Origin of the sequence: Adlercreutzia sp. ZJ176 (assembly GCF_011038975.1) — a bacterium.
Classification (GTDB): Bacteria; Actinomycetota; Coriobacteriia; order Coriobacteriales; family Eggerthellaceae; genus CAAEEV01.
This window is the reverse complement of the sequence record NZ_JAAKEC010000002.1, coordinates 1-57,671: the sequence shown is the minus strand read 5'-3', so window position 1 is coordinate 57,671 and position 57,671 is coordinate 1. Positions and strand designations below refer to the sequence as shown.

The 57,671-nt window shown below is 66.1% G+C and carries 49 protein-coding genes (1 of these 49 running past the window's edge); 8 read left to right on the top strand and 41 right to left on the bottom strand.

Annotated features, from left to right (window positions below; genetic code table 11):
* The 16 genes from G7Y50_RS01175 to G7Y50_RS01090 form a co-directional block, all read right to left on the bottom strand.
* Positions 1-105 carry the beginning of a hypothetical protein gene (locus G7Y50_RS01175; RefSeq protein WP_165055994.1) on the bottom strand. Its footprint begins 381 nt before the window's first position, so 105 of the gene's 486 nt are visible here — the first part of the coding sequence; it begins with the start codon at positions 103-105; the stop codon falls past the left edge of the window.
* Positions 102-614, bottom strand: coding sequence for a DUF3990 domain-containing protein (locus tag G7Y50_RS01170; RefSeq protein ID WP_165055996.1), 513 nt, complete (start codon positions 612-614; stop codon positions 102-104). Before G7Y50_RS01170 ends, G7Y50_RS01175 begins: the two co-directional genes overlap by 4 nt.
* A 149-nt stretch (positions 615-763) precedes the next feature.
* On the bottom strand, positions 764-2,437 hold the full coding sequence (locus tag G7Y50_RS01165; RefSeq protein WP_165055998.1) for an AMP-binding protein: 1,674 nt from the start codon (positions 2,435-2,437) through the stop codon (positions 764-766).
* 325 nt (positions 2,438-2,762) lie between these two features.
* On the bottom strand, positions 2,763-3,311 hold the full coding sequence (locus G7Y50_RS01150) for a helix-turn-helix domain-containing protein (protein ID WP_165056001.1): 549 nt from the start codon (positions 3,309-3,311) through the stop codon (positions 2,763-2,765).
* A gap of 2 nt (positions 3,312-3,313) precedes the next feature.
* Positions 3,314-3,850, bottom strand: coding sequence for a 2-oxoacid:acceptor oxidoreductase family protein (locus G7Y50_RS01145; RefSeq protein WP_165056003.1), 537 nt, complete (start codon positions 3,848-3,850; stop codon positions 3,314-3,316).
* On the bottom strand, positions 3,847-4,701 hold the full coding sequence (locus G7Y50_RS01140; RefSeq protein ID WP_165056005.1) for a thiamine pyrophosphate-dependent enzyme: 855 nt from the start codon (positions 4,699-4,701) through the stop codon (positions 3,847-3,849). Before G7Y50_RS01140 ends, G7Y50_RS01145 begins: the two co-directional genes overlap by 4 nt.
* A gap of 2 nt (positions 4,702-4,703) precedes the next feature.
* Positions 4,704-5,774, bottom strand: a complete 1,071-nt coding sequence (locus G7Y50_RS01135; RefSeq protein WP_165056008.1) for a 3-methyl-2-oxobutanoate dehydrogenase subunit VorB — start codon at positions 5,772-5,774, stop codon at positions 4,704-4,706.
* A gap of 6 nt (positions 5,775-5,780) precedes the next feature.
* On the bottom strand, positions 5,781-5,987 hold the full coding sequence (locus G7Y50_RS01130; protein ID WP_165056012.1) for a 4Fe-4S binding protein: 207 nt from the start codon (positions 5,985-5,987) through the stop codon (positions 5,781-5,783).
* Positions 5,988-6,069: 82 nt separating this feature from the next.
* Positions 6,070-6,864 carry a ParA family protein gene (locus tag G7Y50_RS01125; protein WP_165056017.1) on the bottom strand — a complete coding sequence of 265 codons (795 nt, stop codon included), beginning with the start codon at positions 6,862-6,864 and terminating at the stop codon, positions 6,070-6,072.
* 1 nt (position 6,865) lies between these two features.
* On the bottom strand, positions 6,866-8,650 hold the full coding sequence (locus tag G7Y50_RS01120; protein WP_165056021.1) for an AMP-binding protein: 1,785 nt from the start codon (positions 8,648-8,650) through the stop codon (positions 6,866-6,868).
* Between the two features lie 97 nt (positions 8,651-8,747).
* The gene (locus tag G7Y50_RS01115; protein WP_165056026.1) at positions 8,748-9,332 is read right to left on the bottom strand and encodes a helix-turn-helix domain-containing protein; all 585 of its coding nucleotides are present in this window, start codon (positions 9,330-9,332) and stop codon (positions 8,748-8,750) included.
* 45 nt (positions 9,333-9,377) lie between these two features.
* Positions 9,378-10,835, bottom strand: a complete 1,458-nt coding sequence (locus G7Y50_RS01110) for an RsmB/NOP family class I SAM-dependent RNA methyltransferase (protein WP_165056907.1) — start codon at positions 10,833-10,835, stop codon at positions 9,378-9,380.
* Positions 10,828-11,784, bottom strand: a complete 957-nt coding sequence (gene fmt / locus G7Y50_RS01105; RefSeq protein ID WP_165056825.1) for a methionyl-tRNA formyltransferase — start codon at positions 11,782-11,784, stop codon at positions 10,828-10,830. The genes G7Y50_RS01110 and fmt overlap by 8 nt, the downstream gene beginning before the upstream one ends.
* 1 nt (position 11,785) lies before the next feature.
* Entirely contained in the window at positions 11,786-12,331 is a 546-nt protein-coding gene (def, locus tag G7Y50_RS01100; RefSeq protein ID WP_165056826.1) for a peptide deformylase, read from the bottom strand.
* A gap of 111 nt (positions 12,332-12,442) precedes the next feature.
* The gene (gene dnaG, locus G7Y50_RS01095; RefSeq protein ID WP_165056905.1) at positions 12,443-14,353 is read right to left on the bottom strand and encodes a DNA primase; all 1,911 of its coding nucleotides are present in this window, start codon (positions 14,351-14,353) and stop codon (positions 12,443-12,445) included.
* Positions 14,354-14,392: 39 nt separating this feature from the next.
* Positions 14,393-15,118 (bottom strand): hypothetical protein, encoded by a 726-nt coding sequence (locus G7Y50_RS01090; RefSeq protein ID WP_165056212.1) that lies wholly within the window; start codon positions 15,116-15,118, stop codon positions 14,393-14,395.
* A gap of 249 nt (positions 15,119-15,367) precedes the next feature.
* Here G7Y50_RS01090 and G7Y50_RS01085 point away from each other — a divergent pair, with 249 nt between their 5' ends.
* A complete protein-coding gene (locus G7Y50_RS01085) occupies positions 15,368-16,609 on the top strand; it encodes a deoxyguanosinetriphosphate triphosphohydrolase family protein (RefSeq protein ID WP_165056210.1) in 1,242 nt (413 codons plus the stop codon).
* Positions 16,610-16,775: 166 nt separating this feature from the next.
* Positions 16,776-17,060 carry a GIY-YIG nuclease family protein gene (locus G7Y50_RS01080; protein WP_165056208.1) on the top strand — a complete coding sequence of 95 codons (285 nt, stop codon included), beginning with the start codon at positions 16,776-16,778 and terminating at the stop codon, positions 17,058-17,060.
* A gap of 654 nt (positions 17,061-17,714) precedes the next feature.
* Here the strand turns inward: G7Y50_RS01080 and rnhA are convergent.
* The 17 genes from rnhA to serA all read right to left on the bottom strand — a co-directional run bounded on the left by rnhA (position 17,715) and on the right by serA (position 39,413).
* Positions 17,715-18,200, bottom strand: a complete 486-nt coding sequence (rnhA, locus tag G7Y50_RS01075; RefSeq protein ID WP_165056206.1) for a ribonuclease HI — start codon at positions 18,198-18,200, stop codon at positions 17,715-17,717.
* A 19-nt stretch (positions 18,201-18,219) separates the two neighbouring features.
* Positions 18,220-19,704: a helix-turn-helix transcriptional regulator gene (locus G7Y50_RS01070; RefSeq protein WP_165056204.1), complete on the bottom strand. Its 1,485-nt coding sequence runs from the start codon at positions 19,702-19,704 to the stop codon at positions 18,220-18,222.
* A gap of 381 nt (positions 19,705-20,085) precedes the next feature.
* Positions 20,086-20,391 carry a twin-arginine translocase TatA/TatE family subunit gene (gene tatA / locus G7Y50_RS01065; RefSeq protein ID WP_165056203.1) on the bottom strand — a complete coding sequence of 102 codons (306 nt, stop codon included), beginning with the start codon at positions 20,389-20,391 and terminating at the stop codon, positions 20,086-20,088.
* A 454-nt stretch (positions 20,392-20,845) separates the two neighbouring features.
* Positions 20,846-22,993 (bottom strand): sodium-translocating pyrophosphatase, encoded by a 2,148-nt coding sequence (locus tag G7Y50_RS01060; protein WP_165056201.1) that lies wholly within the window; start codon positions 22,991-22,993, stop codon positions 20,846-20,848.
* A 261-nt stretch (positions 22,994-23,254) separates the two neighbouring features.
* Entirely contained in the window at positions 23,255-24,181 is a 927-nt protein-coding gene (gene ribF, locus G7Y50_RS01055) for a riboflavin biosynthesis protein RibF (protein ID WP_165056199.1), read from the bottom strand.
* Positions 24,168-25,178 (bottom strand): tRNA pseudouridine(55) synthase TruB, encoded by a 1,011-nt coding sequence (truB, locus tag G7Y50_RS01050; RefSeq protein ID WP_165056197.1) that lies wholly within the window; start codon positions 25,176-25,178, stop codon positions 24,168-24,170. The genes ribF and truB overlap by 14 nt, the downstream gene beginning before the upstream one ends.
* A complete protein-coding gene (locus G7Y50_RS01045) occupies positions 25,175-26,203 on the bottom strand; it encodes a bifunctional oligoribonuclease/PAP phosphatase NrnA (protein WP_165056195.1) in 1,029 nt (342 codons plus the stop codon). The genes truB and G7Y50_RS01045 overlap by 4 nt, the downstream gene beginning before the upstream one ends.
* Positions 26,204-26,209: 6 nt before the next feature.
* Positions 26,210-26,659, bottom strand: a complete 450-nt coding sequence (rbfA, locus tag G7Y50_RS01040) for a 30S ribosome-binding factor RbfA (protein ID WP_165056191.1) — start codon at positions 26,657-26,659, stop codon at positions 26,210-26,212.
* A gap of 292 nt (positions 26,660-26,951) precedes the next feature.
* A complete protein-coding gene (gene infB / locus G7Y50_RS01035; RefSeq protein ID WP_165056187.1) occupies positions 26,952-29,747 on the bottom strand; it encodes a translation initiation factor IF-2 in 2,796 nt (931 codons plus the stop codon).
* A 3-nt stretch (positions 29,748-29,750) separates the two neighbouring features.
* Positions 29,751-30,044, bottom strand: coding sequence for an RNase P modulator RnpM (rnpM, locus tag G7Y50_RS01030; protein ID WP_165056184.1), 294 nt, complete (start codon positions 30,042-30,044; stop codon positions 29,751-29,753).
* Positions 30,045-30,068: 24 nt separating this feature from the next.
* Positions 30,069-31,277: a transcription termination factor NusA gene (gene nusA / locus G7Y50_RS01025; protein ID WP_165056181.1), complete on the bottom strand. Its 1,209-nt coding sequence runs from the start codon at positions 31,275-31,277 to the stop codon at positions 30,069-30,071.
* Positions 31,278-31,294: 17 nt separating this feature from the next.
* On the bottom strand, positions 31,295-31,765 hold the full coding sequence (gene rimP / locus G7Y50_RS01020) for a ribosome maturation factor RimP (protein ID WP_165056179.1): 471 nt from the start codon (positions 31,763-31,765) through the stop codon (positions 31,295-31,297).
* Between the two features lie 196 nt (positions 31,766-31,961).
* The gene (locus G7Y50_RS01015; protein WP_165056177.1) at positions 31,962-33,650 is read right to left on the bottom strand and encodes an AMP-binding protein; all 1,689 of its coding nucleotides are present in this window, start codon (positions 33,648-33,650) and stop codon (positions 31,962-31,964) included.
* Between the two features lie 9 nt (positions 33,651-33,659).
* Entirely contained in the window at positions 33,660-34,241 is a 582-nt protein-coding gene (locus G7Y50_RS01010; RefSeq protein ID WP_165056175.1) for a helix-turn-helix domain-containing protein, read from the bottom strand.
* Between the two features lie 228 nt (positions 34,242-34,469).
* Positions 34,470-35,798, bottom strand: a complete 1,329-nt coding sequence (locus G7Y50_RS01005; protein ID WP_165056173.1) for a dicarboxylate/amino acid:cation symporter — start codon at positions 35,796-35,798, stop codon at positions 34,470-34,472.
* A gap of 216 nt (positions 35,799-36,014) precedes the next feature.
* Entirely contained in the window at positions 36,015-37,535 is a 1,521-nt protein-coding gene (locus tag G7Y50_RS01000) for a 2-isopropylmalate synthase (protein WP_165056171.1), read from the bottom strand.
* A gap of 300 nt (positions 37,536-37,835) precedes the next feature.
* On the bottom strand, positions 37,836-39,413 hold the full coding sequence (gene serA, locus G7Y50_RS00995) for a phosphoglycerate dehydrogenase (protein ID WP_165056169.1): 1,578 nt from the start codon (positions 39,411-39,413) through the stop codon (positions 37,836-37,838).
* A 650-nt stretch (positions 39,414-40,063) separates the two neighbouring features.
* On the opposite strand from serA, the gene G7Y50_RS00990 reads away from it, so the two are divergent.
* Both G7Y50_RS00990 and G7Y50_RS00985 read left to right on the top strand, forming a co-directional pair.
* Positions 40,064-40,348 (top strand): type II toxin-antitoxin system RelB/DinJ family antitoxin, encoded by a 285-nt coding sequence (locus G7Y50_RS00990; protein WP_206214719.1) that lies wholly within the window; start codon positions 40,064-40,066, stop codon positions 40,346-40,348.
* On the top strand, positions 40,329-40,673 hold the full coding sequence (locus G7Y50_RS00985; protein WP_165056165.1) for a type II toxin-antitoxin system PemK/MazF family toxin: 345 nt from the start codon (positions 40,329-40,331) through the stop codon (positions 40,671-40,673). Before G7Y50_RS00990 ends, G7Y50_RS00985 begins: the two co-directional genes overlap by 20 nt.
* 418 nt (positions 40,674-41,091) lie before the next feature.
* On the opposite strand, the gene serC is transcribed toward G7Y50_RS00985, so the two are convergent.
* A complete protein-coding gene (gene serC / locus G7Y50_RS00980; RefSeq protein WP_165056163.1) occupies positions 41,092-42,174 on the bottom strand; it encodes a 3-phosphoserine/phosphohydroxythreonine transaminase in 1,083 nt (360 codons plus the stop codon).
* A 300-nt stretch (positions 42,175-42,474) separates the two neighbouring features.
* Complete coding sequence (locus G7Y50_RS00975; RefSeq protein ID WP_165056161.1) at positions 42,475-43,197, bottom strand: hypothetical protein; 723 nt, start codon at positions 43,195-43,197, stop codon at positions 42,475-42,477.
* 999 nt (positions 43,198-44,196) lie between these two features.
* Between G7Y50_RS00975 and G7Y50_RS00970 the strand changes: the two genes are divergently transcribed.
* From G7Y50_RS00970 to G7Y50_RS00955, 4 genes are all read left to right on the top strand, one after another.
* Positions 44,197-46,095 carry a hypothetical protein gene (locus G7Y50_RS00970; protein WP_165056157.1) on the top strand — a complete coding sequence of 633 codons (1,899 nt, stop codon included), beginning with the start codon at positions 44,197-44,199 and terminating at the stop codon, positions 46,093-46,095.
* 640 nt (positions 46,096-46,735) lie between these two features.
* Positions 46,736-47,449, top strand: a complete 714-nt coding sequence (locus tag G7Y50_RS00965) for a DUF5067 domain-containing protein (RefSeq protein WP_165056155.1) — start codon at positions 46,736-46,738, stop codon at positions 47,447-47,449.
* Positions 47,450-47,532: 83 nt separating this feature from the next.
* Positions 47,533-47,952: an XRE family transcriptional regulator gene (locus tag G7Y50_RS00960; protein ID WP_165056219.1), complete on the top strand. Its 420-nt coding sequence runs from the start codon at positions 47,533-47,535 to the stop codon at positions 47,950-47,952.
* A 161-nt stretch (positions 47,953-48,113) separates the two neighbouring features.
* On the top strand, positions 48,114-49,406 hold the full coding sequence (locus G7Y50_RS00955) for a serine/threonine-protein kinase (RefSeq protein ID WP_165056153.1): 1,293 nt from the start codon (positions 48,114-48,116) through the stop codon (positions 49,404-49,406).
* A gap of 134 nt (positions 49,407-49,540) precedes the next feature.
* Here G7Y50_RS00955 and crcB read toward each other — a convergent pair whose 3' ends face one another.
* The 6 genes from crcB to ilvD all read right to left on the bottom strand — a co-directional run bounded on the left by crcB (position 49,541) and on the right by ilvD (position 56,612).
* Positions 49,541-49,921, bottom strand: a complete 381-nt coding sequence (gene crcB, locus G7Y50_RS00950; RefSeq protein ID WP_165056150.1) for a fluoride efflux transporter CrcB — start codon at positions 49,919-49,921, stop codon at positions 49,541-49,543.
* Positions 49,918-51,057 carry a YhcG family protein gene (locus G7Y50_RS00945; protein WP_206214718.1) on the bottom strand — a complete coding sequence of 380 codons (1,140 nt, stop codon included), beginning with the start codon at positions 51,055-51,057 and terminating at the stop codon, positions 49,918-49,920. Before G7Y50_RS00945 ends, crcB begins: the two co-directional genes overlap by 4 nt.
* Positions 51,058-51,295: 238 nt before the next feature.
* Complete coding sequence (ilvC, locus tag G7Y50_RS00940; RefSeq protein WP_165056148.1) at positions 51,296-52,291, bottom strand: ketol-acid reductoisomerase; 996 nt, start codon at positions 52,289-52,291, stop codon at positions 51,296-51,298.
* A gap of 69 nt (positions 52,292-52,360) precedes the next feature.
* On the bottom strand, positions 52,361-52,843 hold the full coding sequence (gene ilvN / locus G7Y50_RS00935; RefSeq protein WP_165056145.1) for an acetolactate synthase small subunit: 483 nt from the start codon (positions 52,841-52,843) through the stop codon (positions 52,361-52,363).
* Positions 52,843-54,942: a biosynthetic-type acetolactate synthase large subunit gene (gene ilvB / locus G7Y50_RS00930; protein ID WP_241156577.1), complete on the bottom strand. Its 2,100-nt coding sequence runs from the start codon at positions 54,940-54,942 to the stop codon at positions 52,843-52,845. Before ilvB ends, ilvN begins: the two co-directional genes overlap by 1 nt.
* Positions 54,939-56,612 carry a dihydroxy-acid dehydratase gene (gene ilvD, locus G7Y50_RS00925; RefSeq protein ID WP_165056143.1) on the bottom strand — a complete coding sequence of 558 codons (1,674 nt, stop codon included), beginning with the start codon at positions 56,610-56,612 and terminating at the stop codon, positions 54,939-54,941. The genes ilvB and ilvD overlap by 4 nt, the downstream gene beginning before the upstream one ends.
* Positions 56,613-57,671 lie beyond the last annotated feature (1,059 nt).

Genomic DNA, 57,671 nt, shown 5'->3' with positions numbered 1-57,671 from the left:
CATGCCCCGCGCCATTGCGAGGAGCATGGTCACGGTATAGCGCACATCGTCGAACTCGAACCTCTTGATGACGGTCGAGCGGGTGAGGACGGGATAGGTGATCATGATCGCTCCTCAACATCGTATGATTCAACGAAGTGAAGGAAAGGAAGGGCTTCGTCGGCAAGCATCACCTGATGAGTGGGGTAGCTAAACCGCGCCTTCCGCCAGAACTCGTCGCGCCCGATGGATCCCGCGAGAAAGGACTCCACGAAGTTGTAGACCTTGTCGTTGGCCATAGGGCCCTCGACGTAGGCAAAGCCATGGGGCACGCCTCCCCTGCATGAGGCAACGAAGTCAAGCCACTCATCACTCATCTGCGGAAACAGCAGCGAGGGACAGTTCTTTACGGCACGGCTCTTCTCGAAGCGATAGACGGTGACGATAGGACGAGCCTTGGGATCGGTGCGTCGGAGGTTTCGGAACTTCCTCAGCGCCCAGCGCTCCGCCTGCTCCTGCAGAAGCGTGAGGTAGAAGCCTTCGCCAAAATCCTTCGCATAGGCTCCCGTTATGACGCGCGGCTCCCTCACCGTCAGATAGCTGCCGTGGAAGAGCAGCTTGACCTCTTCGACCACCGATCTCACCTCGCTCTGCAATCATCGCCTCTGCCCCAGTATAGCAAAAGACCCGGAACGGCAATCTGTCCCGGGTCCTATCTCGCATCCCCGCTGAGCCAAGCGCCCCGCCTATGCCTCGAAGATACCGTCAGGCGCTTCGACGCGCGCTAGTCCACCACGCCGTCGTTCGTGCGGATGAGCTTGCGCTTGATCTTGCCGCCGATGGTCTTGGGCAGCTCGTCAGTGAACTCGACGATGCGCGGGTACTTGTACGGCGCCGTCGTCTTCTTCACGTGGTTCTGCAGCTCACGCACCAGCTCGTCGGAGGGCTCGTACCCGCGCGCAAGCACGACGGTCGCCTTCACCACCTTGCCGCGGATGGGGTCGGGCGCGGCCGTCACCGCGCACTCCACCACGGCCGGGTGCTCCACGAGCGCACTCTCCACCTCGAAGGGCCCGATGCGGTAGCCCGAGCACTTGATGACGTCATCGTTGCGCCCCACGAAGAAGCAGTAGCCGTCGGAGTCGCGCCACGCCATGTCGTGCAGGTTGTAGTACTCCCCGCCCACGGCCTCGCGCGTGCGCTCCTCGTCGCGGTAGTAGCCCACGAACAGGCCCGGCGGGTAGGCCTCCTTCAGGCCCGTGACGCAGATGGCGCCCTCCTCGCCGTCCTCCACCTCGACGCCGTCGTCGTCGAGCAGCTTGATGTTGAGCAGGGGCGACGGCTTGCCCATGGAGCCGGGGCGCGGCTCAACCCAGGGGAAGGTGGCCAAGAGCACCGGGCCCTCGGTCTGGCCGAAGCCCTCGCGGATCTTCTTGCCCGTGAGGCGCTCCCACTGGATGGTGACCTCGGCGTTCAGCGGCTCGCCCGCCGTGGCGAAGTTCTGCACGCTCGACAGGTCGTAGGACGCCACGTCCTCCTGCAGCATGAAGCGGTACATGGTCGGCGGCGCGCAGAACGTGGTCAGCCGGTAGTCCTGGATCTTCTGCAGAAGCTTGGTGGGCACGAACTTCATCATGTCGTAGACGAACACCGTGGCGCCTGCGATCCACTGGCCGTAGATCTTGCCCCAGCCGAACTTGGCCCAGCCCGAGTCGGTCACGCTCATGTGCAGCTCGTTCTCGCGCACCTGCTGCCAGTACTTGGCCGTGATGATGTGCCCGAGCGGATGAGCGAAGTTGTGGCACACCGCCTTCGCGTTGCCCGTGGTGCCGCTCGTAAAGTAGATGAGCATGATGTCCTTGCTCGTGACGCCCGCTTCGCCGGTGGGGCGGGCGAAGGTGTCGGGCTCGTCGGCGATGAGCGCGTCGAAGCTCGTCCACCCCGCGCGGTCGCCCGCCACGACCACGCGGTTTGCGATGGTCGGCGCGTCAGACAGCGCGAGCTCGGTCTGGGTGCACACGTAGTCGTCGTTCACGCACACCATCATCTTCACGTTCGCGCTGTTCGCGCGGTACACGATGTCCTTCTTGGTGAGCTGCAGCGACGCCGGGATGATGGTCGCGCCCAGCTTGCACAGCGCCGTGGCCACCACCCAGTACTCCCAGCGGCGGCGCAGGATGCACATGACGACGTCGCCCTTGCCGATGCCCATCGTGCGGAAGGCGTTGGCCGTCTTGTTCGACAGGCGGGAGATGTCGGTGAAGGTGAAGGTACGCTCCTCCCCCGCGTCGTCGCACCACAGAAGCGCGCGCTTGCCAGGCTCGACGCGCGCCCACTCGTCCACCACGTCATAGCCGAAGTTGAACACCTCGGGCACGTTGATGCGGAAGTTGGCGTAGAAGTCCTCGTACGAGTCGAACTCGATGCGGGGGCAGTATTTCTTCAAGATGTAGTCCATGGGGTTCCTTGCTTCTCCGGTCCCTCCGCGTCGAAGCCCGCAGCAATGCTCAGTCGCTCAGACAGTCCTGCTCGCGCGAAATGCCCACAGGGCATTTCGGCTCGTGCGGAACTCGCTTGGTGAGCACAGCTGTGCGCTTCGGCGCTCCCTGTTCTCGTGCCGAAGCACGTTAATCCCTCCGCGCTGCGGACGTGCGGCAATGCTCAGTCGCTCAGACAGTCCTGCTCGCGCGAAATGCCCACAGGGCATTTCGGCTCGTGCGGAACTCGCTTGGTGAGCACAGCTGCACGCCCGCAGCGCTACTTTTCACGGCGCGGACGGACGGCTACTCGGCGATGATCGTGATGAACTTCGCGGTCTTGTCGCCGTGGCAGCGCTGGCCGTGCGGGTGCGTGGGGTTGAAGTAGATGCTGTCCCACTCGTTGAGCACGATCTCCTTGTCGTCGAAGGTCACCACGATGGAGCCCTCGATTACGAAGTTGAACTCCTGCCCCTGGTGGGAGACGAGCTTCGCCGGCTCGTCCGAGGGGTCGAGCACCACCACGAGCGGCTGCATGATCTTGTTGGAGTAGCGCCATGCCATGTCGTCGTAGTGGTAGCCCGGGTAGCGGTCGACTTCCTTGCCCTGCCCGCGGCGCACCACGTGGTAGGTGTCGAGCTTCGCCGCCGTCCCCGTGAGGATCTCGGTGAGGTCGACGCCGAACTCGTGCGCCATGTGGTAGATGGCCGAGATGGGGACGTCAGCCCCCGTCTCCTCCCAGCCCAGGTACTGCTCGACGCTCACGTCCAGCTCGCGCGCCATCTCCTCGGGCGTCATGTCGCACGCCTCGCGCAGACCCTGGATGCGCAGGCCGATCTCCTTCAGCTCGTCCATGCTCATGCCTCGATTCCCAGGCTGATCGCCTGCTTGTTCTTGTCGATGAGCGCTGCCTTGCGCGGCGGGACGCACTTCTCGATGGCCGCATCGACCGTGGCGCGCTCGCAGAACTGCGTCTCGGCCCAGAGCTTGCCGAGCAGCACGATGTTGCCGAGGCCCTTGAGCCCGGCCTCCTCGGCGAGCGAGGTGGCGGGGACGCCCACGACCTTCACGCCTTCGCGCTCCTTGAGCTCGGGCACCATGTCGGTGTCGGCGATGACCACGCCGCCTTCGCGCACCACGTCGATGAACTTGTCGAACGACGGCTGGTTCATGGCGACGAGCACGTCGGGCGTGGTCACGAGCGGGCTGCCGATGGGCTCGTCAGACAGCGTGACCGAGCAGTTCGCCGTGCCGCCGCGCATCTCAGGGCCGTAGGAGGGCAGCCACGACAGCTCGCGGTTCTCGATGAGGCCCGCGTACGCCATCACCTTGCCGGCGAAGAGCACGCCCTGCCCGCCGAACCCGGCGAGCACGATCTGAAGCTCGCGACTCATCGCGCACCTCCTTCCGTCATCGCCTCGGGATGTGCGATGGGACATGCGGCGCTGCGAGCCGCAGCGGCCTCGGCGGCGTTGGCGAAGCCGTCGGCCACCACGTCCTTGTAGACGCCGAGCGGGTAGTACGGCAGCATGTTCTCGCGCATCCACCCAAACGCGTCCTGCGGCGTCATGCCCCAGTTCGTGGGGCAGGTGGAGACCACCTCGACGAGCGAGTAGCCGCGGCCCTCGACCTGCGTCTGGAACGCCTTCTTGATCGCGCGCTTGGCCTTGCGCACGTTCTTCGGCGTGTCCACCGTCACGCGCTCGAGGTACGCCACGCCGTCGAGCGAGCTCAGAAGCTCGCACACGCGCACGGGGTAGCCCGCCGTGGCCACGTCGCGGCCGTACGGCGAGGTCTGCGTCACCTGGTTCGGCAGCGACGTGGGGGCCATCTGGCCGCCCGTCATGCCGTAGATGGCGTTGTTGATGAAGATGATGGTGATGTTCTCGCCGCGCGTGGCCGCGTGCACCGTCTCGGCCATGCCGATGGAGGCCAGGTCGCCGTCGCCCTGGTAGGCGAACACCACGTTGCCGGGATGGACGCGCTTCACGGCGGTGGCCACCGCCGGGGCGCGCCCGTGCGCGGCCTCGATCATGTCGCAGCCGTAGAAGTCGTACGCCATGACCGAGCAGCCCACCGGCGCGATGCCGACCGTGCGCCCCTCGACGTCAAGCTCGTCGAGGGTCTCGGCCACCAGGCGCTGCACGATGCCGTGCGCGCAGCCCGGGCAGTAGTTCGTCACCACGGGAAGCAGCGCGTGCGGGCGCTCGAAGACGACCTTCGCTTCCTTCTTTTCCTCGGTCATGCTCACTCACCGACCTTCTCGCTCAGCGCGCAGATGCGCTCCAGTACCTCGTCAGGCGTGGGGATCACGCCGCCCGTGCGGCCGTAGAAGTCAACCGGCGCCCGCCCGTTGACGGCCAGGCGCACGTCGTCGACCATCTGGCCCATGTTCATCTCGACGCTCAAGTAGACCTTGGCGGTGGGGATCGTCGCCTCGAGGGCGACCACGGGGAACGGCCACAGCGTCACGGGGCGCAAAAGCCCCGCCTTCACGCCGCGCTCGCGGGCGGCGTTCACGGCGCTGCGCGCCACGCGGCTCGCCGCGCCGAAGGCGACGACCACCACGTCGGCGTCCTCGGTCAGGTAGGTCTCCGCGCGCTGCTCCTCGCGCTCGATCACCGCGTAGCGCTCGTAGCGCTCGACGTTGAGCTTCTCGAGCTCGTCGGCGGTGAGGTACAGCGAGTTGATCACGTTGTGCGGGCGTTGGTGCGCGTGCCCGGTGGTCGCCCAGGGCTTCTCGGGCAGCGTCGCCGGGTCGACGGGCTCGGGCAGCACCACGGGCTCCATCATCTGGCCGAGCATGCCGTCGCCGAGGATCATCACGGGCGTGCGGTACTTGTCGGCCACGTCGAAGGCGCCGTAGGCCAGGTCGGCCATCTCCTGCACGGTCGAGGGCGCGTACACCGGGATGTGGAAGTCGCCGTGGCCGAGCGCGCGGGTGGCCTGCCAGTAGTCAGACTGCGAGGGCTGGATGCCGCCGAGGCCCGGGCCGCCGCGCTGGATGTTGATGATGACGCCCGGCAGGTCGGCGCCTGCCATGTAGGACACGCCCTCGCCCTTGAGCGAGACGCCCGGGCTCGAGGACGACGTCATCACGCGCGCGCCGGCAGCCGCGGCGCCGTAGACCATGTTGATGGCCGCCACTTCGCTCTCAGCCTGCAGGTAGGTGCCCCCCACCTTCGGCATGCGCTTGGACATGTACGCCGCGAGCTCGGTCTGCGGCGTGATGGGATAGCCGAAGAAGAAGCGGCATCCCGCGCGCATGGCGCTTTCCGCGAGGGCCTCGTTGCCCTTCATGAGAACTTTCTCTGCCACCTCAACCTACCTTTCCACCGTGATGGCCACGTCGGGGCACATGAGCGCGCACGACGTGCAGCCCGTGCACGCCGCCTCGTCCGTGCAGCGGGCCGGATGATAGCCCTTCGGCGTGATGCGCGCCGGGTCAAGCTCGATGATGTGGACCGGGCAGGCGTCAACGCACAGGCCGCAGCCCTTGCAGAAGCCCTCGTCCACGATGATTCGTGCCATGATCTACCTCTCTTCTTGCTAAAGCGCAGGGGTCGAACGTCCGAAACGCCGACCCCTGCGAGGTTAACCTATGCTGCGCCCCTCATTCCCAGGGCGTCTTCACACGCAGCTCAACAGGATACAGGTTGAAGGCGCCCCGCAACGATGACAGTTCGCCTGATTCTGGCTGAGTGAGCGTTTTTGGCGCCGTAACGCACAGAAGCGGGAGCCCGGCGGCGTCGGCGACCGCTTGGGCGAACGCCGCGCCGCGCCTCACCACCTCGCCGGTGGTGTCAGACTTGAGGTGCGCGTTGCTCACGACGCCGGTGGCGCGCAGGTGCGCGGCCCGCTCGATCTCGGCGAGCACCTCGAGGGCCTCTGCGGGCTCCTGCGTCAGGTTGCGGAAGCGGTTCACCACGTAGATCAGCGCGTAGGGGCCGGCCGCCACGTGGCGCGCGAAGCGGCCGAGCGCCATGGCGCCCGCGTCGTCGCCGCCCGCGTCGATGATTACGATGCTCTTGCCCTCCGCAACATTCGCGGCGGCGTAGGCGCGCTCGACGGCGGGGACGACGGCGCCCGTGAGGGACGGCACGTCGAGGCTCGACCCCGCCTCGGCGAACACGGGCGCCACCACGGCGACGCCCGCCTCCTCGAGCACGCCGCGGTACTCGGTCGAGCGGAAGTACGGGTTCACTACGTCGAGGTCGACGAGCGTGACGTCATGCCCCGCCCGCGCGGCGTCGATCGCCAGGTTGATCGCGAGGTTCGTCTTGCCCACGCCGTAGTGGCCCGCCACCACGTTCACCGGGGCGAGCGCGAAGGGCACGCCGTCGGCGCAAGCCGCACACGTCTCGCCCGCGGGGCGGGGCGCGTCGTCGGCGGCGGGGCGGGCGCCCATGCTACACCAGCCCCTCGGGGGTCGCCTTGCCCGCCGCCTCGTCCGCCTCGCGGATGGCCACGCGGCGGATCTTCCCGTTGACGGTGCGCGGCAGCTCGTCCACGTACTCCACGATGCGCGGGTACTTGTACGGCGCCGTCTTGTTCTTCACCCACTTCTGCAGCTCGCGCGTGAGGGCCTCGGACGGCGTGAACCCCTCGGCGAGGACCACGGTGGCCTTCACGGCCTTGCCGCGCACCTCGTCGGGCACGCCCGTGACGGCGCACTCGCGCACGGCGTCGTGCTCGAGCATGACGCTCTCGATCTCGAAGGGGCCGATGCGGTAGCCGCTCGACTTGATCACGTCGTCGTTGCGGCCCACGTACCAGTAGTAGCCGTCCTCGTCGGCCCACGCGGTGTCGCCGGTGTGGTACCAGTCGTCGTGCATCGCCGCGGCGGTCTTGGCCGGGTCGCGGTAGTACTCCATCATGATGCCCGCCGGGTGCGGGTCGATGTTGATGCAGATCTCGCCCGTCTCGCCCACGCTGCACTCCGTGCCGTCCTCGCGCAGAATGGCCACGCGGTACAGCGGCACGGGCTTGCCCATCGAGCCGGCGCGCGGCGTGGAGTTCGTGAGGTTCGCGATGGTGAGCGGCGTCTCGGTCTGGCCGAAGCCCTCGAAGATGGTGAGCCCCGTGTGCTCCTTCCAGAAGTCGAACAGATCGGGGTTCAGCGCCTCGCCCGCCGTGGTGGAGTACTCGAGCGTGCTCAGGTCGAACGCGTCGATGTCCTCCTGCATCATGAGGCGGTACATGGTCGGCGGGCAGCACAGCGTGGTGATGTGGTACTTGCTCACGAGCGAGAGGATCTCGGCGGGATGGAAGCGGTCGAAGTCGTACGTGAACACGCATGCCTCCATGAGCCACTGGCCGTAGTACTTGCCCCACACGGCCTTGCCCCAGCCCGTGTCGGCGATGGTGAAGTGGATGCCGTCCGGGCGCACGTTGTGCCAGTGCTTCGCCGTGATGAGGTGCCCGATCGCGTATCCGCTGTCATGCAGCACCATCTTGGGGTTACCCGACGTGCCGCTCGAGAAGTACATGAGCATGGGGTCGGCCGCGCGCGTCTCGCGGCGGGCGAAGTCGGCCGAGGCCGCGCGCACGCCGGTGTTGAAGTCGAGCCAGCCCGCGCGCTCGACCGGCGCGGCGCAGATGCCCTCCTCGCCCGACAGGGCGCTTCCCAAAAGCTCGCCTTCCGCCGCCACGAGGTTGCCCGCCTCGTCGCGCGGCGTGAGGCCCGCGCCCGGCGAGTTCACCAGGACGCGCGTCACGAGGCTTGGGCACTCGTCGGCCACGGCGTCCACCACGTCCGCGATGCCGCCGGCGTTCGTGCAGATGACGGCCTTGATGTCGGCGCCGTTCACGCGGTAGGTGAGGTCGTGCTCCTTGAGCATGAACGTGGCGGGCACCATGACGGCGCCGAGCTTGGCGAGCGCGGTGGCCACGAACCAGAACTGGTAGTGGCGGCGCAGGATGACCATCACGTAGTCGCCCCGCCCGATGCCGAGGCTCGCCAGGTAGTTCGCCGTCTTGTCCGACCACGTCTTCATGTCGGCGAAGGTGAAGACGTGCTCCTCGCCCTCGGGGTTGCACCACACCATGGCGCGGCGGTCGGGGTCGGCCACGGCGATGTCGTCGACCACGTCGTAGCCGAAGTTGAAGTCCTCGGGGTAGTGCACGTCGAAGGAGGTGAGCGGGCCCTTCTCGTCGTAGGACTCGCTCACGTAGCGCAGGTTGATGTTTCTCATAATGGTATTCCTCAGCGATCAGAGCGCAGCGCACGTGCGTCGCTGCGCGAAGCGAACAAGACGGCATTTGTTAGGCGCTGGCGCGTCGGCGCAGCGCCTAGATAATCTTGTCCTCGTGAGGCTTGAGAACGATGGCCAAAAACACGCACGGCTCGCCGCCCGTGGCGATCATGCCGTGGCCGCGGCCGGAGTCGTACATGAGCACGTCGCCCGCCTCGAGCTCCTCGACGTGGTCCTCGTAGGCGAAGCGCATCTTGCCCGAGACGATGAAGTCGATCTCCTGGCCCTCGTGGCGCGACAGGTGGATGGGAACGCCCTGCTCCTCCTCGAGGTAGGGCGCCGTGACCAGGAAGGGCTCGGCGAGCTTGTGGCGGAAGTGCGGCGCCTTGTGCAGGTACTCGAAGCCGGCGCGGCGCTTGATGGACAGCCCGTCATGCGCGCGCGTGAGCGAGTAGCCCGTCAGGTGCGGGTTCTCGCCGGTGAGGATCTCGATCACGTCGACGCCGAACTTCTCGGCGCACTTGTAGAGGAAGGTGAAGGACAGGTCGTGCTCGCCCGACTCCTGCGCGGCGTACTCGGCCACCGAGCGCCCCGTGGCGTCGGCCATCTCCTTCATCGACAGGTCCATGTCCTCGCGCAGCGCTCGAATGCGATTCGCCACCTCTTTGATGTTCGGTTCCACGATCTCTCCTCCTTCACATCTCGTCGCGGGTCAATTGAGAGTGCATTATAGCGCTTTGCGGCGCATGATGGCGCAGAAGTGTCCGTCAGTTCCGCCAGGCGCCACGCGGGTGGCGAAGGCGGCCTGCCCGCGCACGGGCACCAGCTCGAAGCCCGCCCCGCGCGCGCCCTTGAGGAAGCTGGCCACCACGTGCGCGTTCTCCTCGGGGAGCACCGTGCAGGTGGCGTATGCGAGCAGGCCGCCGGGCGCCACGTGCGCCGCGGCGCTCTCGAGCAGCCTCAGGCCGAGCCTCGCGTGGTCGGTGACCACCTCGGGGCGCAGCCGCCAGCGGATCTCGGGGTGCCGGCGCAGCGTGCCGAGCCCCGAGCAGGGGGCGTCAATGAACACCACGTCGAAGGCGCGGTCGCCAACCGCCGCGTCGAGGCGCGCGGCGTCGCCCGTGAGGGCCTCCTCGAGGTGCACGCCGTAGTCGGCCGCGCGGTCGACGAGCAGGTCGGTCTTGAAGCCGTGGTTGTCGATCGTCACGTAGTCGTCGATCTGCGCGCCGTAGCGGCGACGCGCGTTGCCCTGGATAAGGACGGTCTTGGTGCCGCGCCCAGCGCCCACCTCCAGAAACGACGCGGGCCTGGCCTCAGGCAGCACGAGGTTCGCCACCGCCTGGGACGCCGCGTCGCTTATGAGCAAGTGCCCGTTGGCGATGTGGCGCTTCACGCGGGCGTCGAGCAGGGCGCGCCCGTCGGCGAGACGGTAGCAGCCCGCGACGCGCGCGCCGCCGACCTCCACGGGCTTAGGCGCGGCGTGCGCGGCCTCAAGGTCGGCCACGACCTCGGCCTCCACCTCGGGCGTCGCCTTCGCGGCGCACACGGCCGCGTACAGCGGCGCCGGCTCGTTCGACGCCTTGATGAGCGCGTGCGCGTCCTGCGCGCCGAGATCGGCCATGAGGCGCGCGGCGAGCCAGGCGGGGAAGCCGTGCAGGCGCGCGTAGGCCGCCGCGTCGGTGGCGGGGTTCCCGAAGGGGAAGCTCGCCTTGGAGGCGACCACCTTGCGCAGCACGGCGTTGGCCACGCCGCCCGCGCGCGGGGCGATGCCGCGCACGAGCTCGACGCCCTGGTCGACGGCGGCATGCGGGCTCTTGTCAAGGAAGAGGATCTCGTAGGCGCTGATCTGGAGCGCGTCGCGCACGTCGGGCGTGACGTCGTGCGGGGTGCGCATGCAGCGGTCGAGCACCTCGTCGAGCACGCCTCTCGTGCTCACCACGCCGAGCACGAGGCGCGTGGCGAACGCGCGGTCCTCGGGGCTCAGGCGCGCCACGTCGACCGTCCTCTCCATGACCTCCTGCGCGAAGGCGTCGCGCTCGCGCAGGATGCGCACGGCCTCAAGCGCCGAGGTGCGCGCGGGCGAAGCGCCCTTCGCCCCGCCGCGCCCGCGGCGCGCGCCGCCACCCTGCCCGCGGCCGCCGCGGCCCGCCTGCGTGAAGCTCCTCTTGTTGGCCCGCTCACCCATCGTGTCTCCCCCACTTCGCATCGCCGGCGCGCAAGCTCGGCACGCCCGCGGCGAACGCCTTCGCGTCCATGTCCTTCTTCCCGTCCGGCTTGAGGGCGCGCACTTCGAGCGCGCCGGCGGCGCAGCCCAGGAAGAGGCGCTTGCCCGCGAAGAGCGCCTCGCCCGCACCGAGCCCGCGCGCCGCCTCGGGCAGCTCCCCGTCTGGCGCGAGCCGCGCCGACGTCACGGTGACGCCGCGCCCGGCGATGGCGCAGCGCGCCGGATGCGCAGCGCTCGAGGCCTGCACGCGCCGCGCGTTCGCGTCGGCCGCCGCCTCGGGGTCCAAGTCGAGCTCGCCCTTGGCGATCTTCTCCGCATAGGTGACGAGCGCCTCGTCCTGGCGGGTCCAGCGCACGGCGCCCTCCTCCACGTGCGCGAGTGCCGTGATGAGCGCGCGGGCGCCGAGGTTCGCCAGCTCGTCGGTGAGCGCCTCGGCGCCGAGGTCCCCCACGGACATGCGGCGACTCACGCAGAAGTCGCCCGTGTCGAGGCCCTCCTCCATGCGCATGATGCACACGCCCGCCTCCGCGTCGCCCGCCAGGATGGCGCGCTCGATGGGGGCGGCGCCGCGCCAGCGCGGCAGCAGCGAGCCGTGCACGTTCAGGCAGCCGAAGCGCGGGATGTCGAGCACCTCGCGCGGCAGGATGGCGCCGTAGGCCGCCACGCAGACGACGTCGGGCTCAAGCGCGGCGAGGGCGGCGTGCTCCTCGGCGCTGCGCAGCGAGCGCGGCGTGAACACGGGCAGCCCGAGCGCGCAGGCGACCTCCTTCACCGGCGAGGGGACGAGCTTCTTGCCGCGGCCGCGCACGGCGTCGGGGCGCGTGTAGACGCCCACCACGTCATGCGCCGCCGCGAGCTCCTCGAGCACGGTGGCGGCGAAGGACGGCGTGCCCATGAAGACGATGCGCAACCTACTTCACCTCGATCGACGTGTCGCCAGGGCGGGCGCCCTGGGCGCGCGCCTCCTCGTAGGCGCGCAACGCCTCGATGCGGGTCATAGGATCGCAGCTCTCGAAGAGCGTGCGGCCGTTCAGGTGGTCGATCTCGTGCTGCAGGCAGCGGCCGAGCAAACCGTCGCCCTCGACCTCCCACAGCTCGCCGTCGAGGTCGTAGTAGCGCACGCGCGCCCAGGGCTGGCGCGCGACGGGCACGGAGATGCCCGGGCAGGACAGGCAGCCCTCGCCCGCCGTCTCCGGCTCGCCTCGAAGCTCGACGATCTCGGGGTTCACGAGCACGAGCGGCTCCTGCGAGGACTTGACGTCCGGGTCGTAGTCCACGTCGATCACGACGAGGCGCTTCGTGACGCCCACCTGCGGCGCGGCAATGCCGCAGCCGGAGTTCTTGTACATGGCGTGCGCCATCTGCTTCGCGAGGCGCTCGAGCGACTTGTCGCCCGGCGTGCAGGGATCGCACACCGTGGCGAGGACGGGGTCAGGTGACACGACTATCTTCAACATGATGCTTCCTTAGCTTTAGCTGCGGTTATGTCCGCGAAAAAACGCTTTGCCTATTGTCCGCGAGCTCACGCGCGCTGTCCAGCGTCGGCGTGAAAACTCTACGAACGCACGCTAGTCGTGGTGGGGCTTGTGGGCAGCCCGTCGCGCGGCGAGGTCCTTCTGCATGGCGACGAGGCTGTTGAACACGAAGTCGACCTCCTCGGGCGCCATGCCGCGCGCGTCGGCGAGCTGCGACTTCAGGGAGGCCACGGCCTCCTCGGCGTCGCCGATGCCGAGCTCCTCGGACAGGTACGCACACGCCGCGGCAGGCTCGACCCCCTCGCGCACGCGCGCGCTCGTGAGGATGCCCGCCGCGGCGGGGTGCGCCTGGGAGGCCGCGGCGATGACGCCCGCGGGCTCGGCCGCGGGGTTCTCCGCGAGCACGCCGAGCACGGCGGACGCGAGCGCGGCGTGCACCTCGCTGTGCCACTGGGTGCTCGCGAGCGCGTCGGCGTGCTCGAGCGCGAGCAGCGGGTGCTGGGCGAGCAGGCTCAGGAACTCGCGCTCGAAGCGCAGGCGGTTGCGCTCGCTCGGCGGCAGGCTGCTGAAGCGCTGCGCCGGCATGGGAGCCTCATCGCGCGCGCCGTCGCCCGCGCCCGCGAAGCGCGCCTGGTCCTGCGCGCCGCCCTCGCGCGCCTCGGCGTGCGCGTCGAGGCGCGGCGGCGCCAGCTGCGCGAGCTGGTCGAGCACGTCCTGCTCGCGCGCCCGCACGCGCCCGGCGATCTGCACGGCGTAGTCCTTCGCCAGGAGCGAGTCCTTGATGGGCGCGAGCACCGAGAGCGCGTCGGCGAGCGCGCGCGTGCGCCCCTCGGCCGTGCCCAGGTCATGTGCGGAAAGCCGCCGCTCGATGCCGTAGGCCAGAAGCGGCTGCGCGTCGGCGATGAGCGCGTGCAGCGCGTCGGCCCCGCGCGCGGCCACGAACTCGGCCGGGTCGAGGTTGTCGGGCAGCGTCACGGCGCAGAGCTCGATCTTGCTCTTGCCCGCCTCGGGCGTCATGGACGCGTCGATGAACTGCAGCGCGCGGTCGGCGGCGCGCTGGCCGGCGGCGTCGCCGTCGAACAGGTACACGATGCGCCGCTGCGCGTGCCGCGCGAGGATGCGGATGTGCCGCAGCGTGAGCGCCGTGCCGAGCGTGGCCACCACGTTTTGCATGCCGCCCTCGTGCAGCGCGATCACGTCGGTGTAGCCCTCCACCACCACGGCCGTGCCCGTCGAGGCCATCGCCGCCTTCGCCTTGTCGAGCCCGTAGAGCACGCTCGACTTGTGGAAAACGGGCGTCTCCTGCGAGTTGAGGTACTTCGGCTCCCCCGAGCCGATCACGCGGCCGCCGAACGCGATGCAGTCGCCCTGCGCGTCGAAGATGGGGAACATCACGCGGTTGTAGAAGCGGTCGCGCAGCCGCCCGTCGCGCCCGCGCGCGGCCACGTTCGCCTCGATCATCTCCTCGGCCGAGAACTTCTGCGCCGTGAGGTGCCGCACGAGCACGCCGCTGCCCGGCGCGTACCCGAGGTTCCAGCGGCGGGGCACCTCGCCGCCGAGGCCGCGGCCGGCCAGGTAGGCGCGCGCGGACGCGGCGCCCTGCGCGGGCGAGCGCATGAGCTGGGTGTGGTAGAACTCCGCCGTCTTCGCGCAGATGTCCTTCAGGCGCGCCTTCTTGCTCGACGAGGCGCCGCGCCCGCCCGTCTCCTTAATGTCGATGTGGGCGCGCTCGGCCAGCTTGCGCACGGCCTCGGGGAAGGTGAGGTCCTCGGTCTTCATGACGAAGCCGAACACGTCGCCGCCCTCGCCGCAGCCGAAGCAGTGCCACAGCTGCAGCGCCGGGTCGATCTTGAACGAGGGCGTCTTCTCGTTGTGGAGCGGGCAGCAGCACCAGAAGTCGCGCCCGCGCTGCTTCACGGGCGAGCGCTCGCCGATCACCGCCACGAGGTCGTTCGCCTCGCGCACGCGCGCGATGTCCTCATCGCTGATGAAGCCCTCCGCCATGTGCCGCTGTCCCTTCCCGGCCCTTCGCCGTCTCTCCCGCTACTTCTCGTTCTCGATCTTCCTGCGACGGCGCTCCATAGCCGCGCGCAGGCCCATCTCCTCGCCGCCTGACTGGACGCGCTCCGCAGGCGGGGTCCAGGCGGGGTCGGCGAGCTTGTCATAGGCGCGCGCAGCCACCGACTTCGACGTGACCTGGATGGAGTTCACGTGCCCGTCCTCGAACTCGCGCGCGTACGTGCGCACGAGCGGCATCGCCGCCACGGCCGCGGCCGCGCCGAGCGCACCGGCCGCCATGGTGAGCGCATTGATGCCCGCCGTGTCCATCCCGAAGGCGGGCGCGAACGCGAACAGGCCCAGAAGCGTGGCGGCGATGCCCGCCGCCATGTAGCCCACCAGCGCGTAGGCGAGCGAGCGCATGAGCCCCGCGTCGCCTTGCGTGACGCCGCAGGCGATGCCCATCACCGCGATCGCGTCGAGGCTCACCGGGATGACGCTCGCGAGGTCGAGCACCCCGAGCGCGCACAAGACGCCGATGAGCACCGTGGCCGCCGCCGCGAGGAGCGCCACGCGCTCGAACTTCGCGCCGAAGGGCAGCTCCTCGAAGGTGTCGAGGCGCTTGGTGCGCACGAGGCGCCCGTGCGGCGCCCGCAGGCCGCCGCGACGGCTCGCGCGCCCGAGCCCCGCCATCTCGCCATTTTTTTGGAACGCGAAGCCCGCGGCGGCGAGCGCCCCCGCGATGACCACGATGAGGGTGAATCCCGACATGCCCCGCCTTTCTGCCACATGCCCGCGCGCGCCGCGCGTCAGGCCATCCCGCGCGCTTTGCGCCACGCCGCCACGTCGGGCGCATCCCGCGCGCCCTGCGCCGCCACGTCACGCCGTCCCGCATCTCGCCGCACGACACGTCCTGCGCGCCGCCGCGCATACCTTGAGGTTTTGCTTGCTCACAGTGTAAAACACCGCTGCGTTGAGGATACAATAAAGCGCAAACACCCCACGTGAGAAGAGGCGCTTATGACCCACCACGCCGCACGGAGCATTCCCTACCTGACGCTCGACCCCGCCGTCGAGGCGGCCATCCGCGCCGACCGCGCCGCCGGGCGCGCGCACCCCGCGCGCTTCGCCGACGAGGACGTCGTGCGCCGCGAGGACAACCCGCATGACGCGGCCACGCTTGCGCGCGGCGCCTTCACGCGCGACATCGAGAAGATCCTCAACGTGCCGGCCTACAACCGCTACGCGGGCAAGACGCAGGTCTTCTCGTTCGTGGAGAACGATGACATCTGCCGCCGCGGGCTGCACGTGCAGCTGGTGAGCCGCATCGCGCGCGGCATCGGCGCGCTTCTGGGGCTGAACTGCGACCTCATCGAGGCCATCGCGCTCGGGCACGACGTGGGGCACACGCCCTTCGGGCACGCCGGCGAGCGCTTTTTGTCGAAGAGCCTCCACGCGCGCACGGGCCGCTACTTCAACCACAACGTGCACTCGGTGCGCGTGCTCGACGCCCTGTACCGCCGCAACGTCTCGCTCCAGACGCTCGACGGCGTGCTCTGTCACAACGGCGAGTTCTGCTGCCAGGTGCTGCGGCGCGGGGACGCCGCGAGCTTCGCGCAGCTCGACGCGCTCGTTGCGGCCTGCAACGCCGACGAGCAGGTGATCGGCAGCTTGCGCCCCTCGACGCTCGAGGGGTGCGTCGTGCGCGTGAGCGACATGATCGCCTACGTGGGGAAGGACCGCCAGGACGCGCTCGAGATGGGCGCGCTCCCCTCCCTCGACGCCTTCGAGAGCGACTACATCGGCGTGGACAACGCGCACATCATCAACAACCTCACGGTGGACATCGTGAACGAGAGCTACGGGCGCGACGAGATCCGCATGAGCGAGGCGGCCTTCGCCGACCTCAAGCGCGCCAAGCGGCAGAACTACGAACTCATCTACCTCAAGGAGGGCATGGTCGGCGACACCGAGAACGTCGTGGAGGAGATGTTCGAGGAGATGTACGCACGCCTGCTCGACGACCTCGCGCGCGGCGACGAGAGCTCGCCGGTGGTCACGCACCACGTGGCCTCCCTCACGCGCACCTCCCGCACCGTGCGCGCCGAGGACTACCTCGCGGGCGACCCCCACCAGATCGTGGTCGACTACCTGGCCTCCATGACCGACGCCTACTTCATGGCCCTCTACCGCCACCTCTTCCCCCGAAGCGACCGCCGCATCGTAGCCCGCACCTACTGCGCAAACCTCCAGGACGCCTGACCATGGCCCGCACCCGCTGTTCGAATCTCCAGGACGCTTGACCATGGCCCGAGTCTTTTGCCTAAATCTCAAGGACGTCTGACCATGGCCCGAGTCCACTGCGCGAGCCTCAAGGACGTCTGACCATGGCCCGCACCTGCTGCATAAATCTCAAGGACGTCTGACCATGGCGGAGGGCTACTACGTCTACGTCATGAGCAACGTGCAGCGCACTGTGCTCTACGTGGGCGTGACGAGCGACCTCGCCCGCCGCGTGGCCCAGCACAAGCAGCACCTCGCGCCGGGCTTCACCGACCGGTACAACGCGACCGACCTCATCTACTTCGAGCAGACCTGCGACGTCGAGGAGGCGATCAGACGCGAGAAGCAGCTCAAAGGCTGGACGAGGGCGAAGAAGCTGAAGCTCATCCAAAAGACCAACCCCCACCTCGAAGACCTCAGCACCACCTAAGGGGGAAGCCCATGCGGCATCTCCAAGAGGGATACCCCCTTGTGTCATCCTGAGCGAGCGCCTGGAAGGCGCGAAGTCGAGAAGGCCGATGGCCCGAACGACGCGTCCCACCCGCCGTGTCATCCTGAGCGAGCCTTGGAAGGCGTGAAGTCGAGAAGGCCGGTGGCCCGAACGACGCGTCCCACCCGCTGTGTCATCCTGAGCGAGCGAAGCGAGTCGAAGGATCTGGCCCCAAGCATGGCATGTTCGCATGCGCAACCCGCCTGCGACCAGATCCTTCGACTCCGCGCCCTGCGGGCGCTCCGCTCAGGATGACACGGAGTGGGCACATAGCGCGGGGCTCAGCCCGGGCTGACACGGGGTAGACACATGCGCAGGCGCTCAGCCCGGGATGACACGAGATGGACACGTGACGCGGGCGCTCGGCCCGGGATGACACGGAGTGGACACGCGATGCGGGCGCTCCGCTCGGGATGACACGGAGTGAGCACATGACGCAGGCGCTCGGCCCGAGATGACACGAAAGGCGAGCGCAAGCGCGCGTGTCCGCGTCACGATGCGCGGGAGCGCCCAGGACTCATGGCATTGAAAGCAAGCGCGTCAGCGCTGAGCGCTTTTTCGACGCGCGCATAATGCACGCCATGCCGCCCGCCCTTAGGCGCCGTCGAAGCCGGCGTCCTTTAGCAGGGCCTCTCCGTCGGCGGCAGCGGTGGCGAGCTCGTCGCAGCGCTCGTTCTCGGGATGCCCCGCATGCCCCTTCACCCACACGAACGTCACGCGGTGGGGCCGCTTCGCCTCGAGCAGGCGCTTCCACAGATCAACGTTCTTCACGGGCTGCTTGCTTGCGTTCTTCCAGCCGCGCTTGAGCCAGCCGTCGACCCAGTGCTGGTTGAACGCGTTCACCACGTACTGCGAGTCGGAGTAGACGGTCACGTCGCAGGGCCGCTTGAGCGCCTCGAGCGCCGCGATCACGCCGAGGAGCTCCATGCGGTTGTTGGTGGTGCGCGCGTACCCCTGCGACAGCTCGCGCTCGTGGAGCTTCCCTGCACTGTCGCGGAACTGGAGCACGGCGCCATAACCGCCCGGACCTGGGTTGCCGCGCGACGAGCCGTCGGTGAATATCGTCACGGATTGCGTCATGGCGCTCCCCTTCGCTTCCCTACTTCGCGCCGCGGACGGCGGCCTCGGTGCGCTCGCCGAGGTCGATGAGCTCCTGGCGGCTGTGGACGCCGCATTTCGCGTAGATGCGGCGCATGTGCGTGTCGACGGTGTTCTTCGTGATGAAGAGCTCGGCGGCCATCCGCTCGCTCGTGCGCCCGCGCAAGGCGAGGGGCAGGATCTCCGTCTCGCGCTTCGAGAGGCCCGCCTCGGCGGCTATGCGCGCGCAGGCCGCGTCGAACACGTCGACGTCGGCCACCACGATGGAGAGCGCCCGCAGGTCGCGCTCGGTGAACAGGAACAAAAAGCCGTAGAGCACGGCGATCCCCGCGAGCGCGAGGCCGGTCGCCTCCATGCCCGCGAAGCCGAGGCCCTCGAGCGCGTTTCCCGCCACGAGGCCCACCACCTCGCCCGCGAACAACGCCGTGAAGCCGCGCGCGAACGCGCCCGCCGCGTCGCGCCCGCCGAGGCGCCCCATCACCAGGAAGAGCGACGCCAGCACGGCGAGCACGGCGAGGAAGCCCGCGAGCACCACGGCCTCGCCCAGGTCGTTCAGCTCGTCGAGCGCGAGCGTGAGCAGAAGGCCCGCCGCCATGAGCAGCACGGCGAGGCGGTACGCGCCGTCAAGCGGCCCGCCTTCCTTCGCCTTCGCATCGTCCTCGCGCGGCGGCAGGATGGCGCGCACGCCCGCGAGCGGATGGTCGCCAAAGAGCTGGAGCGCAGCCAGGCAGTAGACCACGAGCAGAAGCAGCATGAGCGCGGGCGCGGCAAGCCCAGGCTCCCCCGCGCCGAAGCGGAACGCCTCCACGAGGCCCGCCGCGAAGCCGTAGATGGAAGTGCCCGCGATGATGCGGACGCCGAGCGCGCTCGCCTCCTCGCTCTCAGGCGCAGGAGCCGCCGGGTCAGCGTCGGGCGCCTTGGAATCGGCCTCCTCGCCCCTGCGGCGCGCGAGCATGCGGTAGAGAAGCGCGCTTGCAAGCGGCAGCAACGCGAGCAGCGCGTTTGCGTTGCGCACGGGCACGGCGTCGAAGGCGAACCCCACCGCCGCGCCGAGCGCCGCGCCGATGAACACCATGGGAACCGAGCGCTCGATGGGCTCGGTGCCGAGGAGGCGCCCCCACGCGCACAGGAGCACGCCCGCAGGCAGCCCCACGCACACGCCCCCGAGGACGAGCCGGCAGAGGGGGTCGACCGCGACGCGCAGCATGAGCGCGCCGACGGCCGCCGCGACGGACAGAGGGATGAGCGTGCGCGCCGAGAGCAGCGACGCGCGCCGCGTGGGACCGGCCGCGCGCACGCACGAGAACGCGAGCAGCATGAACAGAAGCACGCTTGCGAGATCGGCGCGCAGAAACCCGAAGGCCGCGCGCGACTGCGCGCCGAACGAGTCGAGGAACAGCGCCGCGAACACGAACCCGAGGCAGCTCGCGAAGCCGCCGATGGAAAGCCGCACGCGCTGCGCGCGCGTCAAGGCCGCGTCCGCCATCGTCTCCCCTCCTTCGCTCGCCCGTGGTTTCAAGTCACAGCCTGTCATTGTAACCGAACCGCACGCAAAAGGAGCCGTGCCCCTCCCCCTGTCACCGAAGGAACGCGTCTCCATGTCACTGAGGAAAAATGCCTCCGTGTCATCCTGAGCGAGCGAAGCGAGTGAAGGATCTGGCCCCGGGCACGGCGCGCCCGCATGCGCAACCTGCTCGCGGCCAGATCCTTCGACTCCGCGCAGGATGACATAGGGGGTTCTCTCTCCCGAGATGACCCAAGACGTGTGGACTCAAACGTGCGTGCCCGCGTCATAATGCGCGGGCACGTCCTCGTCTCATGGCGTTAAGAGCAAGCGCGTCAGCGCTTAGCACTTTTGTCGCGGGCGCTACTCCTCGGGAGCGGCGACCTTCTTCTTCACCACGCGCCTCACCTTCGGCTTGGCCTCCTCGATCGGCGAGTCCTCGACCACCTCGACCGCCTCGAGCTTCTCCACCTTCTCGACGACGGCCTCTTCGACGACCTCGCCCTCTTCCTTCTTCGGCTCGTCGCCGTCTTCCATGCCCTTGCGCAGGCCCTTGATGCCCTTGCCGACGGCGTTGCCGAGCTTCGGGAGGTTCTTGGGCCCGAAGATGAGCAGAACGACGACCAAGATGATGACGAGCTCGGGAACGCCCAGACCGAGGATCTTCATACCAGCAAACTCCTTCTCTTCTGCGCACCGTCACGCGGCGCGCCCTTTCGTTGACGTGCGGCCAGTATGCCCCGTACCCGCCTTCGCGCGCTATCACGCAAACAGGCGATTTTTCCGCCCACAAGCGGGAAAACCGCGTCACCCGTTTGCGTGACAAGCCGTGTTCCCGCAGCTAGAATGCTTAATCACCGTCAGACAGCCCGCAGAGGCACATCATTGCCGCCCAGGGGCCCGCCATGCTCACGCAGGTCCTCGCAGCCACCCGCAACAATACATCTCACCGAGACAATGCTCGCCAAGCCTGCCCAAGCCCGCACAGGCCCCCCGCAAGCACCCCACGTGCGCCGCCCCCCGCACCCCATGCACACCGCACCGCATCCCCACGCGCACGAAAAAGGGGCGCCCCGCGAGCTGCGAGGCGCCCCTGACTCGTCTTCGCCTAAAAGGCTCAGGCTTAGAGCATGGCCTGGATGGTGATGAACAGCGGCGAGAAGGTGAGCGCCACGATGGTCATCAGGTTGATGAGGATGTTCATCGACGGGCCCGAGGTGTCCTTGAACGGGTCGCCCACGGTGTCGCCCACGACGGCGGCCTTGTGGGCCGCGGAGCCCTTGCCGCCATGGTAGCCCTGCTCGATGTACTTCTTCGCGTTGTCCCACGCACCGCCGGCGTTGCTCATGAAGATGGCCATCAGCATGCCCGTGGACACGGCGCCCGCGAGGAAGCCGCCGAGCATGGCCGGGTTGAAGCAGCCGATGGCGACCGGCACCACGATGGCGAGGATGCCGGGGGTCATCATCTCATGCAGCGCGCTCGTGGTGGAGATGCCCACGCACTTGTCGTACTCGGGCTCGGCCTTGTACTCCATGATGCCGGGGATCTCGCGGAACTGGCGGCGCACCTCCTCGACCATCGCGTGAGCCGCGCGCGACACCGCGCCCATGGTAAGCGCCGCGAACATGAACGGCATCATGGCGCCGATGAAGATGCCGGCCACGATCAGCGGGTCGGTCAGCGTCAGCGAGAACTCGGGGATGGAGTGGTGCATGGTCGCCTGGAACGAGACGAACAGCGAGATGGCGGACAGGCCCGCAGAGGAGATCGCGAAGCCCTTCGCGATGGCCGCCGTGGTGTTGCCCACCGCGTCGAGCGAGTCGGTGCGGTCGCGCACCTCCTCGGGCAGGCCGGCCATCTCGGCGATGCCGCCCGCGTTGTCGGCCACGGGGCCGTACGCGTCGACGCCGATGGTGATGGCGGTGTTGGAGAGCATGCCCGTGGCGGCGAGGCCGACGCCGAACAGGCCCACGGCGATGCCGCCCTCAGCCGTCGCGTTCGGGAACGCGAGGTTGCCGAACGTGTACGCGCCGATGATGGCGAGCGCCACGAGCACGATGGGGGCGATGGTGGACAGCATGCCCGTGCCGATGCCCTCGATGATGACCGTGGCCGCGCCCGTCTCGGCGGACTCGGCGATCTTGTGGACCGGCTTGTACTTGTCGGAGCAGAAGTACTCGGTGATCTTGCCGATGGCGAGGCCGGCGACGAGGCCGCAGATCACAGAGCCGAACAGCCAGAGGGGCTCAGCCTCGGTCGACTGGGAGCTCCACAGGAAGAAGATGCAGAAGATCACGATGATCTCGAGGCCGGCGGCCAGGTACGTGCCGCGGTTCAGGGCCTTGTGCAGCGCGGCGCCCTCCTTGGTGCGCACCGCGAACAGGCCGATGATCGAGGTGATGATGCCGCAGGCCGCGATGACGACCGGCGTCACGACGGCCCAGACGAGGTCGCCCGTGGCGAAGTACCCGCCGAGCGAGCCGAAGGTGGCGGCCAGGATGGTGGGGGCGAGGATCGCGCCGGTGTAGGACTCGAAGAGGTCGGCGCCCATGCCGGCCACGTCGCCCACGTTGTCGCCCACGTTGTCGGCGATGGTGGCGGGGTTGCGCGGGTCATCCTCGGGGATGCCGGCCTCGACCTTGCCCACGAGGTCGGCGCCCACGTCAGCGGCCTTCGTGTAGATGCCGCCGCCCACGCGGGCGAACAGGGCCACGGCGGACGCACCGGTGGCGAAGCCCTCGACCATGCCCACGTTGTGGTGGACGAGCGACATGAAGTCAGCGGTGAGCTGAGAGGGCGACACGCCGGCCATCAGGCTGAACACGAGCGCGATGAGCCAGAGCGAAAGGCCCATGAGGGCGAACGAGGCCACGCACAAGCCCATGGTGAGACCGGACTTGAAGCTCACGTTGAGCGCCTTGGCGACCGACTCCTCGGCTGCGTGCGCCGTGCGCGTGTTGGCGCGCGTGGCGACGTGCATGCCCACGTAGCCCGCCGCAGCCGAGAGCACGCCGCCGGTCACGAACGCGAGCGCCGTGATGGGAGACAGCGCCACGGCCATCACGATGGCCACGACGACCATGAAGATGATGAGCAGCTTGTACTCACTCATCAGAAACGCCTTGGCTCCCTGCTGGATCTTCACAGAGATGCCGTTCATCTTCTCGGAGCCCGGGTCCTGCCTGAGCACCCAGCTTGCGAGGTAGCCCGCCACGCAAATGCCGATGAGCGCGCAAATGGGGGCAAGCCATGCGACTTGTGTGGTCACTTGTATCCTCCTTGACTTTTTTTGCAACACCGCAAGGGTGTCGGTACGACCTTCCAGCTCGGCGTTCTCAGCTGAAAACAATATTTGAGACATTCTAAAGTATTTGAAGGAATTGTGAAGCCCTCTTCCGCGCTTTATTGGGCGAAAGAACAAAACGCGCAGGCGCCTTGGCGCGCCCCGGGACGCCCCGAGGCGCGTTTGAAGCGCCCCGTCGCGCTTCTGAGTTCCCCGAGTCGCCCCAACGCGCCCGCGGCGGCCTCCCTACAGGTTCTCGCGCACCCAGGCGATGTTGCCGGTGACGGTGCTGATGAGGTCCTCGAGCGTGGCGAACGTCATCATGGGGCGCAGCCAGCTCACGAACTCGAGCTCGACCACCTCCCCGTAGAGGTCGCCCGAGAAGTCCAGGATGTGCGCCTCGACGTTGGCCTGGGCCTTGCCCTCGAAGGTGGGAGGGATGCCCACCGACACCGCCGCCTTGTAGCGCGCGCCGCCGACGTGCGCGTACGCCGCGTACACGCCGTCGCCGAGCGCGCGCAGCTCGTCGGGCACGTGCAGGTTCGCCGTGCGAAAGCCCATGTCGCGCCCTTCGCCGCGCCCGGGCTGCACCACGCCGGCCATGCGGTAGCGCGCGCCGAGCAGGCGCGCGGCCTCGCCCACCTCCCCCTCGCGCAGAAGGCCCCGGATGCGCGTGGCGCTGACCGGCGCGCCGTCGAGCTCAAGCAGGTCATGGGGGGCCACGAGCATCCCGTGGCGCGCGCCCCAGCGCTCGAGCGCGCCGACGTCGCCTGAGGCGTGCGCGCCGAAGCGGACGTCGCGGCCCACGAAGAGCGCGGCGGGCACGTGCGTGCCGCCGAAGGCGCGCTCGAGGAACGCCTCGGGCTCGAGGGCGGCGAACTCCCGCGTGAAGGCGAGGACGACCACGTCGTCGACGCCCTCAAGCTCAGCGAGCGCCTGCAGGCGCTGCTCGTTGCTCATGAGCTTGCGCAGCGCCCCTGCCGCGAACACCTCGTCGGGGTCGCGGTCGAACGTCACCACGACGGCGCGCGCGCCGAGCTCGCGCGCCTTGCGCACGGCCTCGCCGATGATGAAGCGGTGCCCCGCATGCACGCCGTCGAACACGCCGAAGGCGCACGAGGCGCCTGCGAAGAGCGACACGTCGAAGCCCTCCTCTGACCTATAGGTCGCCACGGCTCACCCCCGTCTGGAACACGCAGCGCGTCTTGTAGCGCCGCGCCACGCCGTCATACTCGTAGATGCCCGCGAGCTTGTTGCCCGCCACCACGGCCACGAGCTCGCCGGGGCGCACGTCCTCGCAGCTCTCGCGCACGCCCGCCGTGCAGGCGCACATCTCGAGCGCAACCGGGCCGAACCGGTGCTCGCAGAGCGCGAGCGCGCCTGCCGGCAGCTGGTTGCCGTTTGCCACCGCGCGTTCGACCGCGGCGTCCGCGAAGGCGAAGCGCAGGCCGAGCAGCCGGATGGGGTCGAGCGCCGCGCGCGTCCCCACCTCGGCGAGCGTCTCGAGGCTCACGCACTCGTCGAGCGTGAGGTTGCCCACGCTCGTGCGCTGCAGGCTGCCCACGTGCGCCGCGCAGCCGAGCGCCGCGCCGATGTCGCGCGCGAGCGAGCGGATGTAAGTGCCCTTCGACACGTGGAACGCGATCTCCCACGCCGGCGGCTCGGACGCGTCGGCGCCGTAGATGCCCCGAAGCTCGGCGGCGTATACCTCGATGTCGCGCGGCTCCAAGCTGATGATGTTGCCGCGGCGCGCCTCGTCGCACGCCTTCTTGCCGTTGACTTTGATGGCCGAGTACACGGGCGGGAGCTGCTTGGACGCGCCCACGAGCGAGGAGGTGAAGGTGGTGGCGAAGAACGGGTCGAACACCTCGTCGGGCACGGGCGTGGTGCGGATGACCTCGCCCTGCGCGTCGTCGGTGTCGGTTGCCGCGCCGAACACCACGCGCACCACGTAGCGCTTGTCATGCCCCGTGAGGTAGGCGTCGAGGCGCGTGGCCGGGCCCACGCAGATGGGCAGCACGCCCGAGGCCAGAGGGTCGAGCGTGCCGGTGTGCCCCACACGCCGCTCGCCGAAGATGCGCCGGCAGCGGTTCACCACGTCGTGCGAGCTCATGCCGCTCGGCTTGTCGACGCCGACGACGAGGCAGAGCCCCGACTCCCCGCGCCTCATGCCGTGGCCTCGCGAAACGAGACGGCCTCGAGGCGGCGCGCAATAGCGTCGAGCGCGCCCTCGATGCCTGCGGGCAGAGTGAACCCCGCGGCCGCCTTGTGACCGCCGCCGCCGAACTCGCGCGCGATGGCCGCCACGTCGGTGTCGTCCTTGGCGCGGAAGCTCCCACGCACCTCGCTGCCCTGGTCGCGCAGCATGCACGCCACACGCACGCTGCCGATGGAGCGCAGCACGTCGACGAGCGGCTCGGCGTCGGCCTTAACGGCGCCGAGGCGGACCATGTCCTCCTGCGTGATCCAGCTCACCGCCACGCGCCCCTCCCTGAGCAGGCGCATGCGCGACACCGCGATCCCCTCGAGCTGCACCGAGGCGAGCGTGCGGCTCTGGTACACCTGGCGCGCCACGTCGGCCGGCTCGGCGCCGGCAGCCACCATCTGCGCCGCGGCGGCGAAGCACGCGTGGTCAGCGTTCTGGAACTGGAAGCGCCCCGTGTCGGTCACGAGGCCCGTGTAGGCGCAGGTCGCCAGCTGCGGCAGGCGCGCGCGGCCCTCCGCGCCGAGCAGGTGTTCCGCGAGCTCCCAGACGAGCATGCTCGTGGAGGCAGCGTCGGGGTCGGTGTAGCTCAAGTCCGACATGCGCTCGGGCACGGCGTGGTGGTCGACGGTGACGGTCAGCACCGCGGCGGCGTGGAGCGCGGCAGCGGCCGGCCCGAGGCGCTCGGGCGTGGGCACGTCGACGGCCACGAACACCGCGCGCGACACGGCCCGCTCATCCGCGAAGGCCGAAGCGGGCGTCATGTCGGCCACACCCGGCAGGAAGCGAAGCGACGCGCCGACCGGCTCGTCTGTGGCGAGCAGGCAGGTGACGCGCTTGCCGAGCGCGTGCAGCGCGTGCGCGAGCGCGAGCTGCGAGCCGAGGCAGTCGCCGTCGGGGTTGACGTGCCCGCAGATGAGGACGTCGTCGTATTGCGTGAGCGCCTCGGCGATGGCCGGAAGCGTGGCGTTCGTCTGGGGTGTGACGCTCATGCAGGCCTACTCGTCCGCAGCCGCAGCTGCGGCGTCAACGGCGTCAACGGCCTCGTCGGCGTCTCCCCCGGCGCCTGCCTCCGCCTCCGCGACGTCCGCCTCAGCTGCGCCGAGGTTGCGCTCGCGGTCGCGGTCGAGCGCGTAGGCGATGGACTCCGCCTCGTCGACCGATCGGTCAAGGTGGAAGCGCAGCTCAGGGGCCACGCGCCACGAGAGCTTCTTCGCCATGAGCGAGCGGATGCGCCCGCGCGCCGCCGCGAACGCCGATTCCACCTCGTCGTAGCGCTCGGGCTCGGTGGTGTAGAACACGTTGCACGCGCTGCGGTCAAAGCTCACCTCGCAGCCGGTGATGGTGACCAGGTGCAGGCGCGGGTCGGAGATCTCGAAGAGCATGATCGACGCGATCACCTCGCGGGCCTGCTCGTTTACCTTGCGGTTGGAAGCACCCTGTTTCACGGTGCACCTCCTTGTCGTCTATCTAAGAGAAGGCTACCAGATCCCCCGGACCCAGTAGCCTCACAAATTCGTTACGTGCGAGCACGGAGCGAGCAAGCGCCAGCGAGCTCGCAGCCCCGAAAAGCGTAGGTCGATCAGGCGCCAGCATGGCTCGCGCGCAGATTCCGCAGCGACTGTGACAGCCCAGTGGGCTGTCACACCAAGCGAGGACTGCCCGAGCACGTGCCATGCCGGCGCCCGATCGGCCGGCGGGACGCAGGAGACGTCCCGCCTGACAAAACATCCAAGCGGTTTACTCGGTACGCTCCACTTCCTTGACCTGGTAGCCTTCGATGGTGTCCCCCACCTTGAGGTCCTGGAACTTCTCGATGCCGATGCCGCACTCGTAGCCCTGCTTCACGGACTTCACGTCGTCCTTGAAGCGGCGCAGCGACGCCAGCGTGCCCTCGAAGATCACCGTGCCGTCGCGCACGATGCGCACCTTGTCGTCGCGGTTGATCTCGCCCTCGACGATGTAGCAGCCGGCGATGGTGCCCACCTTCGGCACCTTGAAGGTCTCGCGGATCTCGGCGATGCCGGTGTCCTCCTCCACGATGTCGGGCGAGAGCAGGCCCACGCGCGCGGCGTTGATGTCCTCGATGGCCTGGTAGATGACGCGGTACAGGCGGATGTCCACCTTCTCCTTCTCGGCCTGGGCCTTCGACTTGCCCGTCGGGCGCACGTTGAAGCCGATGATGATGGCGTCGGAGGCCGCCGCCAGCGTGACGTCGGTCTCGGTGATGCCGCCCACGGCCGAGTGCACGATGTTGATGCGCACCTCGGACTGGTCCATCTTCTCGAAGGCGTCGCGCAGAGCCTCGATGGAACCTTGCACGTCGGCTTTCACGATGAGGTTGAGGTCGGTCTGCTTGCCCTCCTCGATGCGGTTGAACAGGTCGTCGAGGCTCATGTGGCTCTTCGTCTCCTGCGCGGCCAGACGCTCGCGCAGCGCGCGCTCCTCGGCGAGCTTGCGGGCGTCGCGCTCGTCCTCGAACACGCGGAACTCGTCGCCCGCGGTCGGCACCGACGAGAGGCCGAGGACCTCCACCGGGTCGGCCGGGCGCGCCTCGGTCACGTGCTCGCCGCGCGGGCTGATGAGCGCGCGGACGCGGCCGTAGGAGGTGCCCGCCACCAGCACGTCGCCGGTGTGCAGGGTGCCGCGCTGGATGAGCACGGTGGCCACCGGGCCGCGGCCCTTGTCGAGGTTGGCCTCGATCACGAAGCCGGACGCCTCGGCGTCGGGGTTCGCCTTGAGCTCGAGCACGTCGGCCTGCAGAAGGATCGTCTCAAGCAAATCGTCGATATGCAGCTTCTTCTTCGCCGAGACCTCGACGAACATGTTGGTGCCGCCCCACTCCTCGGGGATGACGCCGTGCTCGACGAGCTCCTGGCGCACACGGTCGGGGTTGGCGCCGGGCTTGTCGATCTTGTTGACGGCGACCACGATGGGCACGTTGGCGGCCTTCGCGTGGTTGATGGCCTCAATCGTCTGTGGCATGACGCCGTCGTCGGCGGCCACCACGAGCACGATGACGTCGGTCACCTGGGCGCCGCGGGCGCGCATGGCGGTGAACGCCTCGTGGCCCGGGGTGTCGATGAAGGTGATCTGGCGGCCGTCGATGTTCACCACCGAGGCGCCGATGTGCTGGGTGATGCCGCCGGCCTCGGAGGCCACCACGCCGGTGTGGCGGATGGCGTCGAGCAGCGAGGTCTTGCCGTGGTCGACGTGGCCCATGACGGTGACCACCGGCGGGCGCGGCTTGAGGTCGTCCTCGGAGTCGTTGTACACCACGGCGTACTCCTCCTCGGGCGACACCACGCGCACCTTGCGGCCCATGTCGTCGGCGATGAGCTCGATCAGCTCGTCGCTCATGGACTGCGTGAGCGTGAGCACCTGGCCGAGCATGAACAGGCGCTTGATCACGTCGTTCGGCTGCACGCCGAGGACCTCGGAAAACTTGGCGACCGTGGCGCCCTGAGGCACCTCGACCACGCTCTCGTCGAGCACGAGCTCGGGGTCGAGCCCGCGCTCGATGGCTTCCATCTCGGCGCGCTCGCGCGCCTCGGCCTCGCGCTTCTCCTTGCGCTTCTTGCGGCGCCCCTCGCCCTCGTGCGTGGTGGCGGCGGCCACCGCCGCGCGCGCCTCGGCGAGCACCTTGTCGCGCTGGAGCTTCTCGGCCTGCACGGCCATCTGCGCGTAGCGGTCCTCGCCCTTGGGCGCCAAGGCCTCGAGCTCGGGGACCACCTGCACGCCGCGCTTGCCCTTCTTGCCGCGGGCAGCCTGCGCGCCGGCGTTCGCGCCGCCGCGGTTGGGCCGGCTGGCGCCGGTGCGGGAAGCTGCGCCCTGGGCCTTCTTGGCCTGGGTCTGCGTCTCCTTCTGGGCCTCGATGCGCTGCTTCTCAGCCTCGATCTGCGAGAGCAGCGAGCTGAAGTTGGAGGCGCGCTTGGGAGCCGGGGCGGGCGCGTGCTCGCGGGTCGCGGGCGCCGCGTGGGCGGAGGACTTGGCGCCCTTGCGGTTGCGGTTGCGCAGCGCCTCCTCGACGGCCTGCTTCTTGGCCACCTCGGCCGCGGCCTTGCGGGCGCGCTCGCGGGCGCGCGACGCGGCCTTCTCGCGCTCGACGCGCTCCTTCTCGGAGGCGATCTGCGCGCTGAGCGACTCGAAGCCCGAGGACACCGGGGCCTTCTTGAGCGGCTTCTTCGCGGGCTCCGCGGGCTGCTCGGCGCCCTTCTCGGCGCGGAAGGCGCGCGCGGCCTCGCGCTCGGCGAGCTCCTTCTCCACCGCGGCGCGGCGGGCGGCCTCCTCCTCGGCCTTCTTGCGCGCGGCGTCGGCCTGCTCCTTCTTGAGCGCGGCCTCCTCCTCGGCGGCAAGCTGGCCCGCGCGCTGCTTGATCTCGGGCGCGAGGTTCTTGCGGATCTTGTCGACATAGGCATCGGCGAGCACGCTCGCATGCGACTTTGCCGGGATCTTCATCTCATGAAGGCGATCGAGCAGATCCTTGCTCGTCATGTCAAATTCCTTCGCCAACTCATGTACACGCATGCTGGCCATATATCACTCCTCTGTCTTGTCGATATCGACGCCGCAACCGCGGGCAAGCTCGTCCGCGATCCTGGTGTAATCATCCTCGTTCAGCTTGCAGCGGAGGGCGCGGTCGAGCTTGCGGCCCTTCCAGGCGCGGGCGAAGCAGTCGCCCGAGCACACGTACGCGCCGCGCCCGGCAGCGCGCCCCGTGGCGTCATAGGAGACGGTGCCGTCAGACGCGCGCACCAGGCGATGTAGGGAGGCCTTCCCTGCCTGCGTGCCGCAGCCGATGCAGCTGCGCTGCCGTTTCTTCGTCTCCTGCATCACGTCACCTCGCGCCTTGGGGCCTTACGCCTCGTCGAGGTCGGCGTGAACGCCGCAGTAGCGGCTGTTCGGACGGGCGTGGTTGCGGCAGCGGGAGCCGTCCTCGCCCACGTAGATGCAGAAGTCGTCGTCCTCGACGTCATCCTCGTCGATGAGCTCGTTCTCGAAGCCGTCGAGCTTGCTCGAGAAGCTCGCCGACTTGATGTCGATGTGCCAGCCCGTGAGGCGCGCGGCGAGGCGGGCGTTCTGGCCCTCCTTGCCGATGGCGAGCGAGAGCTGGTCGTCGGGGACCACCACGGTGGCGTAGTGGTTCGGCTCGTCGATGGTCACGTGCGACACCTTCGCCGGCGACAGCGCGTTGGCCACGTAGACGGCCGGGTCGTCGTTCCACTGGATCACGTCGACGCGCTCGTTGCGCAGCTCCTCGACCACCATGCGGACGCGGCTGCCCTTCGGGCCCACGCAGGCGCCGACCGGGTCGAGGTTCGCCTCGCGGGAGGCCACGGCGACCTTGGAGCGCGCGCCGGGCTCGCGGGCGATCGACTTGATCTCCACCACGCCGTCGTAGATCTCGGGGACCTCGATCTCGAACAGGCGGCGGATCAGGTCAGGATGGGTGCGCGACACCACGATGGGCGGGCGCGCCTGCTCGCCGCGGGCGCGGGGGGTGTCGGAGTTCGGGTCGCGCACCTCGATGATGAGCACCTTGATGCGCTGGTTGTGGCGGTAGTGCTCGTTGGACGGGCGCTCGTTGCGCTCGCCCGAGGAGCGCTTCACGTCGTAGTGCGGCAGCTCGGCCTCCACGCCGTCGCGGATCTTGATGATGGTGAAGTCCGGCGTGCCCTGCAGCACCGTGCCCGTGACGAGGTCGCCCACACGGTCGGAGAACTCCTCGTAGATGGACTGGCGGCCGGCGTCGCGCACGATGGACGAGATGACGCTCTTGGCGTTCTGGGCGGCGATGCGGCTCACGTCGTCGGGCGTGACGTCGCGCTCCTCGAACTCGCTGTACTCGCCGGTCTCCTCGTCGGGCTCGCCGACGGGCACGAGCTCGTACACGTAGATGTGGCCGGTCTGGCGGTCGATGGTCACGCGCGCGTCCCACTCGAGGTCCAGGATATGCTGATAGCTCTTCGCCAGCGACGCCTCCAAGCGCTCGATCAGGTAAAACTCGTCGATCTTGCGCTCGTGGGCCAATGCCTGCAGAGCATCGATCAGTTCTGAAGTTGCCATCGTCTTCGCTTTCCTTCCTATGAGCTGAAGTCGATCGTGCCCTTCACGCGGGCACGTTTGATAACACCGAGGGGCACGCGAACCTGCGTGCCGTCAACGTCAAGCGCGACGTCGTCGCCGACCATGCCGCGCAGCTCGCCGACAAGCGAGCTGCGGCCGTCGACCGGGCTTTTGGTCTTCACGCAGACCGTCTCGCCGGCGAAGCGCTCGAAGTGCTCGCGCGTGCGCAGCGGGCGGTCGATGCCGGGAGAGGAGACCTCGAGCACGTACGCCCCGGGGAACGGGTCGATCCCCTCGAGGATGTCGCCCATCCACTTCTGGGAGGCCGCGAGCACGTCGAAGCTCACGCCGCCGGGCGCGTCAACGTACACGCGGATGGTCGGGGACTTCTTGGCCCCCACCACCTCGATGGTGACGATCTCGACGTCCTCCTGAGCCGCCCGCGGCTCGAGCGCCTCAAGCAGCTTTCTCTCCTTCGCGCTGAGCACGCGCACCTCCTCTGACCTTGCGTCGAACCTGACGTTTCGCGCGATGTGCCCTAACAACAAAAGAAAGCGGGACAAGCCCACTTTCCTCGAAAACGAAAAGTATTAAGCGCACCAGCGCGACAGTGGTAACGATGATAGCACAGGATCTGCGGGATTCCAAGCCCCCACGCAGGGGAAATTGAGGAATCCCGCTTTCCTACTTCCCGGCGCGCACCAGCTCCTCGGCCATCTCGCGCAGCTTGAACTTCTGCACCTTCATCGAGGGCGTCATGGGGAAGTCGTCCACCACGAACACGCGCTTGGGCACCTTGTAGCGCGCGATGCGCGGGATGGCCCACTGCCGCACGTCGTCCTCGGTGAGGTCCTCATGCCCCGGGCGCGTGCGCACGAAGGCGCCCACGATCTCGCCGTACTTCTCGTCGGGGATGCCCACCACCTGCGCGTCGAGGATGCCGGGATGCCCCAGCAGGAAGTTCTCGATCTCGAGCGGGTAGATGTTCTCGCCGCCGCGGATGATCATGTCCTTGATGCGCCCCGTCACGCGGTAGTAGCCGTCCTCGTCGACCATGCCGAGGTCGCCCGAGTGCAGATAGCCGTCGGCGTCGATGGCCTCGGCGGTGGCCTCGGGCATCTTGTAGTAGCCCTTCATGACGTTGTAGCCCTTGCAGCACAGCTCGCCCGGCTCGCCCACGCCGCAGAGGTGCCCGTCGGACGGGTCGATCACGCGCACGTCGACCGGCGGGTGCGCGCGCCCGACCGTCTCGCACTTGTGCTCGATGTCGTCGTCGGCCGAGGTCTGCGTGAACACGGGACTCGTCTCGGTGAGGCCGTAGCAGATGGTGATCTCCCTCATGTACATCTTGTCCATGACCTCGCGCATCGTCTCGGGCGGGCAGGGGCTGCCCGCCATGATGCCCGTGCGCAGGCTCGTGAGGTCGAAGGTGTCGAAGTCGGGGTGGTTGAGCTCAGCGATGAACATGGTGGGCACGCCGTAGACCGCCGTGGCGCGCTCCTTGTGGATGGCCTGCAGCACGAGGCCCGCGTTGAAGTCCTCCACGATGACCATGGTGGAGCGATGCGTGAGGTTCGCCATCACGCCGAGCACGCAGCCGAAGCAGTGGAAGAACGGCACGGGCAGGCACACGCGGTCGGCGGGCCCGAGCTTCTGGCCCTCGCCGATGTAGAAGCCGTTGTTCAGGATGTTGCGATGCGTGAGCATGACGCCCTTCGGGAAGCCCGTGGTCCCGGAGGTGTACTGCATCATGACGACGTCGTTGTTGTCGAACTGGTGCGCCGCCCACTCGAGCGAGCTGTCCGGGTAGTGCTGCCCTAAGAGCATGAGCTCGGGCACGCTGTAGAAGCCGCGGTGCTTCTCGGGCCCCATGTAGATGAGGTTCTCGAGGCAGGGGTACGCCTCGCTGCGCAGAAAGCCGCGCTGCTGCTCGAGCGACTCGGGCACCAGGCCGCGGATGATCTCGAGGTAGTCCACGTCGCGGTAGGCGTCGATCACGCACAGCGCCTTCATGTCGGACTGCTTGAGCACGTAGTCGAGCTCGTGGCTCTTGTACACGGGGTTCACCGTGACCATGACGATGCCCGCCTTCGCCGTGGCGTACATGAAGGTGAGCCAGTCGGGGATGTTGCGCGCCCACACGCCGAGGTGGTCGCCCGGCTTCATGCCGATGGCGAGCAGGCCCTTGGCCAGGTTGTCGGTGCGCTCGTCGAAGTCCTTGTACGTCCAGCGCAGGTCGCGGTCGGGGTAGACCACGAACTCGTGGTCGGGCTCTATCGCCACCTGGTCGCGGAAGTAGTCGCCGATGGTCTTCTCGGAGTGGAGCGGGTAGTCTGGCGAGCCGGGAGCGGGAGCGGGGGCGGAAGTGGTCATGCGCGCCCCCTACAGCGGTGTGTAGACGACGGCCAGAAACTTCGCCTTCTGCCCCTCGTGGGCGCGAACCTGGTGCGGCACGATGGAGTCGTAGTAGATGCTCTCGCCGGGATGCAGCACGTAGACCTCGCGGCCGTACTCGATCTCGATGCAGCCCTCCATGCCGAACAGCCACTCCTCGCCCTCATGCCCCACGAGCTCGTGGTCCATCTCGCCGCACGGGTCGACCGTAATGATGAAGGGGTCCATGTGGCGCGACGGGCGGCCCGCCGCCAGGCTGAAGTAGCTCAGGTCCCCCGCGTCGCTCGCGGTCTGAAGGCTCCGGGTGAGCTCCACCTCGCGCATCTGCTCGGTTGAGATGTAGGCCGGGCCGAACGCCTCGTCGTCGTCCATGAGCGTGCCGAGGCGCACGCCGAGCGCGCGCGTGATCTTGATGAGCGGCGCGAGCGACGCCGGCGCCGTGCCCGACTCCAAATCCTCGATCACCGAGACGTCGCAGCCGCAGCGGTCGGCCAAGTCCTGCGCGCTCAGGTGGTGCGCCGTGCGCAGCGTGACGATCTTGTGGCCGAGCTTGTTCTCCTCTTCAGCCATGAATGCTCTCTTTCCCTCGTGTTGCGGCCCTTGTGTTGCAGGCCCTCGTGTAGCGGCCCTCGTGTTGCAGCCCTCGTACGACGGCCCTCGTGTTGCGGCTCTTATGCAGCAGGGCCGCCGCATCACGCCCGGCGTGGTGGGGCGACCCTGCGTCCGCTTTTCGCGTAGAGCGTATTATCACCCGAAACGAAGGCGAAGGGAACGAGAATGGGGTACAAATTGAGCGCCTTAGGCGGCGAGCTTCTGCCCCTTGCGCGCGTAGGAGCGCTTCTGGATCGCGTCGACGCTCTGGACCACCGCCGCGTCGCCCGTGATGTTCACCACGGTGCGCATCATGTCGAGGATGCGGTCGACGCCGGCCACGAGCGCGACGCCCTCCACCGGCAGGCCCACCGACTGGAGCACCATGGCGAGCATGATCATGCCGCTGCCGGGGACGCCCGCCGTGCCGATGGAGGCGAGCACCGCGGTGAGCACGATGGTGAACTGCTGGCCGATCGTAAGGTCGATGCCGAACACCTGCGCGATGAAGATAGCGCAGACGCCCTGGTAGATGGCCGTGCCGTCCATGTTGATGGTGGCGCCGAGCGGCAGCACGAACGAGGCCACCTCGTCAGACGCGCCCATCTTCTTGGCGCACTCGAGGTTGAGGGGCAGCACGCCGACCGAGGAGGCCGACGCGAAGGCGAAGCCCATAGCGGGCGCCTGGTTCTTGAGGAACTTCAAGGGACTCATGCGCGCGAACACCTTCACGATGCCCGAGTACACGAGCGCGATCTGGCAGATCATGGCCACGTAGGCCACCACCACGAGCCACAGAAGCGGGGCTAAAACCTCGGGCCCGTTGTTCGCGATGACGGGCGTGATGAGGCCGAACACGCCGAACGGAGCGATCAGGATGATGCCGTGCATCACCTTGATGCACACGTCGGACATGGCGTTGGTGAACTCCACCACGATGGCGGCCTTCTTGCCCGCCGCGATGATGCCGAAGCCGAACACGAGCGCGATCACGATCACCTGCAGCATCGTGGCGTTGGCCATGGGCTGCACGAAGTTCGACGGGAAGATGTTCACGATGGTGTCGATGAACGACGGGGCCTCCTTGGCCTCGTAGACGAGGTCCTCGGCCGGCAGGACGTAGCCCGCGCCGACGTTCATCACGTTGGCGAAGATGAGGCCGAGCGTCACGGCGAACGCCGTGGTCGTGAGGTAGAACACGATGGTCTTGCCGCCGATGGCGCCGACCTTCTTCACGTCCTCGAGCGACACCACACCCGCGATGATCGAGAAGAGCACGAGCGGCACGACGATCATCTTGATGAGGTTGAGGAATATGGTGCCGAGCGGCTTGATGTAGGTGTCCGCGATCTCCGGCGTCCCCTGCAGCGCCAGGCCCACCACAACGCCGAGCGCGAGCGCGATGAAGATCCACGTGGTGAGCGAGAGCCGCTTGAACCACGGCTTCTTCGGCTCGGCTGCGGCGGCGCCGTCGGCGGGCGACGCCGACGGCGCGCTTTGCGCTTCCCCGGCGCGCGCCTCCTTGTCGTCAGTCATGAGACTCACTCTTCCCTTCTGTTACTAAAAAAATAGCGAAGCTCCACATAAGAGCTTCGCTATTATAGGGTAACTTTCCCATCCGCGCCCTGAGATCAGAGGGCGAACGCGGCTAACGGGCAACGGGCAACGCCTTAGCGGGAAGCAATGCCAGATGCCGCAGAAAGCCGCAGCGTCAAGCAGTTCCGTTCGTCCCGCCAGGGCGAGCGGAGCAAGCTAGCGCTTCTCGGAGAGCAGGCGGTTCAAGGCGTTGAGGTAGGCCTTCGTGGACGACACGATGATGTCGCCGTCGGCACCGCGCCCAGTGTACACCTCGCCGTTGCCGGCCTTCACGCGCACGGTCACCTCGCCGAGGGCGTCGATGCCGCGCGTGACGGACTGCACGGAGAACTCGGTGAGGTCGTTGTCCACCCTGATGATCTGGTTCACGGCCTTGTACACCGCGTCGACCGGGCCGGTGCCGTAGGCGCACACGGTGATCGGCTCGCCCTCGGGGTTCGCGAGCGTGAGCGTGGCCGTGGGCGTGAGCGGGAAGCCGCAGCTGATCTGGACGCTCTCGAGCGTGTAGAGCGCGCTCTCCTCGCGGTCGCGCTCGTTCACGAGGCTCTCGAGGTCCTCGTCGTAGACCTCCTTCTTCTTGTCGGCCAGGTTGAGGAACGCCTCGTACACCTGGTCGAGCTGCTCGCCCTCGAACTCGTAGCCGAGCTCCTCGAGGCGGTGCTTCAAAGCCGCGTGCCCGCTGCGCGCCGTGAGCACGATCTGGCTCGCGCCCGCGCCGACGTCGGCCGGGTCGATGATCTCGTAGGTGTCGCGCTTCTTCAGCACGCCGTCCTGGTGGATGCCCGAGGAGTGCGCGAAGGCGTTCGCGCCGACGATGGCCTTGTTGGCCTGCACGTTCATGCCGGTGATGGAGCTCACGAGGCGGCTCGCCTTGATGAACTCGCGCGTGTTGATGTCGGTGTGCGCGTCGAGCTCGGCCTCGTGCATGCGGACGGCCATGACCACTTCCTCCATGGCCGTGTTGCCCGCGCGCTCGCCGAGGCCGTTGATGGTGCACTCGACCTGCGTGGCGCCGTTCTTCACGCCGGCCATGGCGAGGGCCGTGGCCATGCCGAGGTCGTTATGGCAGTGCACCGAAACGGTGACGTTCTCAATGCCGCGCACGTTGTCCATGAGGTACTTGATGCGCTGGCCGAACTCCTCGGGCAGCGAATAGCCCGTGGTGTCGGGGATGTTCACCACCGTGGCGCCCGCATCGACGACCGCCTGGATGACCTTGACGAGGAAGTCGTAGTCGGACCTTCCCGCGTCCTCGGCGTAGAACTGCACGTCGCTCACATACTTCTTCGCGTAGGACACCGCATGCACGGCGCGCTCGATGCACTGGTCCTCGGTGATGCGCAGCTTGTCGCGCATGTGCGAGGGCGACACGCCGATGCCGGTGTGGATGCGGGGGCGCTTGGCGTACTTGAGGGCGTCGGCCGCCACGTCGATGTCCTTCTCGATGGCGCGCGTGAGGCCGGCCACCGTGGCGTCCTCGCCCGCGAGCTCGGCGATGCGGCGGACGCTCTCGAAGTCACCCGGGCTGGAGATGGGGAAACCCGCCTCGATGACATCCACGTTCAACCGCAGCAGCTGGCGGGCGATGACGAGCTTCTCCTCCGTGTTCATGGAAGCGCCCGGCGACTGCTCGCCGTCGCGCAAGGTGGTGTCAAAGATGTTGATCTTGCGGGTCATGGTTCCTTCTTTCCTGTCTAACCTCGTGCGCTTAACCGCATTTGCACATGATAGCAAAAGGGGCCAGTCTTTCCAGCCCCTTCTCAATATCATATGGCCTTCAAGCGCTTCCACCCCATGTCATCCTGAGCGAAGCGTCCGAAGGGCGCGGAGTCGAAGGATCTGGTCGCGAGCGGATAGCGCATGCGAGCGCGCCATGCCCGGAACCAGATCCTTCGACTCGCTTCGCTCGCTCAGGATGACACGGGAGGCGTGCACCACCCCTCAGGATGACACGGGAGAAAGCGAAGAAGTCACGCCCTACAGCGTGAGCGCCCAGAGGTTCTTCAGGTCGATGGCCGCGCGCAGCTCGTCGAGCACCTCCGCGTTCACCTCACCCTCCACGTTCATGTACACGAGCGCGCACTGCTCGGCGGGCTTAGTGCCGATCTGCATGGTGGTGATGTTGACGCCCGCCGCGCCGAGGATGGTGCCGATGGTGCCGATGCGACCCGGCGCGTCGACGTACTCGAATATGAGCGAGTGCTTCGCAGGCGCCATGTCGATCTTGTACCCCATGATGGAGGCGATGCGCGCGGCCTGATCGATGCCGAAGAGCGTCGAGGAGATCTCCACGCCGTCGGCGATGACGCGCACCGAGGAGGCGTACTCCTGCGCATCAGCCACGCCCGTGGTCTGCACCGAGATGCCGTGGCGGGCAGCCACCGAGTCGACGTTCGAGGACGTGACCGTGCTCAGGCGGCGGTACGTGAGGATGCCGTCGAGCACGCCCGCCACGAGCATCTCGGGGTCGGCGTCGGCGATGGTGCCCGCGAGCTCGACGCGCAGCGACTTCGGGATGTTGCCGAGCACCTGCGCGATGACGCGGCCCATCATCTTGCACGCCGGGACGTAGGGGCCCAGGGCGTCGAGCACCTCGGGCGGCAGCGGCGACACGTTGATGGCCGTGGGGACGATGGAGCCCTCGAGGCCCGCCCACACGTAGTTGGCGATCTGGATGCCCGCGCGCACCTGCGCCTCGCGCGTGACGGCGGCGATGTGCGGGGTGAGCAGCGCGTTGTCGAACTCGTGCAGCGGCCCCTCCGTGCAGGGCTCCTCCTCGTACACGTCGATGCCCACGGCCGCGATCTTGCCCGCGGCCACGAAGTCGGCCAGCGAGTCGGGCTGGTAGATGCCGCCGCGCGCCGCGTTCACCAGGATCACGCCGTCCTTCATGGCGGCGAACTCCTCAGGGCCGAACATGCCGATGGTGTCGACGGTCTTGGGCAGGTGCACCGTGATGAAGTCAGCCTGAGTCACCGCCTCGTCCACCGAGTCGTACAGCGTCACGCCGAGCTGCTCGGCGCGCTCGGGGCTGCAGTACGGGTCGTGGGCGATGAGGCGCATGCCGAAGGCGCGGGCGCGCTCGGCCACAAGGCCGCCGATGCGGCCGAGGCCGAAGATGGCGAGCGTCTTGCCGTAGAGCTCGGTGCCCACGAACTCCGTGCGCACCCACTCGCCCGCGTGCATGGAGGCGTTGGCCTGCGGGATCTTGCGCGCGGCGGCGAGCATGAGCGCCATGGTGTGCTCGGCGGCGCTCACGATGTTAGAGGTGGGCGCGTTGCACACGATGATGCCTGCCTCGGTGGCCGCCTCGATGTCGATGTTGTCAACCGTCACGCCGGCGCGTCCGATCACCTTGAGGTTCTCGGCAGCCTCGATCAGCGACGGCGTCACGAAGGTCTGCGAGCGCACGATGAGCGCCTCGTACGGCGGTATCACCTCGATGAGCTGCTCGGGCGTGAGGTCGAGCTTCACGTCAACCTGGTAGCCGCGCTTCTCCAGCGCCTCGATGCCCTCTTCGGCGATCTTCTCCGTAACCAGAATCTTCTTCGTCATGTGAGTCCCCATCATGTATGGCCGGCGGATCCGCGTGCGCCGCCAGGCGCGCGCCGCGCACGCAATGCCCGCGTGCGCTCACGCACCAGTGTAGGCGAGGCGCGCTCACCTGCGGCTAAGCAAGCGGCCACGAATCGGCGGGCGAGCCGGAAAACGCGCGCGAGGAGCAGGAGGGGCGCGCCCGAAAGCGCGCCCTCACGTCGGCGGCAGCACAGCCACGGCGCCAACGAGCAGCGACCACGCATCGCACGAACCCGATTCCGCACGCAGTCCGCAAACCCGGAACACACAACCGGGGCGACTTTATACCGCCAATGGCGGTATAATGATGGCGGTATTCGAAGAAACGGGCGCCTCGTCAGGGAGGGCAGCACCCGATCGGGCACTTGGAAAGTTCGCCCGTGAGCTCTGATAACGCCTCCAGCTCTCCGCGCCCTAAGGAAAGCAGGTGGATGATTACCGCCTTCTTGCATGGCATGAGACAAAGCCGCACATGCCTCTTCCCTGCAGGTTTACGCGGCGAATATGCCGCCCATCGCCTCATCTATCTGAGCGCCATATTCGCAACGGGAACAGACGACAGAAGCTATTGCTGAAAACCAATTCGAAGCATAGAATAGGCCTAGTTTCGGCCTAGGAGGATGACTGCCATGGCAGCACGTAACGCAGAGGTAAAAGCCTATGTTGTTCCTGATGTGAAGGCAGAGGCAGCCGAAGTATATGCGCGTTGGGGGATGAGCCTCAGCGATGCCATCAATGTCTTCCTGGTGAAATCCATTGATGCAGGCGGGCTTCCCTTCGATACGCAGGCTTTATCGAAGCCGCGCTACAACCCAGCTTCAGTTCTGCCCGTCGACCCTCGCTGGGGGGCCAGCGTGCTGCCCGCCGACATGGACGACGAAGAGGACGATGCTTATGCCCAGCTTGTCCGTTAGCCTCGCTCCTTGGCAGGTTTGGCTTGCCTACGTGCGGTTCGCCGACCATCCGGAAGTTGGCAAAGTGCGCCCAGTCGTCATCATCGACAGTGATACCGTTGCCGTTATTGCGGCGAAGGTGACCTCGGCAAGTCCGAAATCCCAGTATCAGTACTATGAGCTTCTCGACTGGCAAGAAGGGGGTCTGCTCAAGCCGTCGCGCGTCCAACTGGCGCCGCTCATCTCATTGAATCCTGACGACCTTCTCAATGGTGAGCCGTTGGGTTACCTGAGCGAGCGAGACAGAAGCGCTTTCGCCATCCTGCTCGAAAGCAGCAGCGCCTGAGGAAATGGTCAAGTTGACCTTATCTTCACTTTATTGCCGTTATCGGCAATAAACAGGCGTGATTTGCTATAGTCACTATATGTTTTTGCCGATAGAAAGCTAGGCAACTAGAGCCTTCTGGCCGCACGACGCATAATGAAGGCTGCCTGCGTGTGCAGGCCTCAGGATGCGCGCGCAGACGAGAAACCGCAGCGGAGCACCGCGCCTTTATTCCGCCGTCGGCCAGCACAAAAGAAGAAGGCGCCGCCCCAGCAGGCGACGCCTTCTTTACTGCTTGCGACGATCAGGTGAGCTTGCGCCTGCGCGCAGCAACCGCACTTGGCAGCCGCGCTCTCGCACAGCAACCTTACTTGGCAGCCAGCTCGCTTGCGCGACAACCGCACTTGGCAGCCAGCGCACTTGCGCAACTGCGCTCCCCCTACGCGTTCTCGTGCTCGAACTTGTCCATGAACTGGACGAGCGCCTCGACGCCGGCCTTCGGCATGGCGTTGTAGATGCTCGCGCGCATGCCGCCGACGGAGCGGTGGCCCTTGATGGACTCGATGCCCGCGCCCTTCGCCTCGGCTACGAACTTCGCGTCGAGGTCGGTGTCGCCCGTGATGAACGGCACGTTCATGAGCGAGCGGTCCTCCTTGCGCGCCGTCGCCGTGAAGAGCTTGCTCTGGTCGAGGAAGTCGTACAGGATGCCCGCCTTCTCGACGTTGCGCGCCTTCATCGCCTCGAGGCCGCCCATCTCCTTCAGCCACTTGAACACGAGGCCGCAGATGTAGATGCCGTACGCCGGGGGCGTGTTCGACAGGCTCTTCGCATCGGCCTGCGTCTTGTAGCGCATGATGGTCGGCGTGAACGGCAGCACGTCCTCGCGCACCAGGTCGTCGCGCACGATCACGATGACCACGCCCGCGGGGCCGACGTTCTTCTGCACGCCGCCGTAGATCAGGCCGTAGTCAGCCACGTTCACCGGCTCGGAAAGGAACATCGAGGACACGTCGGACACCAGCGGGATGTTGCCCGTGTTCGGCAGCTTCGGGTAGCGCGTGCCGTAGATGGTCTCGTTCTGGCAGATATAGACGTAGTCGGCGTCGGGCGCGAACTCAAGGCCGTCGACGTCGGGCACGTAGGAGAAGTTGCCGTCCTCGGAGCTCGCCACGCAGCGCGCCTCGCCGTAGAGCTTCGCCTCCTTGAACGCCTTCTTCGACCACGAGCCGCTCACGATGTAGTCGGCCTTCTTGTTCTGCATGAGGTTCATCGGGATCGCCGCGAACTGCTGCGTGGCGCCGCCCTGGAGGAAGAGCACGTGGTAGTTCTCGGGGATGCCCATGAGCTCGCGCAGGTCCGCCTCAGCCGTCTCGATGATGCGAGCGAACGGCTTGGAGCGGTGGCTCATCTCCATGACCGACATGCCGCAGCCGTCATAGTCGAGCATCTCCGCCGCCGCCTGCTTCAGCACCTCTTCAGGCAGAACCGCCGGTCCCGCCGAGAAATTGTAAACTCTGCCCATTGTTAGCGCGCTCCTTTTGTCTTTCTTGCTGAGGTAACACGGGCGGCACGTCGCCGCCCCTTCTGCCTGCCGTGACAGAACTGTCTTATTGTAGCGCCAATTTAGCACGCTAAAGCGAAATATCGCCAGAAGGCGGGAATCCCCCACCCCCGAGCGCCACCATGCCGTGATGGATAACGCTCTGCGGGAGGTAGGCAACGGCTACGCTCGCCTTTAACACCTTCGAAATGATGCGGGTTTCGGTATGTCTTGATAGAGCTTGCCCTTTTCGCCCTTGTCGTTGCCTGATCCTTCGCCACGCTAAAGCATGCAGAAGTGCTCGCCCCAAGCGGTCGAGAGCAGGTTATTCACGGCCCTCTCAACGGTTTCCCTATGCTGCGGCTGGACGAGGAACATGTAATAGCGCTGTGAGGTGGGTTTGAACTTCAAGGCAAGTCCCGATGCGCCCGGGAAGGCTTGGCTTCCCAGCAGACTGTCGAGCTGCTGGACGTAGAAAGGGTCCTTTCGCCTCGCCTTGTGCTGGTAGTAGATGACGCTAGATCCCTGGGCATAGTAGCTGGCGAGCTCGGAAGGCAGGACGTATTTGTTCTCCTTCGGCCTCCCCATAGCGGAGGGCACCACCAAGCCGTTGTCCGGATCCACGAACACGACGTCTTTTCCAGCCATCATGGCAAGCGATTTCCTGAACCATTCGCTGCGACACGCAAGCCTTTCCGGCCTTTTTCTTCCCGCAAAGTCTAGGCAATCCGAGAAGAACGTCGCCTTTAACACGCGGTTGTTCTCCATGTAGCCAACTTTCCGTCTGTTCGACTTGACGATTAACCCGAGCTCCACCCACAGCTTCTCATCGCATTCGCGATACTTGTCTTGGTCGAGGTACCTCACATGACGGCCGTCGCCGCTGTGCGTCTCGTCAGGGGCCAGATACCAGTTGAGTCCGATCGACAAGCCCTCGGCCTGCAAGGCGCGCAGGATACCGAGTTTGCTGAAATCACCTATGTCGCCCGCGTATCTATTCTGCATGACCGTTTTCCTTGACCTCTTCTCGTAGCTGTTCCCTGGCCACATTCTAAAACACAACTGCGCCAGCCACTCCGTGTGCCTGTGCAACAGCTTCGGCTTCGCCCCCGAGCGCAACAGCGAGCATGCGACCTTCGGACTGATGTCCGGCTGGCTAAATGACCGCAGCATAAAGAGCACCAAGAGCTGCCGTACGAAACTGCGCAACCGCCGAACCCAGCAACCGATGACGATCATGACTCTGCACGACCTTCTGGTGAGGGCGAAAGCAGACCCCGCCACCCAGGCGGCGGTCAAGGATCTACGCAGGACGATGACTGGGTACGCGAAGCGCTATGGAACGCAGAACCCCCTGATCTCCCACCTTGGGTTTGTTACGAAAGTTCTTGACGCGGCGGGGCTTTGATATCACTCTGCTTGCAGACGCAAAAACCTCCGAGGTTTTGTAAGGGCCGGTCCTACTGGGACTGGCTCTAGTTGTTTGTGGGGCGATTCGCGGGTCCTCTTTCACGAGCTCGCCGCTCAGCGCGCACCGCGTCGATCTCGGCGTTGATATCCTCAAGCGTCACGTCGCTTGTCGCATTATGCTTCCACACGAGCTCAAGCTCACGCTGAGCGACCCTCTGATCGTAGAAGCGAATCGCCTCAGCCTGAGATACAAGCTCCGTTGAAGCGCAGACGTTCATGTTGCCCCCTACACATACGCGTCGACCGTGACCCTGGGGAATCATGAGCATAATATTGCATACTGCGCCGCGCGGAGCAACAGGAAAGTGGAAGTATCTGACTCACCGATGCAGCTCGCGGACGGCAACAGAACGGTCTGGGCCAGCGGCAAGGCGGCCACGCGTACTTCAGGATTGACACGGCGGGCGCACCGGAATACACCATTGCAATCTAGCCATTAGTCAACAATCTATTCGATCGAGAACGACTCTATGAAAGATAATGAGCGATATCGGATTTTGGCATTTGTCGATCTAAGCAAGGAGGCGTCCATCAATGGATACGGATTCAATTTTCAGAAAGCACTTGATAGATGAATGCCTGAATAAGATAAAGCTTCATAGGGATCAGTGGCGTACTGGTCAATGGAATACAGAGAACAAGAAAGATGGCACAAATAGAATAAGTAGTCTGTGCGATATCGGTGGTGAGGACTACTCTTATTACTCCTTCATCATGAAGCAGGCACGTGAGAGCATATATGAGGCACTGATTGAAATAGTGCAGGATTTAGTGAAGGGATCGGGAAAGCAGGTAAGCCGGCTTGGCCTTTTTGTTAGTGATGCGCGCGAGTACTATACTGTCGGTCCGAGCCAAAACCCTGTTTTTGAGTGTAAGCAGAACTACGGACTCTTCAGGAGAATTAACGGAATCGGTCTTGAGCAAGAAGGCGACTGGACCGTATACATATTCAGAGAGCCGGATCTGAAGGACATACTGCCGACAAATATTGAACAAAGACTGCTCGCAGAACCCAATATCTCGCGAATCACATACGTCACGTTTGCAGAAAAGGGGACGCCAGCCAACGTGCTTAACTGGGAGGATCGCGAGAACGAAGAGCTGAGAGGCTATAAGACGTATTCTCTTGAAGAATTCATGGATGATGTTTTTGGACAATCGGAGTGGCCCAAGCTCAGTAAGTATCTTGACGAACTCAAGGACATGGCTCTTGATTACTGCGGCTTATCGATTGTCAAGGCAATAAGACCGAATTCTCTCAAACTCTTCAGGCAGTCAATTAACGACGCTTCTAAAGCCTATGCCATTGGATCCACTCTTACGAATAGACAGCGGGAAGCCCTTAATAAGCGCTTTCTTGATGAAGGAGCCTGCGAAGCGCTCACTGGAGCCGAGGACTTCGCTAAGAGCTTCATGACAGCCGAATGGCTATACGATTCACTGAAGGATGCTTGTCGCGAAAGGAGCAGCGAGCGAACAGTCGACATCGATTTGACACCCATAACTACAAGCTACTTTAAGGCGATTGAGCAATACCTTTATGCATTTGTCTCTATACATACTCACGAACGTGACGGAGCCAATAGGACAATATTCATTGGCTACAATCGGGGCAAGGAGCTCAAGCCTTCATCTCATGCGAAACTATTAGGAGCGCCATCGCAAGCAATCCAGATCACACAAGGAAACGTTGTAGTTGATGATTATCTGATGAGTCCAGGCTTCAAAGAGATTCTCAACCTCGGATACCTTACTCATTTTTTCGGCAATTACGACGATAAAAGAGGAAAGCTGTACCCCAACAACACAGACCTGCTCATCACTGGAATGGAAAGCCTAGGCATCTATGACGCTATTGTTAATACCTTGCGCGACATAACCATTCGAAGAAATAGTTTCGTGCACAAGGACAATTTGTACGACTGGAACGAAGTCGAAACCGTCCGTGATATGGTCAGGCTTGCGTTTTATTTGCTTCTCGGCGCTTATAAAATGAGTCCAGCAGACGAGTCTTTTCTTGGCATAACGCATGGGGTCAAACACAACGATTTCTACAACATCTGCGAGTACATCAACAATTGCGCTCTTTCTGGGGGAAGTATCGAGTCATCACTGACGCTACCTGTCACAATTCCCGTATTCTACTGCGGTGACTCTACAATTCCTCTTACCGCACGGCGTGATTCTGGGATAAGCGAATACGACACCTACGGCAACCCGCTCTTCACAGGTGTTCATTTCGGAACGCTACGAACCAATCCCAGAGATTCAGAGCCTCTTGGACATCGTTCCGAAATTGTGTTCGGAGAGTCAAACATGCCTAAACGAATTAGCGAGGGAACATACGAGATCTACGCACCAAGCCTTAAAAAGAACCATCTCACAGGGCCGCAAAAGGTCATTTTTGAGGATGGAAAATACTATGGCGCATAGTGTGGACGCAACAACACCTACCGACACCCTCCACACACAGCCTACCAGCGATGCGTGCACACCGATATCGTAATTCCCCGTTACGGCATATCATGATAAAGTAAACGCGCGACAAGGGCGTATGAGCTGCCTGCTTGTATCTTTGGACATCGTTCCTGAGAGGAGGTAGCGCAATGAGTGTGAAACTCAACGTCGCCCTGGATCACCTTGCCACGGCTGCCGCAATCCTTGCGGTTGTCGCCGAGGCAGGCAAGCGGGTCATTTCCCTCTACAACGGGGAATAGCCCAGCGCAGGGGCACACGTCTTCGGATCGTGTGCCCCGTTCTCGTTATACTACCTGCCTTTATCTTCACATTCCGACTTTGTGGCGCCATTGGACACTGCCCCCTCCGAAAACGGACATCGCGATCTCAGGAGGCAGTGTCCTATGGAGTCGATCGCCATCGCCTGCATCGCCATGCTGATGCCTACCCCCCGGCAATGTGGTCTTCTCCAGCTTGAAAGACATATCATCATCCCTAAACTCTTAGCTGCCAGCTAATGTTTTAACCAGGGCATTCTTCTAATATGCATCATGTTTCGAACCGCAAAGCGCTGCCGCTGCGCACGAAGCGGCACGTCAGACCGTAAGGATGCCCTATGAAGAAATCAGCTCTCGCCATAACCGGCCTCATCTTGGGAATAGTCGCCCTCGCGACGTCGTTTATCCCCATCATCAACAACATCTCGTTCTTCATCGCGCTGCTCGGCGTCGTGTTCGCCGTCATCGGGCTCGTCTCAATCGTCAAGGGGAAAAGCGATGGGAAGACGATTGCCATCGTCGGCATCATCCTCAACATCGTCGCCGTCGTCATCGTCTTCGCAAGCCAGAGCTTCTATGGCGCAGCGATTGACGGGGCCCTTTCTGAGCCGAGCGCTTCGAGCATTTCCTCTGCGGAGGGCTCAAGCGCGGGCAGCGTAGACCAGTCGAGCGAACCTCGGCAGGCAGCCCAGGAGGAGAAGGCGACTGAATCGAAGTACGCCGTGACCATCGACGATTGCGTTGTCACAACCGACTACGCGGGCAAGCCGGCAGCTGTCGTCACCTACACTTTCACCAACAATTCCGAAGACGCCACGAGTTTCATGGTGGCCATACACGACCAGTGCTTCCAGAACGGCGTGCAGCTCGAGCTAGCCATCGTAAACGACCTAGACTCTTCTCGCTCAATGAGCGAGATCAAGCCCGGCGCCTCCATCACTATCCAGCAGGCATACGTGCTTGACGACCAGTCGGACCTGACCGTGGAGTGCACTGAGCTCATCAGCCTCGACGACACCGTCTTGGCCGAAGCCACCTTCTCCGTCGCCTAAGTCCCCCAGACTGAGCAAGCGCGTTCGCGCGTTTGCTTGCTATCATGATCGAAAAGCCGACGAAGAAGAGGAGGAAGAAGCGCGTGAAGGAGCCTTTGACCGATGAGCTGCTCGACGAGCTGCTGAGCGCTCCTAACCCGCGCGCGTTCACAAGCGGCCACCGCCTGACGAGCCGCGATCTTCCGACTTACCTCAACCAGCTGCTCGACGAGCACGGCCTCACGCGCGCCGGCGTGATACGGGCCGCCGGCCTCAACGAGACGTTCGGCTACCAGATATTCGTCGGGCAGCGCGGCGCCTCGCGCGACAAGGTGCTCCAGCTCGCCTTCGCCATGCAGCTCACCCTGAAGGAGGCCAACCGCCTCCTTCAGGCAGCCGGCGCAAACGAGCTGTACTGCAAGCGCCGCCGCGACGCCATCATCATCTTCTGTCTCACGCACGGCTACAGCCTGCAGAAGACCGACGAGGAGCTCTATCGCTTCGGCGAGGAGACCATCTGCTAGCCCGCGCTGCGCCGGCCGTACCTTCTGCCAACCCGCACGATCTGCGCGCCTACGCGAGCCCATGCGATCTGCGCGTCTACGCGTTCTGCTCGCCTGCGCCCTCGCGTGCTTGCGTGCTCCGCGAGCCCGCGGGCGCGCAAACTCTGATAGCATGTCAAAGCATGACCGATGAACTCGCCGAACACCTCAACGCCCTCGCGCGCGACGACAACTACCGCGTGGACTCCGTCTTGAAGGATGGCGCGCTCGAATGCACGCAGCGCGTGTTCTTCACTGGGACGAACGGCGCGGAGATGGGCCCCTTCATCCGCAAGAGCTTTGACTGCGATGCGGGATTGGGCCTAGCCTACGAGCGGCTCCTGGCGGCACAGCGAGCCAGGCGCCGCTTTCTGCATCTCCCGCGCGTGCTCGACTGCTACTCCGCAGGTGAGAAGCGCGTCGTCATCATGGAGTACGTTCCCGGCGAGACGCTCGCCGACCTCGTGTACCGCCTCGACCCCTCACCCGAGCTCGCGGCACGCGTGTTTCCGCAGCTCTGCCGCGCCGTTCGCGAGCTCCACGAGGGATTTGACCCGCCGATCATCCACCGCGACCTCAAGCCCTCCAACGTCATCATCGCCGACGAGAGCCTCACGATCATCGACCTCAGCATCGCACGTACCTATGACGACGAGGCCGAGGACGACACCAGGCACTTCGGGACGCGCGTCTACGCCCCGCCCGAGCAGTTCGGCTACAGCCAGACCGACGCGCGCAGCGACGTGTACGCGCTCGGGCTCCTGCTGTACTTCTGCCTCACCGAGAAGACTCCTGACGCACAGGCGCGCAGGCGCGACTTCGCCTCCCCGCTCATCCCCGAGCCGCTTCGCCGCGTGATCGCACGTGCGGCGGCCTTCGACCCCGCCCAGCGCTTCCCGAGCGTCGCCGAGCTGCAAAGGGCCTTTGAGCAGGCGATAGGGCTGGTCGAGCCCGAGACGGTGACGGTGGAGGCGCCTCGGACACGCGCACCCCGTGAAAAGGAGCCCCTCGCACGCGAAGCTGCAATGAGGATGCCCTCAGGAACAGAGCCCCGTGCATCCGCGCAGACACCCGCGTGCAATAATGCGCCTGCGCGTGAGCGCCCCGCCCCTGCCTTCATAACCGTGCGGAACGTCGCGGTCCTGCTCGTCTTCGGCATCTTCTTCGCCGTGGTGACGGAGATGATCTTCGCCCCCCGACCAGGGCAGATTGACGAGTTCGCGCCGCTCTGGCTTCGCCTGGCCTCCAACTACACGCTGCTCTTCCTGCTCCTCGGCCCCGCGTTCTACCTCGCGCTCGACCGCCGCCGCATCAAGGAGCGGTTCCCGCGCCTCGGCGCCTGCCCGCCCAAGCGCGAGCGGCTCCTCTGCCTCGCAATCGCGGCCGCAGGCTTCGTCGCCGTCGGCATTATGTCTCAGTTCTTCCCCACCAGCTAGGCTTTACGCTTCGGCTCGCCGATGCGGTGTCGGGGCGCTCGCCCGCGCCCGCAGTTGAACGCGCACTCGCACCCGAGGCACCTGCGCTCGCTTCGCACTCGCACTCACACTCCCACCCACACCCGTGCTTACACTCAGCGGGCGAGCCACATGCCAAGAGCGCAGGCGGCGAGGCACGCAATGACGCTTGCGCCCGCATAAAACGCCGCCATCGCCCAATTCCCCTGTTCAAGGAGCTGGAGCGTCTCAAGACTGAAAGTGGAGAACGTGGTGAACCCGCCGCAGACGCCCACCTTCAGAAACAGCAGCAGCTGCGGATTCATGCTGACGTTCTTCGCGAACGTCGCCGCGATGAGGCCGATGGCGAGCGCGCCGAGCACGTTCACCGCGAACGTGACGAGCGGGAATCCTGATGCCGAGGCACCCCCGACGGGCAGAAACCCCATCAGGTAGCGGCACACCGCGCCCACGAACCCGCCCATGCCCACGAACAGGCAGTTTACAAGCAAGCTCATGCGCTACACCAGCTTGTCGAGGGCAAGTGCTCGCAGACGACCTCGACGGGATCGTCCTCGTCGACCGCAAGAGCCGAGTCAGCCATCCTCGCCTCCTCGAGAGCGCGGTACTCGGCATTAAGCTCTTCGGCGAGCTCTTCTTCGGTCGGCAGATACGGCAAGCACTTTGAGGCGAAGATCTGCCGATTGTCCTCCGGCAGCGTGTAGCGCACAACTGAGTCGCTCTTGTCGGCGCACAGCAAAATGCCGATGGGATGGTTGTCTCCCTCATTCATGAGCTCGCGCGTGTAGTAGTTCACGTACATCTGCATCTGCCCGATGTCCTGGTGCGTCAAATCGGCGGTCTTGAGGTCAACGAGCACGAAGCAGCGCGCCAGATAATTGTAGAACACCAGGTCGATATAGAAGTGGCGTCCGTCAAAGCTGATGCGCTTCTGACGCGCGACGAACGAGAACCCGCGCCCAAGTTCGAGCATGAACTCTTGCAGGTGGTCGATGAGCGCCTGCTCCATGTTGCTCTCATACAGATGGGCGGGCTGCGGGAGGTCGAGAAACTCAAGCACGTAGGGATCGCGGATGATGTCACGTGGCGTCGGGGGCTGCTCCGTGCGCTGGATCTCTGCGGCGACCGACTCCTTGTCGCGGCTAGCGAGCAGCCTTTCGTGAAACCTCGTGTCGATCTGCCGCTTCAACTGCCGCGTGCTCCAACCGCTGTCAGCGCATTCGTTCATGTACCACATGCGCTCATCGGCGCTAGAAACCCTCGTAAGCTCCCGATAGTGGCTCCAAGACAATTCATCACGCAGTGTGTGATGAATTGGGAACGAGAGGTAGAACAAGCGCATGTACCTCAAGTTGGTTGGCGTGAAACCTCTGCCGAAGTCCTTGGTCAAACGAGCAGAGAGCTCGGTTATGAACCGAGAGCCATATTGAGCCCTTTTTACCTCACCCAGCTGCTCAACGATGCTCTCTCCTACTCTCCAATACGCATGCACCATTTCCCTGTTCACAGCTGCGTACGCCTTCTGTCGAGCTGTCTCCAGAATCGAGCGGATCTGGGCATAGTACGCATCGCTCACAAGCGCTGCCTCGACGCCTACCTCAGCCTCTTCGACCCCAAGCCTGTTCTCCTCCATGTTCCACCTCCGAGTCCGTGACACACGGCGTCGCAAATAGCCCAAACAACCTGTCAGAAAACCTGAACTCATTGCCTACGCAAAACTCGCAGAACACATGCTCCTTGTAGCGACAGGGACATTTTACCGCTTTGCGCAATTCCAGAAAACGAAGAAAGCGAGCCTCTTTCGGACTCGCTTTCTTCCAGAATAGAGGGCAGGCGCGCCCTCTCGCCTCAACCGCTTCTCAGCTCTTCAGCTACTTCTTGATCCAGCTGAACATCGAGCGGATGTTCTCGCCGGTCTGCTCGATCAGGTGGTCGTTGATAGCCTCGCGCTGCTCGATGAGCCACTTGTGGTCGTTGTTGCAGTCAGCCACGAACTCACGTGCAAACTCGCCGTTCTGGATGCGCTCCAGGATGAGCTTCATGGCCTCGCGGCTCTGCTCGTTGATGACCTTCGGGCCCGCATAGTACTCGCCGTACTCGGCGGTGTTGGAGATCGAGTAGTTCATGAAGTGGATGCCGCTCTCGTACATGAGGTCGACGATCATCTTCATCTCGTGGTAGCACTCGAAGTACGCGAGCTCCGGCGGATACCCCGCGTCCACGAGCGTCTCGAAGCCGGCCTTCACGAGCTCCACCAAGCCGCCGCAGAGCACGGCCTGCTCGCCGAAGAGGTCCTCTTCGGTCTCCTGCGCGAAGGTGGCCTTGATGATGCCGGAGCGGGCACCGCCCACGCCCCAGCAGTACGACATCGCGATGTCCCACGCGTCGCCGGTGGCGTCCTGCGCAACGCACGCGAGGTCCGGCACGCCGGAGCCCTCGGTGTACTGGCGGCGCACGATATGGCCCGGGCCCTTCGGCGCGCACATGATGACGTTCACCGTCTCAGGCGGGGTGATGTAGCCGTAATGGATGTTGAAGCCGTGCGCGAAGGCGAGCGTGTCGCCGTCATGCAGGTGCGGCGCGATCTGCTCGGTGTAGACCTTCGCCTGCAGCTCGTCGGGCACGAGGATCATAATGAGGTCGGCTTCCTCGGCGGCGTCCTCGATGGACATCACCTTGAGGCCCGCCTCCTCGGCCGCGGCGGCCGACTTGGAACCCGCGCGCAGGCCGACGCGCACGTCGCAGCCCGAGTCCTTCAGGTTCAGCGCGTGCGCATGCCCCTGGGACCCGTAGCCGATGATGGCGATCTTCTTGTCCTGGATGATCTGCGGGTTGCAATCCTCTTCGTAGTAGATGGTAACAGCCATGGTTTCCTTCGATCCTTTCCTGTCAGCTGTTGTGCTTCGCTATGCAAGCAGGCGCGGCGCCTGTTGTTGCTATTCCTTCGCGTTGCGCGACATGGCGATCTTGCCCGTGCGCACGATCTCCTTGATGCCGTAGGCGCGGAAGAGGTCCTCTAGGCCCTTGAGCTTCTCCTCGTCACCGGTGGCCTCGATGGTGAGCGAGTTGCGCCCCACGTCGACGATCTTCGCGCGGAAGATGTTGGCGATCTCGATGATCTCGTTGCGGCGCTCGGGCGCGGCGTTCACCTTGAACAGCACCAGCTCGCGCTCGATCGCGCCCTCGTCGGTGAGGTCGGTGATCTTGTGCACGCTGATGAGCTTGTGCAGCTGCTTGGTGATCTGCTCGTAGGCCACGTCGTCAGCCTTGACGATGGCCGTCACGCGCGACATGGTGGCGTCCTCGGTCGGACCCACCGACAGCGAGTCGATGTTGAAGCCGCGGCGCGAGATGAGGCCGGTGACGCGCGAGAGCACGCCGGGCTTGTTCTCGACCAGGACGGAAAGCACGTGCTTCATTAGTTCCCTCCTTCCACGGTGGATGCGGGCGCGCCGGCGGGAGCGGCGGACGCGGGTTCGCTGGCGGCCGCGGGCGTGCTGCTGGCCGCAGGCGCATTGCCGGCCGCGGCAACCCCCGCGAACACGGCCGCCTCGCCCAGGCGCGCGCCCTTGTCGTCGGGATCGCTCTCCCAGCGGCCGCCGAACTGCGCGTCGATCTGCGCGCAGGGCGACGAGGCCGCATGGGCCTCCTGCCCATGGTCGTCGAGCGCGCCCGCCGGCACGTCCGTGCGCACCGCGCCGACCGCCACGTCGATGGCGCCCATAATGTTGTCGAGCGCCGCACCCGGGGCCACCATCGGGTACACGTTCTGCTCGCGCGAGATGGCCACGTCGAGCAGGTAGGGACCCTCGGCCGCCAGCATGCGCGCGATGGCCGCGGTCACCTCGGCGGGGTCCTCCACGCGCTCGCCCTGCCAGCCGTAGGCGTCGGCGAGCTTCACGAAGTCGGGGTTGGCCTCGAGCAGCGTCTGCGAGTAGCGCTTCGCGTAGAAGAGCTTCTGCCACTGGTGCACCATCCCCAGGCAGCGGTTGTCCATGATGAGCACCTTCACGGGCACGCCGTTGATGGCGGCGGTGGCCATCTCCTGCGAATTCATCTGGAACGACCCGTCGCCGGCGATGCACACCACCTTGCAGTCGGGCCGCGCGATGGCGGCGCCGACGGCCGCCGGGAAGCCGAAGCCCATGGTGCCCAGACCGCCGCTCGAGAGGAACGTGCGCGGCAGCTCGCGGTCGATGAACTGGTGCGCCCACATCTGGTGCTGGCCCACCTCGGTCACCACGATGGAGCGCGCGGAGTCAAGCTGCGTCGAGAGGCTCTCGAGCACGAGCTCGGGGACGATCTCGTCGCTGCCGTCGCCCACGCCCGGATGGTAGAACGGGAAGCGCTCGCGCCAGGCGTTGATGCGCGCGAGCCACGCCTCGGTGTGCGCCTCGGCGCCGTCCTTGCGCAGCTGGTCGACGAGGCCCGCGAGCACGCCCTTGAGGTCGCCCACGATGGGGACCTGGCATGCGCGGATCTTGCCGATCTCGGCCGGGTCGATGTCGATGTGGATCACCTTCGCATGCGGGGCGAACTCGGAGAGGCGCCCCGTGACGCGGTCGGAGAAGCGCGCACCCGCCGCGATGATGAGGTCGCTCTCGGTCATGGCGAGGTTGGAGTACTTCGCGCCGTGCATGCCCACCGGCCCCAGGTTGAGCGGATGCGACGCCGGGAAGGCGCCCTTGCCCATGAGCGTGGTGACCACGGGGATCTGCATGAGGTCTGCGAGGCTTGCAAGCTCCGCGGACGCCTCGGAGATGGTCACGCCGCCGCCCACGTAGAGGATGGGCTGGTCAGACTCCTCGATGAGCTCGGCCGCCGCGCGGATCTGCTTGGCGTTGCCGCGGTAGGTGGGCTTGTAGGAGGGCAGGTTCACCTCGTCGGGGTACTCGAACGTCATGGACGCGCCCGCCAAGTCGGACGGGATGTCGATGAGCACCGGCCCCGGGCGCCCCGTCACCGCGATGTGGAACGCCTCGCGGAAGGTGCGCGTGAGCTCGTCGGTCGACTGGAGCAAAAACGAGTGCTTCACCACCGGCATGGTGATGCCCACGATGTCGGACTCTTGGAAGGAGTCGGTGCCGATGACGGCGCGCGGCACCTGGCCCGTGATGACCACGAGCGGCACCGAGTCCATGTAGGCCGTGGCGATGCCCGTGACCGTGTTGGTGGCGCCCGGGCCGCTCGTCACGATGACCACGCCGGGCTTGCCGGTCGCGCGCGCGTAGCCGTCGGCCATGTGCACCGCGCCCTGCTCGTGGCGCGCGAGCACGTGGTTGATCTGCGTGGAGTCGTACAGCGCGTCGTAGATCTTAATGGCCTGCCCGCCCGGGTAGCCGAAGACGGTGTCGACCCCCTCGGCCTCAAGCGACGCGATGACGGCCTCGGCGCCGAGCATCTCTGCGCCCTGCTTGGCCGTGCGCGAGCCCAGCCCGCGCGGCGCGCCCACGCTGGCGGCCGTGCGGCGCGCCTCAGCCGTGCGGCGCGCCTCGGTCTTCTCACTGGTGGCACTCATGAGACATACGCCCCCTTGTCCGCGGAAGAGACGAGCTTGGCGTACTTCGCGAGCACGCCGTGGTCATGCTTGGGAGCCGGCGCCACCCACGCCGCGCGCCGCGCCGCCAGCTCATCGTCGGACAGGTTGAGCTGGAGGACGCCGCCCTCGATGTCGACGGTAATCGAGTCGCCCTCCTCGATGAGCGCGATGGGGCCACCCGCCGCTGCCTCGGGACTCACGTGCCCCACGGCCGGGCCCTTCGTGGCGCCGGAGAAGCGCCCGTCGGTGATGAGCGCGACGCTCGTGGAAAGACCCATGCCGCAGATGGCGCTCGTGGGCGTGAGCATCTCGCGCATGCCCGGGCCGCCCTTGGGTCCCTCGTAGCGGATGACCACCACGTCGCCGGCGTTGATGGCGCCGGCGTTGATGGCCGCGCAGGCCTCCTCCTCGGAGTCGAAGCAGCGCGCGGGGCCGGTGTGCCTCATCATGGACGGGTCGACCGCGCTCTTCTTCACGATGGCGCCGTCGGGCGCCAGGTTGCCGTGCAGCACACGCAGGGCGCCTACCGCCGAGAAGGGGTTGTCATGCGTGCGGCACACCTCGCCGTCGGCCGGCGGGCAGCAGGCGCTCAGGTAGTCGGGCAGAGTCCCCATGCAGGTGAGCGCGCGCTCGTCGAGCAGCCCCAGCTCGGCCAGCTCGTGCATGACCACCGGCACGCCGCCGACCTCGTAGAGGTCGGAGAGCGGGCGCGGGCCGGAGGGCTGCAGCTTCACGAGATGCGGGGTGCGGGCGCTCGCGGCGTCCCAGTCGTCCATGGTGATGGGGTGCCCCGCCGCTTGCGCGATCGCCGTGAGGTGCAGCACCGTGTTGGTGGAGCCGCCGAAGGCCATGTCGCACTCCATGGCGTTGTGGATGGCGGCCTCGCTCACGATGTCGCCGATCTTCACGTCCTTCTCGACGAGCTCCATGATCTTCATGCCCGCGTGCTTCGCGAGGCGGATGCGCTCGGAGTACACCGCCGGGATGGTGCCGTTGCCGGGAAGCGCGATGCCGAGCGCCTCGCACAGGCAGTTCATCGAGTTCGCCGTGAACAAGCCCGAGCAGCTGCCGCATGTGGGGCAGGCGGTGTTCTCGAAGTAGCTGAGCTCGTCTTCGGTCATGGTGCCGTTCATCACGGCCGCCGCACCGTCGAACAGCGTGTTGAGGTCGGTGGTGGGGCCGCATCCCCCCTTCTGCTTGCCGGCGAGCATGGGGCCGCCCGACACGAACACCGTGGGGATGTTCACGCGCAGGGCGCCGAGGATCATGCCGGGGACGATCTTGTCGCAGTTCGGGATGCACACGATGCCGTCGAACGCGTGGCCCTGCACCGCGCACTCGAGCGAGTCGGCGATGGCCTCGCGCGACACGAGCGAGTAGTGCATGCCATCGTGGTTCATGGCGATGCCATCGCACACGCCGATGGTGGAGATCTCGAACGGCACGCCGCCGGCCAGGTAGATGCCGGCCTTCACGGCCTCGGCGATCTTGTCGAGGTTAGTGTGCCCGGGGATGATGTCGTTGCGCGAGTTGAACACGGCGATGAAGGGGCGCTTCATCTCCTCGTCGGTGATGCCGTCTGCCTTGAGCAGGCTGCGGTGAGGCGCGCGTGCCACGCCGCATCGCACCTGGTCGCTTCTTAGCTGCATGCTCTTTCGCTCCTTCCGCTCACAATAAAAAATCCCAGCGCAGAGCTGCACCAGGACCCAGACGAACGGAATGCGCCAGCTACGCTTGAGAAGCGCGCGGGCATCGCAGACGGTAACGGTGTCGCCGGTTCAGCTCTACTAGCTCCCCCGGCCCGGCGGTAAGCCCGACAACCGGAGAGGCGTTCACGCCAAACTGCTCGGAGGTGGCATTCGGATCGCCCACCGCCGGCTCGCAGCACCGCCGGCTCTCTGTCAGATGGGTTCGCCCCTACTATCCTCGTCAACGCATTTGGGATATGAACTTGTATCGCGGGCTAGTATACCCCGCCCACCGCCAAGCGCAACCCCTCCCCGCGAAAAAGCCACGTGACGAGAGCGGGAGAGGGTGTGGGCGCAGGGCGCGGGAGAGGGTGCGGGGGGTGCGGGGGTGCGGGAGAGGGTGCGGGGGCATGTGGAGCACATGAGCGCGTGGAGCATGTGAATTCATAGGAGCATAGGACGCGCGGGGCATGTGGGCATGTGGGCATGTGGGCATGTGGTGCATGCGAGGGCATGTGGACGCGAAGAGCGCATACCCTGCGTCACCCCGAGAGAATCGTCCTCCCCGTGTCACTGATAACCGTTACGGGTCTCGCCCTTCCGCTTTTCCCGAGCCGGAAGGGCGGCAACCTACGTTGTGGGGACGGCACGGTGGCTCGCATCATGTCCGACGCCTGACGGATGTCATCCTGAGCGAGCGAAGCGAGTCGAAGGATCTGGCTCCGAGCATGGCACGCCCGCATGCGGCACTCAGCCGCGACCAGATCCTTCGACTCCGCGCCCTGCGGGCACTCCGCTCAGGATGACACCGAGTGGGCACCTGATGCGGGCGCTCCGCTCAGGATGAGGCTCCTATTTGCTGTCAAGGCCCGACTCCGGTGTTTTCAGCCGTCCCTCGGGGGACATCGCGCCGAGCCACTCGAGGTACCTCCGGAGCAGCGGCCCGTCGACGCGCACGCACCTCTCGAGCTCGCTTATCCTGGCGCTCGCGACGCCGAGCGCGGAGGCGGCCTGGGCCTG

Bases quoted from the DNA above. Each gene is read 5' to 3' on its own strand.
- G7Y50_RS01165 (WP_165055998.1), bottom strand. From the start codon at position 2,437: ATGGACTACATCTTGAAGAAATACTGCCCCCGCATCGAGTTCGACTCG.
- G7Y50_RS01150 (WP_165056001.1), bottom strand. From the start codon at position 3,311: ATGGACGAGCTGAAGGAGATCGGCCTGCGCATCCAGGGTCTGCGCGAG.
- G7Y50_RS01145 (WP_165056003.1), bottom strand. From the start codon at position 3,850: ATGAGTCGCGAGCTTCAGATCGTGCTCGCCGGGTTCGGCGGGCAGGGC.
- G7Y50_RS01140 (WP_165056005.1), bottom strand. From the start codon at position 4,701: ATGACCGAGGAAAAGAAGGAAGCGAAGGTCGTCTTCGAGCGCCCGCAC.
- G7Y50_RS01130 (WP_165056012.1), bottom strand. From the start codon at position 5,987: ATGGCACGAATCATCGTGGACGAGGGCTTCTGCAAGGGCTGCGGCCTG.
- G7Y50_RS01125 (WP_165056017.1), bottom strand. From the start codon at position 6,864: ATGGGCGCCCGCCCCGCCGCCGACGACGCGCCCCGCCCCGCGGGCGAG.
- G7Y50_RS01120 (WP_165056021.1), bottom strand. From the start codon at position 8,650: ATGAGAAACATCAACCTGCGCTACGTGAGCGAGTCCTACGACGAGAAG.
- G7Y50_RS01110 (WP_165056907.1), bottom strand. From the start codon at position 10,835: ATGGGTGAGCGGGCCAACAAGAGGAGCTTCACGCAGGCGGGCCGCGGC.
- def (WP_165056826.1), bottom strand. From the start codon at position 12,331: ATGTTGAAGATAGTCGTGTCACCTGACCCCGTCCTCGCCACGGTGTGC.
- dnaG (WP_165056905.1), bottom strand. From the start codon at position 14,353: ATGGCGGAGGGCTTCATCAGCGATGAGGACATCGCGCGCGTGCGCGAG.
- G7Y50_RS01090 (WP_165056212.1), bottom strand. From the start codon at position 15,118: ATGTCGGGATTCACCCTCATCGTGGTCATCGCGGGGGCGCTCGCCGCC.
- G7Y50_RS01085 (WP_165056210.1), top strand. From the start codon at position 15,368: ATGACCCACCACGCCGCACGGAGCATTCCCTACCTGACGCTCGACCCC.
- G7Y50_RS01080 (WP_165056208.1), top strand. From the start codon at position 16,776: ATGGCGGAGGGCTACTACGTCTACGTCATGAGCAACGTGCAGCGCACT.
- rnhA (WP_165056206.1), bottom strand. From the start codon at position 18,200: ATGACGCAATCCGTGACGATATTCACCGACGGCTCGTCGCGCGGCAAC.
- G7Y50_RS01070 (WP_165056204.1), bottom strand. From the start codon at position 19,704: ATGGCGGACGCGGCCTTGACGCGCGCGCAGCGCGTGCGGCTTTCCATC.
- tatA (WP_165056203.1), bottom strand. From the start codon at position 20,391: ATGAAGATCCTCGGTCTGGGCGTTCCCGAGCTCGTCATCATCTTGGTC.
- truB (WP_165056197.1), bottom strand. From the start codon at position 25,178: ATGAGGCGCGGGGAGTCGGGGCTCTGCCTCGTCGTCGGCGTCGACAAG.
- G7Y50_RS01045 (WP_165056195.1), bottom strand. From the start codon at position 26,203: ATGAGCGTCACACCCCAGACGAACGCCACGCTTCCGGCCATCGCCGAG.
- infB (WP_165056187.1), bottom strand. From the start codon at position 29,747: ATGGCCAGCATGCGTGTACATGAGTTGGCGAAGGAATTTGACATGACG.
- rnpM (WP_165056184.1), bottom strand. From the start codon at position 30,044: ATGCAGGAGACGAAGAAACGGCAGCGCAGCTGCATCGGCTGCGGCACG.
- nusA (WP_165056181.1), bottom strand. From the start codon at position 31,277: ATGGCAACTTCAGAACTGATCGATGCTCTGCAGGCATTGGCCCACGAG.
- G7Y50_RS01015 (WP_165056177.1), bottom strand. From the start codon at position 33,650: ATGACCACTTCCGCCCCCGCTCCCGCTCCCGGCTCGCCAGACTACCCG.
- G7Y50_RS01010 (WP_165056175.1), bottom strand. From the start codon at position 34,241: ATGGCTGAAGAGGAGAACAAGCTCGGCCACAAGATCGTCACGCTGCGC.
- G7Y50_RS01005 (WP_165056173.1), bottom strand. From the start codon at position 35,798: ATGACTGACGACAAGGAGGCGCGCGCCGGGGAAGCGCAAAGCGCGCCG.
- G7Y50_RS01000 (WP_165056171.1), bottom strand. From the start codon at position 37,535: ATGACCCGCAAGATCAACATCTTTGACACCACCTTGCGCGACGGCGAG.
- serA (WP_165056169.1), bottom strand. From the start codon at position 39,413: ATGACGAAGAAGATTCTGGTTACGGAGAAGATCGCCGAAGAGGGCATC.
- G7Y50_RS00990 (WP_206214719.1), top strand. From the start codon at position 40,064: ATGGCAGCACGTAACGCAGAGGTAAAAGCCTATGTTGTTCCTGATGTG.
- G7Y50_RS00985 (WP_165056165.1), top strand. From the start codon at position 40,329: ATGCCCAGCTTGTCCGTTAGCCTCGCTCCTTGGCAGGTTTGGCTTGCC.
- serC (WP_165056163.1), bottom strand. From the start codon at position 42,174: ATGGGCAGAGTTTACAATTTCTCGGCGGGACCGGCGGTTCTGCCTGAA.
- G7Y50_RS00975 (WP_165056161.1), bottom strand. From the start codon at position 43,197: ATGCAGAATAGATACGCGGGCGACATAGGTGATTTCAGCAAACTCGGT.
- G7Y50_RS00970 (WP_165056157.1), top strand. From the start codon at position 44,197: ATGGATACGGATTCAATTTTCAGAAAGCACTTGATAGATGAATGCCTG.
- G7Y50_RS00965 (WP_165056155.1), top strand. From the start codon at position 46,736: ATGAAGAAATCAGCTCTCGCCATAACCGGCCTCATCTTGGGAATAGTC.
- G7Y50_RS00955 (WP_165056153.1), top strand. From the start codon at position 48,114: ATGACCGATGAACTCGCCGAACACCTCAACGCCCTCGCGCGCGACGAC.
- crcB (WP_165056150.1), bottom strand. From the start codon at position 49,921: ATGAGCTTGCTTGTAAACTGCCTGTTCGTGGGCATGGGCGGGTTCGTG.
- G7Y50_RS00945 (WP_206214718.1), bottom strand. From the start codon at position 51,057: ATGGAGGAGAACAGGCTTGGGGTCGAAGAGGCTGAGGTAGGCGTCGAG.
- ilvC (WP_165056148.1), bottom strand. From the start codon at position 52,291: ATGGCTGTTACCATCTACTACGAAGAGGATTGCAACCCGCAGATCATC.
- ilvN (WP_165056145.1), bottom strand. From the start codon at position 52,843: ATGAAGCACGTGCTTTCCGTCCTGGTCGAGAACAAGCCCGGCGTGCTC.
- ilvB (WP_241156577.1), bottom strand. From the start codon at position 54,942: ATGAGTGCCACCAGTGAGAAGACCGAGGCGCGCCGCACGGCTGAGGCG.
- ilvD (WP_165056143.1), bottom strand. From the start codon at position 56,612: ATGCAGCTAAGAAGCGACCAGGTGCGATGCGGCGTGGCACGCGCGCCT.